The organism is Devosia indica, assembly GCF_003056405.1.
GTDB lineage: Bacteria > Pseudomonadota > Alphaproteobacteria > Rhizobiales > Devosiaceae > Devosia > Devosia indica.
Genome location: NZ_PYVZ01000001.1, coordinates 57,510 through 114,540, shown reverse-complemented (window position 1 = coordinate 114,540; position 57,031 = coordinate 57,510). Strand labels below are relative to the sequence as shown.

Below are 57,031 nucleotides of genomic sequence, written 5' to 3'. Positions count from 1 at the left end.
CGGCATGCAGGGCCTGCACGTCGTGGCGATGCGATCCGAGCCGTTTCTGGGCGCGTTCAATGCGGGCGAGGCTTTGTGTACTGAGCGGCCGGGCCGCTTTGGCCGCCGCCTCGCTGGCGGCCAGATCGCCCTGGCTGTGCAGGGCAATGTCGTAACCGGCATCGAGCGCAGCGCGCACCCGCTCCGGCCAGGTTCCGGAAAGCGCCTCCATGGTGAGGCAGTCGGTGATGATCACGCCATCAAAGCCGAGGTCTCTGCGGATCATCTCGCAGACCACGGGCGACACCGAGGCGGGTCGGTCCTTGTCGATCTGCGTGAAGACGAGATGTGCCACCATCGCCCAAGGCGCGTCCTTGAGCGCGACGAAGGGCCGGAAATCGCTGCCCGCCATGTCCTCCACGCTGGCCCCGACCACCGGGCAGTCGAAATGCGGATCAACGCTCACCCGGCCATAGCCGGGAATGTGCTTGAAGATCGGCATCGAGCCGACTTCGAGCATGGCATCCACCACCACCTGGCCCAGCGTGATGACCAGGTCGGGGTCGTCACCGAATGATCGGTTGCCGATGACATTATGGGTGTCCTGCCGCGCCAGATCGACCACCGGCGTGGTGCCGCTGCCCAGCCCCAATTCGCTCAGCATGGTCCCCATGGCCAGGCTCGACAGGCGTAGCGCATGCTTGCCGGTTTCAAGGTCCTTGCGGGCCAGCGCGCCGAAATCTCCAAGAGAGCGGAACAGCGGCCAGTTGCCATTGTCGAGCCGCTGCACGCGGCCACCTTCCTGGTCGATATAGACCGGCGCGTCTTCGCGGCCCACCGCGTCCCGGAACTGGGCGACCAGCCGTTTGATTTGCTCGGGATTGTCCAGATTACGCTTGAACAGGAACAGGCCAAAGGGATTGGTTTCACGGAAGAACGCAACTTCCGAAGGCGAGAGCTCCAGACCCGGCATGCCGACAAAGAGCGCGAGAGGGGTAGCGGGCATTACGATTGGTCCCCGGCCTTTGGCGTGATGCGCAACAGGCCCTGATAGATGTCTTCCTGGTCTGACGGGATCGGCAGGGCGCCTGCGGCATTGACGTAGAAATCAACCGGTCCTGCCGAGCCGACGATGGCATAGGCATAGCCTTGCGCTTTCATCGCCATCAGGGCCTGGTGAAACAGCGCCAGCCCGATACCCTTGCCGCGCTGGTCCTCGGACACGCCCGTGGGGCCAAAAAAGCCGCGCGCCGTGGCGTCATAACAGGCAAAGCCGACAAGCTGGCCATCCACGGTGGCAATCAGGCAGCCGGGCGGCTGATGCGCCATGGCCGCGCTGACTTCGCTCACCCAATATTCGGAGAAATGGGTGCGCACCCAATCCTTGATGATGTGCTGTTCGGGCGGCAGGGCAACGCGAATGGTCGCCTCCACATTTTCGGTGCGCCTGGCCAGGTCAGCCAGCTTGCGGCTATAAAGATTGACGAGCAGATCCATTGCGCCGCCCTGCTCAGCCCGCTGCACGCGGCTGGTGCTGGGCAGCGGCGCGGCGCAGGAAACCACCGGCCTCTTCAAGGGCGCGCGCGCCCTCCGCCGCACTCATGCCGGTCAGTGCCATCAGGATCGCCAGCTTCACATTGTTCTTGCTGGCGGCAAGGAACGCCTCGGCCTCTTCGGCCGTACAATCGGCTACCTCGATCAGAATGCGGGTGGCGCGGGCGGCCAGCTTTTCATTACTGACCGAAAGATCGACCATCAGATTTTCATAGGACTTGCCGATGCGGATCATGCTGGCGGTGGTCAGCATGTTGAGCACCAGCTTCTGCGCCGTACCCGATTTGAGGCGGGTCGAACCGGTCAGCGCTTCGGGGCCGACCAGCGGCGAAATGGCAATATCGGCCATATTGGCGATGGCGGAATCCGGATTGCAGGACAATGCTGCGGTCACGGCGCCAACGCTCTTGGCATAGTCGAGCCCCCCGATGACATAGGGCGTCCGGCCGCTGACCGCGATGCCGACCACCACGTCCCGGGCTGAAACATTGACCCGCTGGAGGTCGTTGCGGCCTTCTTCGCGGGAGTCTTCGGCGCCCTCGATCGGATGACGCAGGGCGCGGTCGCCCCCGGCAATCAGCCCCACTACCATGTCTTCGGGCACGCCGAAGGTCGGCGGGCATTCCGAGGCGTCGAGCACGCCGAGCCGTCCACTGGTGCCGGCGCCCATATAGATCAGGCGCCCGCCAGCCTTGAAGGCCTCGACAATGCAGTCCACCGCGGCCGCAACCTGCGGCAATACCTGGCGCACGGCCTCGGCGACCTTTGCATCCTCGGCATTCATCGCCGCAACGATCTCGCCCGACGACATCAGGTCGATTTGCAGCGTGTCCGGGTTGCGGGCTTCGGAAACGAGCTGTTCCAGCTCAGCCATCAGGGTCGTTTTTGCCATTGTGCCTATGCTCAAATTCCGCAGTGATGCTAGAAGTGAATATTCCGGGTGTCAACGCGACATGGAATATTGTATTCCAAATTGATGATGCCCTGGGGATATGTCTCTGGCGAGACAAGCGGAGCACCGGGACATAAGCAGGTTGCAATTTGAGGGAGGTCGGCTTTAGTCCTCGAAACACGAGGCGGGTGGGCCGGCGGCACGGGAACGCAAATGTCGATACTCAAGGTCCTCAGCGCCAAGCTGGACACCATGACCCAGGCCGATCGCCAGATCGCCCAGTTCATCATCGACCATCCCGAGCAGATGCTGACCCTGTCATCGGCAGCCCTGGCAGAAGCAACCGGGCGCAGCCAGTCCAGCGTCGTCAAGTTCAGCCAGAAGCTGGGCTATGCCGGCTACCAGCAGCTCAAGCTGGCCGTGAACAAGGCCAAGGCACTCGAATGGCATGCCCCTGGCGGGGTCATCCATGGCTCGATCGATGCGAGCGACAGCTATGTCACCATCCTGCAAAAGCTGATCGGCTCCAAGCTGCTCTCGATGCGCGAAACCCTGGCCGCCAACAATGAGCAGACCATTGATCTGGCGCTGCAATCCCTGGTCAATGCCCGGAAAATCCAGCTCGCCGGCGTTGGGGCCTCGTCGCTGGTGGCCAAGGACTTTTCCTACAAGCTGCTCAAGCTGGGGCGCATGGCGCTGATCGACAGCGACAGCCATATCCAGATCTCCAATGCCTCGGCGCTCAACGCGGCCGATGTGCTCTTTGCCCTGTCCCATTCCGGCCGCAGCGTGGAAACCCTGCGTATTGCCGAGATTGCCCGGCAGCGTGGCGCCACGGTGATTTCGATGACCGGATTGCAGCCCAACCCCCTGCTCGAGCTGGCCGATATTCATCTCTTTACCGTGGCCGATGAAGAGCGGGTGCGTTCCTCGGCGATCACCTCGCGCGATGCGCAATTGATGCTGATGGACATGCTGTTCATCCTGATGATCCGCATGCAGGCGGACGCGCATGACTTTATCCACAATTCCGAAACCGCCGTGACGGTGCTCAAGGCTCGCTAGCCACTGCACAATCGGCGCCTCGGCGCAGCCGGCCGCCGGTCATGTCGATGCGTCCGGGATGTAATTTAATATTCTTGACATGATGAATTGTAGGAATTTACTATTCCAAACATGCAGGCATGAGGGTGGCCTGCCCAGGGGACCTGCCACCGGCGGGATGGACGGAGAGAGCAATTGGCTCAGCTATCGCTTCGCGGCATCAAGAAGCGCTTTCGCGAGACCGAAGTCTTGCATGGCATTGATCTGGAAATCGGCGACCGCGAATTCGTCGTCTTTGTCGGCCCCTCGGGCTGCGGCAAGTCGACCTTGCTGCGCCTGATCGCCGGGCTCGACCCGATCACCGATGGCGAATTCGTGCTCAATGGCAGCCGCATGAACGATGTCGCGCCTTCGCGCCGCGGCATCGCCATGGTGTTCCAGTCCTATGCGCTTTACCCGCATATGGACGTCTATGAAAACATGGCCTTCGGGGCGCGCCTGATGGGGCTCGACAAGGCCGAGGTCGAACAGCGCATTGCCGACGCCGCGCGTATGCTGAGGCTCGGAGAACTGCTCAAGCGCCGGCCGCGCGAACTCTCCGGTGGCCAGCGCCAGCGCGTCGCTATCGGCCGGGCCCTGGTGCGCAAGCCCGATGTATTCCTGCTCGATGAGCCGCTGTCCAATCTCGATGCCGCCCTGCGCTCGGAAGTGCGCCTCGAAATCGCCCGCCTGCATCGTGAGATCGGCGGCACCATGATCTATGTGACTCACGATCAGGTCGAGGCCATGACCCTGGCCGACAAGATCGTGGTGATGAACAATGGCCGCATCGAGCAGGTCGGCTCGCCGCGTGAACTCTATGAGACGCCGGCCAATACCTTCGTTGCCAGCTTCATCGGCTCGCCGCGCATGACGCTGGTCGATGTGACCCGCGACGGGGACCGCCTTGGTGTCGCCAATGGCGGGGCCGTGTCTGTCGGCGCCGTGCCGGATGCAAAGGCGCTCAAGCTGGGCCTGCGGCCCGATGCGGTGCACCTCACCCGGGGCGCGGCCGAGGGCCTCGCCGCCCAGGTCGTCTATACCGAATATCTGGGCGACAACGCTTATGTCTATGCCCGGCTGGCCGACGGCACGCTGCTCTCGGCCCGCACCACCCCCAATGATCTATTTGCGCCGGACGAAACGGTGACCGTGACGGTCGAGCCGGGTGCCGCGCATTTCTTTTCCGCCGAGGATGGCCGGCGGCTGACGCCCTGAACCGGGCGCCGGGACACGACCACCAAAGAGAACTCGCAAGGAGAGGGAACTCCATGAAGACCAATCTGATACGCATCGGCGCGGCCCTGGGAGCCGTGCTCGTCGCTGCCCCCGCATTCGCCCAGGACCTGACCCTGTGGAGCTGGCGCCAGGAAGACCGCGCGGCCTATGAACAGTTCATCGAGACGTTCGAGGCGGCCAATCCGGGCATCACCGTGACCTTCGAGACCTTCGAAGCCACCAATTACAACACCATCCTGTCCACCGCCCTGGCCGGTGGCACCGGGCCGGACCTGGCCATGGTGCGCGCTTATGGCGGCCTCGAAAACGTCGCTTCGGCCGGCTATCTCGAGCCCCTGAGCACCGAAACCGTGCCGGCCCTGGCCGATTTCTCCGCCGCCTCGCTGGCGGCTGAAAGCATGCGCTCGGACGGCCAGGTCTATGCCGTGCCCTTTGCCAGCCAGACCCAGTTCGTCATCTACAACAAGGCCATTTTCGACGCTAACGGCCTCGAAGAGCCGCAGAGCTGGGCGGACCTGGAAGCCCTGGGCCAGTCGCTCAAGGACGCCGGCGTCATCCCCTTCGCCAACGGCACGGCAACCGCCTGGCAGAACGAGACCGTCACCTTCGGCCTCGGCTCCTCGCTGATGGGCAAGGACTTCTACGAAGACCTGATCGCCGGTGAAACCGACTTCACCGACGAGCGCTTCACCTCTGCCCTGGCTGCCGTGGCCGATGTCGCCGCCGATTACTTCCCCGATGGCTTTATCGGTCTCGACTACCCGTCCGCCCAGCAGCTCTTTTCCTCGGGCCTAGCCGGCATGTTCATCGGCGGCTCCTATGAGCTGGCCAATTTCCAGAACCAGAACCCGGATATCGAGCTGGGCATGTTCGCCGCGCCCGGCGAGACTGCCGAGGACGAAAAGCTGGTGGCCGTCTATTTCGACGGTGGCTACGCGGTAAACGCCGCCACCCCGAACAAGGATGCCGCGATCACCTTCGTCAACTACCTGGCCAGCCAGGAATTCGGCCAGGCTTTCGCCAATACGCTCAACAACATCTCGACCGTGCCGGGCGTCACCTTCGACAACCCGCTGCTGGGCGAAGTGGCTGAGTTGAACCAGTCCTCGATCCCCTATCTGATGCTGGCCCATTTCCGCTATGGCGAGCCCTCCGGCTCGGTGCTGATCCAGGGCGAGATGCAGAAGCTGTTCGCCGGCGAAACCACGCCTGAAGCCATTGGCGAAGTGCTCACGACCGGCCTGGCTGCCTGGTACGAGCCCTTCCAGAACTAAGGCGGTCTCCCTTCGCCTTGGGGGTGGCATGTCCCTGCCACCCCCACCCCTACCTAACCTCCCCCTGACAGGGGGAGGGACCGGCCGGTGGGTGTGAGGAGATCAACTAATACTCGATGCGGCTCCTCCCCCTTCTTCAGGGGGGAGGCTGGGTGGGGGTGAACCCTCACAGAAATTCAAAGCGAGCCCCAATGCCCAAACTTCGGATGACAGGCCGTGGCCTCTGGATCACCTTCCTCATCGTGCCGCCACTGGCCTTTGTGGCGCTGTTCATCGTCTATCCGATCATTTCGGCCTTCGCCTATGCCTTCTTCGATTGGCAGGGCCTCAAGCGCCTCGATTTCGTGGGGCTGGAAAACTTCCACACCGTGCTGTTCGTCGAGCCCTATCGGAGCTGGACGCTCAACGCCTTCAAGAACAACATCATTGTCTTTTTCGCGCTGATGGTGCTGCAGAACGGGCTGGGCTTCATCCTGGCCTATGCGCTCTGGCGCGAATTGCCCGGTGCCCGCTTCCACCGCATTGCGGTGTTCCTGCCCGTGGTGCTCTCCACCATCATCGTCGCCTATCTGTTCAAGCTGTTCTATCACCCGCTGTTCGGCGTGGTGAACATCAGCCTGCGCGGTCTCGGGCTCGATGGGCTGGCGCAACCCTGGCTGGGGCAGAGCGGCACTGCGCTGTGGAGCATCATTGCCGCCCAGGCCTGGCATATGGTGGGCTTTCCCACCCTGGTTTTCCTTGCCGGCATGCAGCGCATCCCCGGCGAAATCCTCGACGCCGTGCGCATGGAAACTGAAAGCGAATGGGTCAAGATCACCCAGATCGTCTGGCCGCTCGTCGCGCCCAGCGCCACCATCGTGTTCACCCTGCTCTTCGTGGGTGCCTTCAACTGGTTTGAGCTGCCCTACATCATGGGTGGGCTGGACGGGTCGCCCTTTGGCTCGACCGATGTGCTGGGGCTCTATTTCTACCGCACGGCCTTTGGCAATGTGTCTGCCGGCCAGCAGGATTTCGGCCTCGGTTCGGCCCTGGCCGTGCTGATTTTCCTCTTCATCGCCGCCATCGCCACGGTCATCACCGTGCGCCTGCGCGCCCGGGAGATCCAGATATGAGCACCGCGACCACGACCGCCATGGCCTATCAGGACCGCAGGGGCATTCTGGGCACGCTGGGTCGCGACGGGCTGTTGCAGATCATCCTGATCGCCAACACCATCATTATGCTGGCGCCCATCGTCATCATGGTGTTCTCGGCCTTCAAGACCACGCCGCAGATCTTCCAGTCGCCTTTCGGCATTCCCGATTTCACGCAAGTCAGCAACTTCGTGAAAATCTGGACCCAGACCAATTTCCTGCGCTACCTGCTCAATTCCTTCGTCGTCACCGGCGCCTCCATGGCGCTGATCCTGACCCTGGGCACCATGGCGGCCTATGCCATTGGCCGCTATGCCTTCACCGGCTCGAACTTCATCCTGATGTTCTTCCTGGCCGGGCTGACCCTGCCACTAAAGCTCGCCATCATCCCGCTCTTCATGCTGATGCGCGACCTCTCCATCCTCAACAATCAGCTCTCGCTGATCTTCGTCTATACCGCCATGGGCCTGCCCACGACGGTCTTCATCATGACCGGTTTCATCCGCACCCTGCCCAATGAGCTCGAAGACGCCGCACGCATGGATGGCGCCTCCGAAGCGCGCATCATGTGGTCTATCATGCTGCCTCTGGTGCGGCCCGCCATGGTCATCGCCGGCATCCAGAACGTCGTGCCGATCTGGAACGACTTCTTCTTCCCCCTGGTCTTCATCCAGAACGATGATCTCAAGACCCTGCCGCAGGGCCTGACCACCTTCATGGGTGAATATACCACCGATTGGGGCGTGCTGTTCTCCGGCCTGACCCTGTCTGCCGCGCCGATCATCCTGATCTACATCGTGCTCTCGCGGCAGTTCATCGCCGGCATGACCTCCGGGGCCGTCAAATGAAGCTGCCCAGGGGTCTTGTCGTCTCCTGCCAGGCGCGGGCCGATAACCCACTTCATGGTCCCCGGTTCATGGGCGCCATGGCCCTGGCCGCCCGCGACGGCGGTGCCGTGGGCATCCGCGCCAATGGCCCAGCCGATGTCGCCGCAGTGCAGGCAGCGGGCCTGCCGGTCATCGGCATCCACAAGGTGTTTTCCGAAAACCACCCGGTCTATATCACCCCCAATTTCGAGGCCGCTGCCGCGATCTATGCATCAGGCGCCGGGATTGTTGCGCTCGATTGCACCGAGCGCCCGCGCCATGGCGAACATCCCAGCGTCCTCATCCGACGCATTCAGGAAGAGATCGGCGCCGAAGTCTTTGCCGATATTTCCACGCTGGACGAAGGCCTGAAGGCGGCCGATTGGGGCGCCGATTATGTCGCCACGACCCTTTCGGGCTATACCGAAAAGACCCAGCCCAAGCCGGAAGAGCCGGACCTGGCCCTGCTCGAGGCCCTGGCCTCACGGCTTGATGTTCCGGTGGTAGCCGAAGGGCGCTACAATCGGCCCGAGCTTGTCGCCCAGGCCTTTGCCGCTGGCGCGCATGCCGTTGTTGTGGGCACCATGATCACCAATCCGCGCGAAATCACCACCACGTTTGTCAAACAGGGCGTGCCCCGGTGAGCCAGGTGCATCTCGGGCTTGATGTGGGCGGCACGGCCAGCCGCTGGGTGGCCTGCGATCCGGCGGGCGCCGTACTGGCGCGGGGCCAAGTCGGCGGCGCTACAGCCCATGTGTTCAACCCGGCCGAGCGCAACCGGCTTGGCGCAGTGTTCACCCAACTGGCCGACGAGATGGCTCAGAACGGTCTCGTGGCCAAAACCCTCTCCGGCGGCCTGACCGGCTTTGGCGCCGCCGCCGCCGAGGAGATTGCCGGTCTCGCCCAACAGGCGCTCGGCTTGCCGCGCACTGCGATCCTCCTGATGGATGACATCATCCTGGCCTTTGCCGCCCATTTCCAGCCCGGGGCCGGACACCTGGTCTCCGCCGGCACCGGATCTATCGGCATTCATGTCGGCGCGACCGGCGATGTTGTCCGGGTCGGGGGCAGGGGCATTCTCATCGATGATGCCGGCTCGGGAAGCTGGATTGCCCTCCAGGCGCTCGACCGGCTCTATCGCACGCTCGACCACACCGGCTCCTTTGCTGGCCAGCAGGTCCTCGCCGACCAGATCTTCGCCCTGGTGGGCGGTTCGGGTTGGCACGATGTGCGCCAGTATGTCTATGCCGGCGACCGGGGCCGCATCGGCGCCCTGGCCGTCGGTGTCGCCAAGGCGGCCGGGATGGGCGATGGGACGGCGCTCGAAATCCTGCGTCAGGCTGGGACCGAGCTGGCCTTGCTTGCCCAGGCCATGCAGGCCCGGGCCGGAACGCTACCCGTCGCCGTTATCGGGGGTGTGTTGTCACTGCACCCCTCCATCTTTGAAGCGCTGACCGCGCAATTGCCCGGTGTAGCGGTTTCCCGGCCCACCATCGATAGCGCCCTGGCCGCCGCCCAATTGCAGGCAAGCCAGGGCGGCGCACGCTGGCGGACGCTATTGGCCGAGGGGCCGAGGCTGGGCTGAACCGGTCAGACGACCAGCCTGCTCCGGGTCAATTCTGCCAGCGATTGCTGCGAGCGGTCCTGCGGGCGGTTCACCGTCTGCACCCATTCGATCAACTGCGCCATGCCCGCCTCGAACTCCTGCGTCGGCCGGATGCCGAACAGCTTTTCAAGCTTGCTGGTATCGGCAAAGCAATGGCGGATATCCCCGACCCGGTACTGGTTGAGAATGGTCGGTGCGATATTCTTGCGCAACAGCCGCGCCAGCGTGGTCGCGATCTCGTTGACCGTCCGGGCCTGCCCGCTGCCGACATTGCACGTTTCCCATACCGCCAGATCGCTTTCGAGCACGGTGGCAAAGGCATTGGCGACATCGAGCACATGCACGAAATCGCGCTTCTGCTCGCCATCCTCGAAGATGATCGGCGGCTGGTCGTTGAGCAGGCGTGAAATGAAGATGGCGGCAACCCCGGTATAGGGATTGCTCAGCGCCTGGCGCGAGCCATAGGCATTGAACAGCCTGAGCGCCACGGTGGGAATCTTGAGGGCCCGTCCGACCGAAAGGAACATCTCCTCATGGTCGCGCTTGTTGACCGCATAGATCGAGGCGGGCTGGAGCAGTTTGTTTTCATCGGTGGGCACGGGCAGCAGGGTCGCGCCATCCTGGTTCAGCTCCCAGTGATGGGCCTGCAACTGCTCGTGGCCGCGCATCTCGGGCATGACCGGGCGGCCACTCTCGGCCTCGACATATTGCCCTTCACCATAGATCGACATGGATGAGGCAACCGTCATGCGCTCCACCGTATGCTCGGTGCGCGACAGCACTTCGAGCATGATCGCCGCAGCCATGGTGTTGTTGCGGGTGTAATCGACAATATTGGTCATGCTCTGCCCGACCCCGACCGAGGCGGCGAGGTGGGCCAGATGGGTAATGCCGGACAGGGCGCTCTCGAACACGCCATCATCGAGAATATTGCCCTTGATGCGGCGGGCGGCGGGATTGAGATAGACCGGCCAGCCTTCGGCATCGCGCTCGGCGTCGCCATGCACCTGCTCGAGCAGGCAGTCGAGGACGGTGACGTCAAACCCCCGGGCCAGCAACAGGTCCACCAGATGCGAGCCGATAAAGCCCGCGCCCCCGGTGACCAGAACATGTCCTTTCGCCATTGTGGTACTCCTTACTCAATACGCGTCTTATGAGGATTTTTCCGCTCCCGCCTCCATGGCCGCGGGCAGCTTGGTTTTGGCGGTAGCGGCGGGCCGCGCCACTGTGCTCGATTTCCTGGTGCGCGCAGTGCGCACCAGATCATGGTTTGCATCGGTCTTTTCGGTGCGTTCCCACACCAGGCCCTCATTGCGCAGGAACATGCGGAAGCCGATCCAGAGCGGAATGAGCCAGACCAGCCACCACACCAGGATAAAGACCGGATTGACCCGCCACAGATAGCGCAGCCGGTCCTTGCGCGCGGGCAGCACCAGCGCCGCGCGGCGCCAGGTACGCACATAGAGCGCGCTCATCGACGCGGTGAAGACCACCAGATTGGCCAGGGACAGCACGATGGCCCAATCGGGCAGGATGTTCTGCCCGGTCCAGGCCGACCAACTGGCCCAGATCCCCAGCGGAAGACCGACAGAGTTGAGCGAAAGCGACAGGCATGGCAGGAAATTGAGCCAGGCCTTGAAGCGGGCCGGCCAGGGCATGCCCATGGCCTTGAGCGGATAGGTCAGGCTCTGGAAGAACCCCGCCACCCAGCGCTTGCGCTGGGTAATGCCATGCGCAAAGGTCAGCGGCACTTCCTCGATCAAGGGGTTTTCAATGATCCCCAGCCGCTTGCCATTGACCCAGAAGCGCATGCCCACTTCCGGATCCTCGATCGTCAGCCAGGGATGGAAACCGCCTAGCGTGATCAGGTCCGAGGCGCGGAAGAACAGTCCTTTGCCCAGCACCCAATAGGGGTGTTTGCCATCGGCCGAGAGATGCGGATATTTCGAACCGTCCCAGGCCATATGGTCAAAGGCATGCCAGCTCGCCGCCCAGCTCGCGTTGAGATTGCCCGCGATGTTCTGCGCCTGGAGCACGTCATATTGCCCCATGCCGGCAGCCGCGGCCAGGAAGTGGTCGCTGGGCGGGCAGCTATCCGCGTCGATATAGTTGACCAGGAAATCCTGGCTGGCCATCACCCGCTCGGCGATCTGGTAGAAGGCATAGATCAATTGCCGGGTCTTTTTCGGCGGCAGGTCGCGGTTCTGCGCGAACTTGCCCTCATGCCACCAGTAGGCCTTCTTGCAGCGGTCCCAGGCCTTCCATACCACCAGCCAGGATTTATGCGAGGTGGGCGGCACTTCGATGATCTGGAGGAAGGGGAATTCCTTCTGCAGCCGACGTAGCGAACGCACGGTGAAGGCGTCGTCGGCATTGGGAATGGCCACGACGCTGAACTTGTCCTTGGGATATTCGAGCTGCGCCAGGCTCAGGAATGTGGTGCGCATGGTTGATTCAAGTTCGCGCAGCACCGGATAGAACAGCACGATATAGGGGTACTCTTCCGGAGGCTTGGTACGGGCCGCATTCGGATCCACCCAGTTGACCGGCCGGGTGAAGAAATACAGATCAAGCCATTGCGAGAGGGCATAGGCAATCTGTACGGCGCAAAAGGCGCCGACAAGCAACAGGCTCACTGTCTCGCTGGTTTCCATAGCCTGCCCTCTCGCGTCGCGGCTTCTAGCCGCTCATGCCATCTTGCAGGGCAGGGCTCGGACGCTGCGCCGCCCCGTTCATGTAGGCCCTCCTGGACGGGGTGCGGGCACTGTGCTGGTGTACCGCCACCACATTGTGCCGCCGGGGCTGCTGCGGCGGCCGCCCAATGGCGTGGACCGCAAAACCGGCATTGAGGAAGGCTTGTGGATCAAGGAAATTGCGCAGGTCCACCAAGACTTTATTGCGCACCAGCCGCCCCAGTCGCTCGGCGTCGAGCGTGGCAAATTCGGGCCAATGGGTCGCCAGCACGGTGCAATCTGCCCCTTCGGCGCAAAGATAGGCATTGTCGGCAAAAAGCACATCGGGCAGATGCACCCGGGCCCGATTCATGCCTTGCGGATCAAACACTTGCACCTTCGCGCCGGCTCGCTGCAGGGCATCGATCAGGGCCAGGGACGGTGAATCGCGCATGTCGTCGGTATTGGGCTTGAAGGTCAGGCCCAGCACCGCCACGACCCGACCGGACAGGTCGCCATGCAGCGCCCTCGAGACGCGGCGGCCCATGGCCCGCTTACGGGCCTCGTTGGAGGCAATGACGGTTTCGACCAGCCGCAGATTGATGCCATGTTCCTGGGCAATTGCCTGCAGCGCGGTCGTATCCTTGGGGAAGCATGATCCGCCATAGCCCGGACCGGCCTGCAGAAAGGCTGCGCCAATCCGTTCGTCCAGCCCGATGCCATGGGCGACCTGGTCGACATCGGCGCCGACCGCTTCGCAAAGATCGGCCATTTCGTTGATGAAGGCGATCTTGGTGGCCAGGAACGCATTGGCGGCGCATTTGACCAGCTCGGCCTCCCGACGGCCCATGCAGACCACCTGTGTGCCGGTTTGTTCCAGCGGCGCATAAAGCGCCCGCAGCGTATTGCGTGCCGTCTCGTCTCCGGCCCCCACCACGATCCGGTCCGGCGCCATGAAGTCATCAATGGCGGAGCCTTCGCGCAGGAATTCGGGATTGGAGATGACCGAGAAATGCATCTCAGGTCGTGCCTTGTGCATCAGCGCCTGCACACTGTCGCCGGTGCCGACCGGCACGGTGGACTTGATGATTACCATTTGCGGATGGACCGCCTTGGCAGCAACCTCCTGGGCGACCGCAAAGATGGCACTGAGATCGGCACTGCCATTGGCCTGGGGGGGCGTGCCCACCGCGATCATGACGGCGTGAACTTCCTTGCCCAGCGCCGGCAGCCGGCTCGTAAACCCCAGGCGCCCCTGCGCCACGTTTCGGGTGATCATCTCGGAGAGCTGTGGCTCGTAGATGGGAATCTGGCCGGCCTGAAGCTGCCCAACCTTGCTCGCATCATTGTCCACGCACATCACGTGGTGCCCCAGTTCCGCCAGGCATGCGCCCGAAACCAAACCGACATATCCCGAACCGATAATTATGAGGCGCATGGTTCTTACTCACTCTGTTACTAAAACTAGACTTGCACGATGGGCTCGCTCTGGGTGGCCGGTGCGTAGACCGGCCCATAACCCCGTGCCGGCGTCAGCGGTTGTTTGAGGCTGGCAAAGTAGCGGATGGTTTTCTCCAGCCCTTCGGCCAGGGGCACGCGCGGCCCCCAGCCAAGCAGGGTGCTGGCGCGGGTGATGTCGGGACGCCGGCGGCGCGGATCATCAACCGGCAGTGGGCGGTGGACGAGCTTCGATGGCGAGCCCGTCATCTCGATGATGATGCGTGCCAGTTCGCCGACCGTAATCTCGGCTGGATTGCCGATATTGACCGGGCCATCGACCTCGGGCCCCGACGCCATGAGGCGCACAAAACCCTCGATCAGGTCATCGACGTAACAGAACGAGCGGGTCTGGCGGCCCTCGCCATAGATCGTGATGTCCTCGCCGCGCAGGGCCTGAAGAATGAAGTTGGAGACCACCCGGCCATCGTCGGGCTGCATGCGCGGGCCATAGGTATTGAAGATGCGCACGATCTTGACCACCACGCCGCTCTGGCGGGCGAAATCGGTGAACAGCGTCTCGGCGAAGCGCTTGCCCTCATCATAGCAGGAGCGCGGCCCCACCGTGTTGACATTGCCGCAATAGTCCTCGCGCTGCGGATGGACCTCGGGATCGCCATACACCTCCGAAGTCGAGGCATGCATGACCCGGGCGCCGTCCCGCTGGGCGCGGTAGAGCACATTGGCCGCCCCTTCAGCGCAGATCAGTGCCGTGCGGACCGGATCGCTCTGATAGTGCACCGGCGAAGCGGGGCAGGCCAGGTTGTAGATTTCATCAAAGGCCGGCAGGTGCTCGGGCAGGGTGTCCATGACGTCATGTTCGACCAGCTCGAAGCGGTTGCTGCGCGCCAGGGCCGCCACATTGGCCGGACGGCCCGTGTGAAAATTGTCGATGCAGGTCACCCGGTGCCCTTCGCCGATCAGGCGGGCACACAGATGCGAGCCAAGGAACCCCGCCCCACCTGTCACGCAGATGGATTTGGGCATGCTTGCCCCCCGGCCGGTGCGGGTCTGCCGCGCCAGCCTGGTCGCTTTATGCAGCGGGCTCATTGTTGCACCAGGCCGACGCTGAGCGTCAGATCCTTTGGTCGCGGCAGGGGCATGGGAATATCGAGCATGCCGACCTTGGCTACGCCACCGTTCAGCCAGCCACCCTGGGGTGGCCGCGCCACCGCGCGGAAGCCTGCCTCATAGATCGGCAGCAGCCCGGCCTGGTAATTATATTCCACGACATCGCCATCATGGATCAGCACCATGTCGGCCGAGGTCACCTCGATATCATTGACCCGTACGAAGTCGATAAACAGGTTGCGGTCCAGCACCCCGTCCTCACCGGCGCCATCCATGCGGGTGAACTTGTCATTGGTCAGCACCAGGCTGATTTCCGCATCCGGTGTCAGCAGGTCATCCGGGACCGTGAAGGAAAATTGCTCGAGGAACGAGCTGGGGCGCGGTTTCGTAAACAGGCGCCCGTCAGCCTCGGTTTCGATCGCCATGCGCAGCGTGCCGCTGCCCACCACCTTGTCATCAATCAAAAGATCAAAGCTTGGCGGGCCATCATAGGCCTCTCCGGCGATGGAAATAATGACCAGCGAATCGGCCATGGCGGGCAATGCCGCTATCAATGTCAGGGCGGTAGAGATGCCCAAAACTTTCGCATTTACTACTTGTGATATCTTGCACATCTTGACTCACCACTAACAAAGTTGCCGTACCACAAAGCTGTATGCAGAACTTCTCCCGCACCGAATGACTCTGTTAACAGATAGTCTAACTTTTGATTTGAAATGGTGCCATTAATACAACGATCTAGATAGTTCTGTCTAATTGCCGCGCTCGGGTCCTTGCTTCATTTTTCCTTTGGCAGGGTTGGTCGGTTGTCGATTCGGGGAGGCAGCAGTGAAGCGTCGGGATCTGATTATTGGGGCAGCCGCTGCGCTGTCTGTGGGGCAGCTTATTGGCTGCGCCCGTGTCGACACGACCCAGACCGGATCGGTGACCGCGACGCCAGACCAGCCGCAGGCCCGCCAGCCCCGCCCGGCGACGCCGCCGGTGCGCGCACTGCGTTCGGCCGCTTCCTCGCGCGGTCTTTATTTCGGCGCTGCCATTCAGAGCGCGACCCTGAGCGACAGCCGGTTCCGGTCCAGTGTGGTGCGCGATTGCTCCATCATCACGCCGGAATGGGCCATGAAATGGGATTCCATCGCGCCCAGCCGGAATTACAATTATGGCGAGATGGACCAGCTTGCCAGCTTTGCCTCCCGCAATGGCCTGGCCATGCGCGGGCATACCTTGCTCTGGCACAAGAGCCTGCCCCGCTGGGCCGCTTCGGCCCTTGCGTCCAACCGCGACTGGGCGCTGATCGATGATCATTTTTCCAAGATCATTGGCCGCTATGGCAACCAGGTGCGCGAATGGGACGTGGTCAATGAACCGATCGAGCCCAATCATGGTGGCAACGGATTGCGGCAGAACCAGTTCTACAAAGCTTTTGGCGAGGCTTATATCGAGCGCGCCCTGGAATCGGCCAAGGCACGTGCGCCACGCGCGCGCATGGTCATCAATGAATACGGGCTTGAATATAATAGTGGCTATGAAGGCCAGCGCCGCCTCTCGCTGCTCCGCCTGCTCGAGCGCCTGCGCTCACGCGGCGCGCCGGTCGACACGGTCGGCCTGCAGGCCCATCTGGATCTGCGCAAGGGCAATGTCTATGCCGATGGCATTTATGGCATGATGCGCGATATTCGCGGCATGGGGCTCAAGGTGGCGATCACCGAGCTCGATGTCGCCGAGGCCAATACGGGCCTCTCCATCGAACGGCGCGATGCGCTGGTGGCCGATGAAACCCGGCGCTATCTCGATATCGTCTTGCAGTTCAACAATGTTCTGGGAGTCAGTACCTGGGGGTTGAGCGATAGCCATTCCTGGTTGCGCACCCAGCGCAGCGCCGCCAATCGCGGCCTGCCCTATGATCGCGAATGGCAGGCCAAGCCCATGCACAGCGCCATCCTGACCGCCTTTGCATAAGGCAATAGGGCGCGCTCAGCGCACCGTTTCCATCAAACTGGTGTAAAGGGCCCGCGTCTCCGGGCTCGGTTCAACGCCCAGCTCATTGGACAACACGCTGCGCATGGAGGTGTAGAGCTCGTTGACACGGGCATAATGCCGGCGCTCGGCCGCCTCTTCCATCAACACGCAAACCGCATCTTCCCGATAGGGATCGAGTTCGAGCAACCGGCGAGCGCAAATGCTGCGTTCGGCCGGTGTGAAGCGCGTGCCCGGGCGCATTCCCTCGGCTATCCCATCGACAGCATGGAGCAGCAGTTCATTGCGTTTTGAAGACAGCCAGTCCTCAAATTCCTCGCCACTCCCGTCCTGGTTGGCCAGCAACTCGCCACCGTAAATGCGCGAAAGCTCAAGCGGATTGAGCACAACCTCACCTGCGATATGGCGGGACATCTCGATCAGGTCGCAATAGACATCGGCGCTGGGCGCCAGATGCAGGGTCGAGACATTGGCTTCGATCAGGGTAAACCCCTGGTCCTCCTGAACATGCCTGATGCGGGCCACGGCCTGGCGCAGATTGGCGGCCGCCTTGCCGTCATCGGCATTGGGCCAGAACAGGGCGGCCAGCCGGCTGCGCGCCTGCACCTGTTCCGGGGTGGAGAGGATCAGATAGGCGGCAATCCGGAAAAAACTCGCAGGGACACCCTGGACCAGATTATTGCCCACCAGCAGGCAACACGGACCAAGCAGTCTGATTGTCGTGTGGTGCGGCGCTTGAGTACCCATCTGCGCCCTCCATCCCTCTCTTACGCAGCAAGGTTCTGTACGAGAACTGCTGATCTTACCCTAACAACGCCGTACATTGTACAACTTACGCTTCGGCCGTCCGCCGCTCAATTTTATTTGTTCAGTTCAAGTAAGCCCTTGATCAATTCATGGCTTGATGCCGCTAGCCGCAAAGAACGCCCACAAATCCCGGTTGACCGAAGTGATAGCCTGAATGGCGGCCTGAACCCGCTCAAACTCGGTATCGTCCAGTGCTTCGGCCTTCCCGTATTTCAACGCATCGTCAAACTCGACAATGCGCATTAATTGCGTGCCGCTCAATTCACCATTGGAGTCGAATGAGTAGATGCAATGGTTATATTTGTTCCTGACTTTGGCCTCCTTCTTGAGGCGCTCGGTCAGATCCAGCACCGCCGCCCTGGTCTCTGGCGGCGTTGCCGGCAATTTGGCCAGCCTGTCGAGCAGGTCCAGCCGCGCCCGGGTGGTGTTCAGCGTCAGGAATATGATGACCGCAGCGTCCTTGGACGTTCCGGCCAGATGGGCGATCAGATAGATGAACAGGCTTTCCGTGTTGGTCCACACATAGTTCAACTGACCGACCTGCTGGAGCACCTTATCCAGGCTGGGCATGGCGTTCACCCCAGGGCGGTGGCCCGGCGGTGGTCACCATGTCCAGTGTTGAGGGTGTTCTTGTCGAGCCTGTGTTCGTGCAGATAGGCGGCCGCCTGGGTCCGGTTGGTCACCCGAAGCTTGGCGATCAGATTGTGCACATGGGCTTTGACAGTATGCTCCGACAAGGCCATCCGATCGGCAATCAGCTTGTTCTGGTACCCCTCCGAAACCAGGGTGAGGATCTCCCGCTCCCGCGCCGTCAACGTGTCCAGCCCGTTTTCCGCCTCACCGCTGGCCCGCTCGTTCTGCTGTACCGGAATCTCGACTGCCTGTCTTTGCCGGTTGGACGGGGCCGGGCTGGCCGAAGCAAGCGGCAACGCGCCCGGGGCGCTCCGATGCACCGGCGCGGTATGATTGGATCTCGCACCCTCGCCCTGCGGCAGATATTCACCGCCCGCCATGACCAGCCGCATCAGCGCAAACCACACATCGAGCGGCAGGGTTGTGGGCAGGATGCCCTGGATGAGTCGCCGTTCCGTCAATATCGGATCGACGACCGGCAGCCCATTGTCGATGGCGATCGCAATGGCTGCATTGGGGAAGCGCCGACGGCATTGCTCGACGATATCCACACCGATCAAGCGCGCGCCGGCGCCGAGCAGCACCAGCCCGACATTATGATCTGGCTCGCCTTGATCATCGATCCGGTCGACCAGAAAAACATCCGTATCGCGAAAATGATCCTGTAAAGCACTGCTAAGGCATTGGTATATGGCTTGTTGTGGGGCAACAAACACGAGCCGAAGTGTGCCGGACTTTATTGACCGATCTTCGGTCTGACGCGGACTGCGCAGACCGTCATAGAGGTTTTCACGCACTTTACCACTCCCTCACCTTGCGATTACTGTGAACCTGCGTCCCCAGTTGTGCCTGGCACCATCGCTCCCAAGGTTGACAAAACGTTAACACCAGGGGCGTGACTCTGGCGTGATTCGTTCCCCGGCAAGATTAATTCAAAAGGTTGATCTCTAGCCTCTTCCGACCGGCACAAATCAACCTTTCGATGGAGTACGCGGCGCGTTTTCTCCCCCGTACAGGGGATTGAAAACGATCTAGCTCGCTAGCGCACCGGACACATGTTCTAAATCGATAAGATTAGTATTGGGTCCTTCAGCCTAGCCTGAAGTGGTCGCTATACTTCATGTCTCACCGAGCAATACTTGGAGCCGCGATGCGGCAGATGCCGTGTCGTGCTTGGTAATTGAGTTCTGGACTTGACGGTGTTGATCAGTTTTTGCGTGCAGCACCAGTAGCCCGAGTATCTCGCGTATGCCTTGCAGGTCATGAGCCGCCAAATATGCCTCCATTTGAGATGACAGGAGGTCTTGGTTGCTCAGCCATCTTTTTCATTGAGGAGAGTGACTATGGCTGACGACTTCAACAACAACGGTGGAGCCACCGACAATTCCGTCAACTTTGACGACTTCGAACCCGAAGATTCCTTGAACGACAATTCGACCGACAATTCGACAACTGTCGACGATATTGAAGTGGATATCGAAGATTCGGGGAATGCCGACTCGTTCAACGACAATTCGACTGACAATTCCACGACTGTCGATGACATTGAGGTAGAGGTTGAAGATTCGGGCAATACCGATTCTTACAACGACAACTCCACCGACAATGATCTCGATGTGGATGTGGAGATCGAAGATTCGCTGAACGACAGTTCGAACACGAACTCGAACAACGACAATTCCGACAACCGGGATCAGTCGACGGCATTTGCCATGAATGACTCGTTCAACGACAAGTCGAACACGGACTCCAACAACGACAACTCGACCGACAATTCAACCACGATCGATGATATCGAAGTAGAAGTTGAGGATTCGGGCAATACGGACTCCTACAATGACAACTCGACCGATGTCGACCTTGACGCCCACATCGAGGACGTTGCCAACGACAAGTCTGTCAACGGGTCGATGAACGACAACTCGAACAACTCGGTCAACGGGTCAATGAACGACAACTCCACCGACAACTCTGTCGATGCAGATGTCGACCTGGACGTGGATGTCGAGATCGAGGATTCGTTCAACAGCTCCGATGACGACGCCACGGGTTCGTTCAACTCCGATGACGACTTCGCCGACCTCGATATCGGCACCGCCACGATGGACAATCTGTTCATCAACAGCGGTTCGCTCGAATTCGATCCGGGTGACGACGTCAACTTCGAGAACGTCTTCAACGGTGCCTTCTCGGGCGGTGGTGGCGACACCGGCTTTGCCATCAGCCAGGTGGCAGACATTGTCGACAACGACACGTTGAGCAACGTCCAGAACAACGCAAACGGCACTTACAACGCCTATGCAACTGCGGACGATGCCGACGCCAATGGCAACGACTTCAACGGTGATGCCGGCAACAACTCGACCGCCAGCAACGTCGCTGATGCCAGTGCAGCGGTGTCCGGCTCGGCCTTCAACATGGAAGTCGTGCTCGGTGCCAACCTGCAGCAGAACGCAGTTGATGCGACGGTGGTTGGTGGCAACAACCACATGAACAACGACGCCAGCAGCGACGACGCATAAGCGAGCGCCCCCAACGCTTGCAAAGATCTGCGCGGTAGCGCCCCCACCGCGCAGATCATCTTACTTCCGCCAGTCCGCTGGGAATCGGATTGGCGAGTAGGAGGTGTCCCGTGTTTTTTCCAAGCGATCCCCTTTCAGAAATTGTTGCCCACTTTCTCGGCTACTTCCAGATTGCCGTCGAAGACATGAAGGTCCGGCTCGAAATGGCCCTGGCCGAGCATGAGGCCGAAGCCGGGCTCGAAGCTCCGGAAATGCAACAGGTTTCCGTTGATGTGCTGCAGACCTATGCCCTGGGCAATTATGCCCCTGGCGTGTTCTACGCCCCTCCCGAGTTCCTGATCCGCGGCGAGGTCATGTTTGGCCCGACCAATATCGGGCTTGCCAATACCCCCGATTTCACCGCGTCCGAACTGGACTCGCCGCTCTCACAATGGCCCACGGGCCCGGGCGATATCGTGATCCCGCTGATCGGCACCGAGCCTGGCTCGGTCATCGCGGTCTTTTCCCAGACCATCAGCCTGTCCGATGACGATGTCTTCGTCATGGGGACGCTGGACGAACCCTTGGTCTATCAGTCCGGTTCCGACGCCGGACTGCTCGGGCTCCAGGCAGCCAGCAATGCCATACTTGGTCCAATCGGTTCGGGGCCTGGCATGACAAGCCATGGCGATGTGCCTCTGGTCATGGATGCGGTGCACGCCACCGCCAAGGCCCACCAGTCCAATCCCGACACCCAGTTCGAACAAGTCGAGTCCCTGACCGGCACCTATGTCAACGGAAAGCTCGAAACCGAAGCGCCTGAACTGACCGATGCACTGCCATCGCATCTGCAGGCAGAGGCCGAGGACGCACCCCCGCCCGACACCATCAAGGTTACCAGCGAGCACGAAGCCCATATCCAGATTGAGAACGACGCAACCCAGGGCTCTGTCACCTACAACAGCGGCGGTAATTTCCTGGTCAATGAAGCTGTCGTGCTCAATGGCGGCCTGGTCGGGACCCATTTCGTCGTTGGTGGAAACTTCCACCAGCTCGATGCCATCATCCAGACCAACGCCTTTAGTGATACCGATTATGTTAACGATGACTTCCCCCTGGATGCACAGGCAGGCGGGGGGACCAAGGCGGTCAATGTCGCCAGTTTCGTGCAGGAAACATTCGATGCTGCCGGTGACAATGCCGAGGCCAATCCGGGCGTCATGCCGCAGAACTGGCAGGTCACATGTGTCTCGGGCGATGTGATTTTTCTTGAATGGATGAAGCAGCTCACCTTCATGTCCGACGAGGATGTCGGGGTGCTCACGGCAACCGGCAGTGATGCCATGGTGACCAGTGGCGAGAACATTGGCCTGAACAGTGTGAACTTCGCCAATATTGGCTCGCTCTTCGATCTCATCCTGGTCGGCGGCAATGTGTTTGATGCCAACGTCATCGTGCAGAACAATATCCTGTACGACAATGACACCATCACCATGCTCGGTGCCGGCGATGATGGGGACTACTCCGCCTCGGGCAGCCTCAACACCTCCAATAACCTGCTCTGGAATCAGGCCTCGATCCACAATGTCGGGGCCACCGAGGTTAAATCCGGTGTTTCCGATCACTACAAGGACGCCATGGATGGCCTGGCCAATGGCAACAAGTCCATGCCGGCCAGCTTCTATGCGGCCGAGGATTTCGAGGGCATCGCCATTCCCCGCGTGCTCTTTGTGTCCGGCAGCATTTACGATCTGCGCTATATCGAACAAACCAATATTCTGGGAGACGCCGATTTCGTCGCCCTGCAGAAAAAGGCCTTCCTCGACGGGGAGCCTGCTACCGAGTGGAACATCGACACCGGCTCCAATGCGCTGGTCAACATGGCGGCCATCAAGGACTACGACACCTTTGGTGACAGCATCGAAGTGGGCGGCGACCACTACTCGGACTCCATCCTGATCCAGGCCAATATTCTTGAGGCCCAGGGGGATGGCGATGACGACGACGCTCTGGTGAGCGAGGTCGTCGCCTTTCTCGATCACACCGAAACGCTCGCCGACACCCCAGACTATAGCGCCCTTGGCGACACGACCCATGACGCGGCCCCGGTCGACCTCATGCAATCCGTCCTCGCGTAATTCAGTATCCGGATAGAGCACATGACTTTTGAGCACCTGAGCCGCACCGACCAACAGGCGTTGGGCCGTCAACTGCGCCACGCCAACCAGGTCCGGTCCGATCGGATGGATCAAATCATGGACGACATCCATCTGGCGGCCGCCGAACTCGACGAGCTGGCCCGCGGCTATGCACCGCCGTCCCAGACCGGTGAAGACAATACCGCGCAGCGCGCGGTGGAATCACCGTCCGCCACAAGGTTCAATGGCGCTCCCCCGCCACCTCGCTCGGTCCTGCGTCCACGGCCGACCGAGGCCCAGCCCGCGGCTTCCGGGAACCCCGAGCGGCCAGCCGAGAACGCCAATGTGTCGCCGGTATCGGCACAGGCGGCAGCAAAATCGGAACCCACGGCCAGTTCCGCCCCGCAAGCACCAGCACAAGCTGAGGCAAAGGCGGAGCCGGCCAGCGAACCCACCCCACAGGCGCGCCAGACCGCTTCAAATCCGGAGCCCGCGCGCAAGGCGCAACCAGTCGCGCCCAGCCCAGAGTCCGCGCCGCCGCCAAAACAGGATAACCCCCAACCCGCGCAGGCAGACCAGGCCCGCGCGGAATGGCCACAACGCGACTTCCGAACCCCGGAACCGGACAAGCCCAAAACCCGCATTCCACCCATCGTGGAGGGTGACCGCGGGCCGCTCAAGTCGACCAGCAAGACCTCCTCTGGCGATGGCGGCGGCAAGGGCTCGAACGGCTCGGGCAATGGAGGGGGCAGGGGCGGCGGCGGCGCGGGCTTCCATAAACGCGCCGCCCAGCCCAATTTCACCCAGAGCCTGGCCAATGGCATGGCGGCGGTGCGGACCAACCTGGCCATCGTCATGGGTTTCACCGTCTTCATCAATATTCTGGTACTGGCGATCCCGATCTACCTGTTCCAGATCTCGGACCGCGTGCTGACCAGCCGCTCGATGGACACGCTGGTCATGCTGACCGCAGCCGTGGTTGGTGCCGTGGTCCTGCAGGCCATTCTTGATGCGGTCCGCCGCTTCATTCTCATGCGCACGGCCGTCGAGATTGCCGTGCAACTTGGCTCGCCCATTCTCAGCGCTGCGGCACGCGCTTCATTGCACAGCAACGGGCGCGACTATCAGGTCCTGGGCGATCTGCAGCAATTGCGCAGTTTCATCGTTTCGGGAACCCTGCTGTCCTTCCTCGATGCACCCATGGCACCACTCTTCGTGCTGGCGGTGTTTCTGATCCATCCCCAGCTTGGCCTGATCGTGGTGGGGGCTTCGATCTGCCTGCTGATCATCGCCATGATCAACCAGCGCATGACCGCACGTCCCTTTACCGATGCCAATAATCTGCTGAGCCGGGCCGCCCTCCACCTCGATTCCATGTCGCGCAATTCCCAGATCATCAACGCCCTGGCCATGATCCCCGAGGTCGTACGCATCTGGGGCCGGGATACTGCCGGGTCGCTGCAGGCCCAGGTGCGTGCCCAGGATCGCAACATCATCATGTCGAGCATTTCCAAGGGCGTGCGTCTGCTCACCCAGGTGGCCATGCTCGGCTGGGGCGCCTATCTGGCCATCCAGGGCGAAATTACCGGCGGCATGGTCATTGCCGGTTCGATCATCGCTGCGCGCGCCCTCACCCCGATTGAAGGCACGATTGAAGGCTGGAACGGCTTTTCTCAATTCCGTGCTTCGTTCGGGCGCATCAAGGGACTGCTCAACTCAAGCCCGTTCAATTTCGAGCGCCTGCTGCTGCCAGAACCCAAGGGTCGGCTGGATGTGGAACGCATTCTTTTCGTTCCACCGCCCAACAAGAAGGTCTTGCTCAATGGCATTACGTTCTCCCTGATGCCTGGGGAATCCCTGGCCGTGATCGGCAATTCGGGATCCGGCAAGACGACACTGGGCAAGATGCTGGTGGGGTCGATCCTGCCGACCTCAGGTTCGGTGCGGCTTGACCTGATGGATCTGCGCAACTGGGACCAGCGCCAGTTCGGCGAGAATATCGGCTATCTGCCGCAGGACGTGCAGCTCTTTCCCGGCACCATCAAGGCCAATATCGCCCGCATGCGTGAGGACGTCGCCGATAGGGACATTTTCGATGCAGCCGTCCTGGCCGATGTCCATGAGTTGATCGCCGGTCTCTCGCAAGGCTACGAGACCTTTGTCGCTGCCGATGGTGCGCCCCTGTCCGGGGGACAGAAGCAGCGCATCGCCCTGGCGCGTGCCTTCTTCGGCAATCCCAAGCTGGTGGTTCTGGACGAACCGAACTCCAACCTGGACTCGCAGGGCGAGGCGGCACTGGCCAAGGCGCTTGAGCACGCCCGCAAGCAGAAGATTACCGTGGTGACCATCACCCAGCGGCCGGCCTTGCTCAGCGTGGTGGACAAGATCTTGGTGCTCAACAATGGCTCAGTCTCGATGTTCGGCACGCGGTCCGAGGTCATGGCGGCCCTGACCGGCAAGTCGGGAAACAATCCCACGGCCATCAACGCGACCAAACCCTCGGGGGAGAATTAGACCATGTCTGCCGTTGGTGAACTTCAGAACCTGGAATGGTATAGTGGTGTGCCGCGCTCCATCCGGGCACCGGTCTGGATCGGTGCCGTGCTGGTGGCGCTGGCTTTTGGCGGCTTCGGGACCTGGTCGGCGACCGCGCCGCTTTCGGCCGCCGTCATTGCCCAGGGCAGCTTTGTGGCGACCGGCGAAAACAAGATCGTCCAGCACCTTGAAGGGGGCATCATCAAGGACCTGCTAGTGCGCGAAGGCGACAAGGTGATCGCCGGGCAAAGCCTGCTGTTGCTCGATGAGACGTCGGCCAATGCGACAACCAAGCAATTGCAGCTACGCGTCATCCGGCTTGAGGCCATACGCGCCCGGCTCAATGCCGAGGCCCTCGAACTGGATGAATATGTGCCCCCAGAATCAGTGCAGGACCATATGGGCAATCCCGATATTGCCGCGGTGGTCGAAGGCCAGCGCACCAATTTCAAGGCGGGGCGTGAAAAGCTCAACAACGAACTGCAACTGATCGAACAGAACTTGTCGGCCCTGCGCTTCCGCATCAGTGGTCGACAGGCCCAGATCGCGTCCATGCAGAGCCAGCTCGCGCTTCTGCGCGAGGACCATCTGGCGATGCTCGAGCTGTTCGAGAAGGGCGTGGTGGCACAGTCCTCCGTGCGGTCCGTCGAACGGGCGGTATTCGATGCCGAGGGGGATATTTCCCGTCTCGAATCCGAGGTGCAGGAGACCTATACCCAGATCGAGAAATACACTGGTGAAATGATCCAGGCGCGCGACGCAGTCCGTCAGGCCGCACTTGACGAGATGCAGACGGTGGAGGCCGAACTCGAGGCACTGCGCGAACAAACCCTGCAGGCCCAGAACATCCTCAACCGCACCACAATCTCGTCTCCGGTCGCGGGCACCATTGTGCGCATGTACTATCACACCACTGGGGGCGTAGTGGAAAGCGGCCTGCCGATTTTCGAAATCCTGCCCGCCGACGTACCGCTGATTGTCGAGGTCCAGATCCCGCGCATGCAGATTGACGAGGTCAAGGAGGGGCAGGCGGCCAATATCCGCCTCACAGCGCTCAATCAGCGCACGACGCCGGTGCTCGAAGGCGAGGTGGAATATATTTCCGCGGACACGATTGCCGGCGCTCAAGGTACCCAGCGAGATGTCTATCTGGCACGCATTACCATTGCACCGGATCAGATCGGGCGCATTCCCGGCTTCTCGCCCACTCCGGGCATGCCAGCGGAGGTGCTGGTGCGGACCCGGGAGCGGACTTTCCTGGATTATCTGATCAAGCCGGTCACCGACTCCATGGCGCGTGCCTTCCACGAGCAGTAGCCGGACGCGGCAAGCCTATGGCCAGGCCGCGTAGGAGCCACCGTCGCGTACTTGGCCCAGGGCTGCCTCCTGCCGGAACTGGCGTGGGGACTTGCCACCCAGCCGCTTGAAGAAGCGTGAGAAATAGGCGGGATCGTCAAAGCCGAGATGGGCAGAGATTTCCGCGATCTGCAGCCCCGAATTCTCGATCATCTGCCGCGCCTCGGCATACAGGCGCGCATGGATCAGGGCCAGCGGCGTCTGTCCGGTTGCCCGCTGCACGGCGCTGGTCAGCCGGTCGACGCTGACCCCGAGATAGCGGGCATAATGGGCCACCGTCCAATGCGAGCGCATCTGCTGGTCCACCATGGTGAGGAAATTGCTCACAATGGTGCGCGGCGCCGGCCGGGCCGTCGATGGCGCCAGATCCGAGGTGCGCCAGAGCAGGATCGCCACAATCGCAAGCTGATGCCTTACCATGTCCTGCGACCCCGAGGCATTGAACCGCAATTCCTCGCTCATCAGCGCGAACAGTGTTGCCAGTCGCGCCGCCACATTGCGCTCGATCCGTGTGCCCAATTGCGGCCGGGCCGCGAAGCGCCGCAGGTCCTCGGCAATATTGCCGGGCAGGGCAATCTGGCCCAGCGCGATGTCGGAAATCGACAGCCAGGCCCCGCGCGCTCCGGCCTGCAACATCAACTCGGCGCGTTGACTGGCCGGGATCCAGATGAGGTTTGGAGCCTGCAGCGGCGCCGTCTCGCCCTGGGTTGCGACGGTACCCGCGCCCGCCGAAAGGACAAACACGCAATTCTGCCCGCCCGGCAAGGTCCACCTGGCCGTATCCAGCGTCGTCTCGATCACCTGGCCGTCCAGTTCGCGGGCCAGGTCGACAGGAGTACGAAGCTTCAGCGGTGTTTCGATCTGGTGCATTTCCCCTCGATTTCCCGGCAAAAGTACAAGTTTCTCCGAAAAAAGTCTATTCTTGTTGGTGCGGCTTCCCGTGTAGCGTTCGACCAGTAGCCGGAGAAAAGTACAAAACATCCCGGCTCGACCGGCCCGGCAAACGGGCCCACAGGAGGAACCCATGACTCTGTATTCACGCAGAACAACCCTGCGCGCCATCGGTCTTGCCGCGGCCTTGCTCGCCGGCGCTGGCTCCATGGCCGTCATCGCCCAGGACACCGGTGATCGCACTTCGGTCAAGATCGGCTATGCCATTTCCAAGACCGGCGCCAATGCCGGCGGCGCCGGTATCACCACGCTGCCCAATTACCAGCTCTGGGTGCATGAAGTGAACGGGGCCGGCGGTCTCGAGATGCCCGATGGCAGCCGCCTGCCCATCGAAGTGATCGAATATGATGACCGTTCGGCATCCGAGGAAGTCGTGCGTGCCATTGAGCGTCTGGCGACCCAGGACAATGTCGATTTCATCCTGCCACCCTGGGGCACCGGCTTTAATCTTGCCGCAGCGCCGCTGTTCGACCGCTTCGGCTATCCCCAGCTTGCGGTGTCGGCTGTGACCGACAAGGCCCCCGAATTTGCCGCGCGCTGGAGCAAGAGCTTCTGGATGCTCGGTGGCGGCCATGACTATACCGAGGCCCTGGCCGACATCCTGACCGACCAGCACGAAGCCGGTACCATCAACAATGATGTCGCGGTCATCTCGGTTGCCGATGGCTTCGGCATCGATCTGATCACCGCCGCACGCCAGTCTTTTGCCGATGCCGGCATCAATCTCGTCTATGACGTGACCTATCCCGTGGGCACCACCGACTTCACGCCGATGCTCAACGAGGCCGCCGCTTCCGGCGCCGATACCTTCGTAGCCTTTTCTTATCCGCCCGACACCTTCGCGCTGACCCAGCAGGCACAGGTCGCGGCCTATAATCCCAAGGTTCTCTATATGGGCGTGGGCGTCGGCTTCCCGGTCTATGCTGCCAATAATGGCGACAAGATCGAGGGTATCATGAGCCTTGGTGGCATCGACATCACCAATGAAGCGGTCATGGAATACCGCGCCCGCCATACCGAATTCATCGGTCAGGCGCCCGATTGGTGGGGTTCGGTCATCACCTACAACAGCCTGCAAATGCTTGAAGAGGCGATCAAGCGCCGCGGCCTCGATCGCGAAGCGGTTGCCGAGGAGCTTTCGAACGGCACCTTCGAGACCGTGCTGGGCGAGGTCAAGCTTGAGGATAATCAGCTCCGCACGCTCTGGTTCGGCGGGCAGTGGCAGGACGGCAATTTCGTCGCCGTCGCGCCGTCTGATCGGGAGGGCGCGGTTGCACCCAGGCTGCCCAAGGCCCCATGGCCGGCGCAATAGGACCAACCAAATTTCGGCGGCCGTGCGATAGCCTCGTGCGGCTGCCCACCTCGCGCTCCGCGCTGGGACAGGTGAAACATTAGATGATCACGACACTTATTACCGGGCTGGTGCTGGGCGGCACCTATGCGCTGGTCGCCATGGGGCTGACGCTGCAATATGGCATCTCGCGCATCATGAACCTTGCCTATGGCGAGATCCTGATCTTTGCCGCCTTTGCGGCCTTCCTGCTGTTCTCCACTCTCGGGATCAATCCGATCCTTGGCCTCGCCATCGTGCTGCCCCTGGCCTTCGCCTTCGGTTACCTCATCTATGGCGTGATGATGCAGCCACTGGTGGCGCGCTCGAAAAAGAGCGGCACGCTGGAAGTGGATTCCATCCTGGCCACCTTCGGCCTGCTGTTCGTGATCCAGGGCGTCATGCTGGTGGTCTTTGGCTCGAACTATACGAGCTATAATTTTCTCAACACCGGCATCAATGTGCTGGGCACCAATATTGCCGCCAATCGCCTGTTGGCCTTTGCGCTGGCTGTCATCATCGGCGCGACCTTGTTCTATGTGCTGACCCGCACCCGCTGGGGCACCACCATTCGCGCCATCGCCGTCAATCCCGATGCAGCACCCTTGGTCGGTATCGACGTCAACCGCACGGCACGCTTCGCCTTTGCGCTCGGGACCATGCTCGCCGCCTCCGGCGGGGTGATGATCTCCATGTACCAGACCTTCAACGCCTCCATGGGCGTGGTCTTCACCATGAAGGCCCTGGTCATTGTCATCATGGGGGGGCTGGGCAATCTCATGGGTGCGCTGGTCGCCGGGCTTCTGCTCGGCATCGTCGAGACGCTGGTGGCCACCCATGTCGATCCGGGCCTCACCCTGGCGGCTACCTATCTCCTCTTCCTCGGGGTCCTCTTGTGGAAACCCTCGGGCCTGTTCGGAAAGGCTGCCGGACGATGACCCGCACCATTCTTGGTTTCATTCTTGTTGCCCTCGGCCTGGCCGCGCTGGCCTTCCTGCCGACCCAGCTTGGCGCCTATGGCGTGGGTCTTTTGCTGGGCATGACCGGCTATGTGGTTCTGGCCAGTGCCTGGGCACTGTTTTCCGGCCCCACCCGCTATGTATCGCTCGCCACGGTCGCTTTTTTCGGCATCGGTGCCTATACCGTCGCGGTACTGAGCGAAGCGCTGCCCTATTGGGCGGTGCTGCTGGTTGCCGCCGGCATTGGGCTCTGCGTGGCGTTGGTGGTCGGGCTTGCAACCCTGCGCCTGGCCGGCGTCTATTTCGTCATCTTCACCTTTGGCCTGGCCGAACTGATCCGCCAGCTCGTCACCTGGTATGAGGTCAATGTCACCGGCACGTTGGGACGCTACATCTTCCTGCCCATCACGGCCGAGCAGATCTACTGGCAATTGCTCGGGCTGGCCGCCATCACCATTGCCATCGGTTGGTTCATCTCGCGCTCCCGGCTGGGCCTGGCGCTCAAGGTCATCGGTGACGATGAAACCGTGGCGGCCCATACCGGCATCAACATAGCCGGGGTCAAGCTTGCCCTGTTCGCGGTCAGTGCCACCATCATCACCCTGGTCGGGGCCATCCAGGCGCCACGCTGGACCTATGTCGAACCTTCCATCGTCTTTAATCCGACCATTTCCTTCCTCACCCTCATCATGGCCTTGCTCGGTGGGGCCAACCGGCTCTGGGGTCCGGCGCTGGGGGCGATCCCCCTATTCCTGCTGTTCGAATGGCTCAGCGCCAATTTCCCCAACCACTATTCGATCATCCTGGGGCTCTTGTTCATTGCCATCGTCTTCGTCGTGCCGCGCGGCGTCCTGGCGGGAGCCGAGGATTTCTGGAAGCGCCTGCGTAGCAATGGGGAGGCTGCATGATGACGACGCTTCTCGACATCACGAACCTCAGGAAGCAGTTCGGTGGTTTGACCGCCGTCAACGATGTGAGCTTCACCGTGGCCGAAGGCGAGACGGTCGCCCTGCTCGGGCCCAATGGCTCGGGCAAGACCACCGTGCTCAACATGATCTCGGGCGCATTCGCCCCCACTTCGGGTGCCATTGCGCTGGCGGGCGAAGACATTGCCGGCCTCGCGCCCAACCGCATCGCCCACAAGGGCGTGGCGCGCACGTTCCAGCTGGTGCGTATCCTGCCTTCGCTGACCGTGGCCGAAAATGTCATCGCGGCTTTGGCCTTCCGCCCCAACCATCTCTGGGGACAGGCGGCACGCGACCGGGCCGAGCAATTGCTGGCCGAAGTGGGGCTGGGCGGACGTGGCGACGAGCACGCCAATGACCTCACCTATATCGACCAGAAGCGCATGGAGCTGGCCCGGGCGCTGGCCGCCGAGCCGCGCCTGCTGCTGCTCGATGAATGGCTGTCCGGCCTCAACCCGACCGAATTGCGGACCGGCATCGACCTCATCACCTCGCTTGGCCAACGCGGCATGACTGTGCTGCTGGTCGAACACATCATGGAAGCGGTTCGGGCGCTCTGCAGCCGCGCCGTGGTGATGAATGTGGGCACCAAGATCGCCGACGGGCCGACCGCCGATGTGCTTGCCGACCCGGCCGTGATCGCCGCTTATCTCGGAGACGGTCATGCTTGAAGTCACCAATCTCTCGCTGCGCTATGGCCGGCACCTGGCGCTCAACCAGGTCTCCCTGCGCATTGCCGAAGGCGAAACCGTGGTCATCCTGGGCGCCAATGGCGCCGGCAAGTCCTCGCTGCTCAAGGCCATTGCTGGCCTGGCCAAAGCCGAGGCAGGGTCGGGCGTGACGCTCGACGGCAAATCGATCCTGGGAACGAAACCCCATCTCATTCCCGAGGCCGGCATCGCTCTGGTGCCGGAGGGAAGGGGCGTCTTCGGCGACCTGACGGTCGAGGAAAACCTGCTCCTGGGAGCCAATCCCAAACGGGCGCGGGCCAGCGAGACCGAACGCCATGCGCTGATCTTTGACCTGTTCCCGCGCCTTGCCGAACGCAAGGGGCAGCTGGTGCGCACCATGTCGGGCGGCGAACAGCAGATGGTGGCCATCGGCCGCGCGCTGATGAGCCATCCGCGGTTCCTGATGCTCGACGAACCGAGCCTGGGGCTCGCGCCCATCGTCGTCACCGAACTCTTCGGGGCGCTGAAACGGGTCAAGGAGACCGGTGTCGGGCTCCTCTTGGTCGAGCAGAATGTCTCGATCTCGCTGTCGATTTCCGATCGCGGCTACCTCATGGAGGCGGGCCGCATCACCGGTGAAAATTCTGCCGAGGCGCTCAAGACCGACCCGGCAGTGCAACAGGCATTCCTTGGCGGCGCGGCCGCCTGACACGATTACAGAAGGAGAAGGGCAATGGACCAGCTGGGCTTGCTCATTGGCAATGAAGATCAACAGGCTTCGGGAGGCCGCGTTTTCGAACGCAAGAACCCGATCACCGGCGCGGTGGCGACCCGCGCCGCTGCGGCAAGCGTGGATGACGCGCAACGCGCTGCGGATGCTGCCGCCGCGGCCTTTCCCGAGTGGTCGCGCAGCGTCCCCAGGGAGCGCCGCAAGATCCTGCTCAAGGCCGCAGAAATTCTCGAAGAAAAGGGCCCGCTCTTTGTCGAGGCAATGGGGGCTGAAATCGGCGCAACCGCCGGCTGGGCCATGTTCAATGTCATGCTGGCCGCGGACATGCTGCGCGAGGCTGCGAGCCTGGTGACCCAGATCAAGGGCGAGATCGTGCCCTCCAACCGCCCCGGCTCGACCGCCATGGCAGTGCGCCAGCCTGCCGGCGTGGTGCTGGCCATGGCGCCCTGGAATGCCCCGGTCATTCTCGGCGTTCGCTCCCTGGCAACACCTCTGGCCTGCGGCAATACCGTGGTGATGAAGACATCCGAGCTGTGCCCGCGCACACATCGCCTGATCGTCGAAAGCCTGCTCGAAGCCGGGCTCCCCAAGGGCGCCCTGAACGCCGTGTCCAATGCGCCCCAGGATGCCAGCGAGATCGTCGAGACGCTGATCGCGCACCCGGCAATCCGCCGTGTCAATTTCACCGGCTCAACGCGTGTGGGCCGCATCATTGGCGAAAAGGCCGGGCGGTATTTGAAGCCCGCTTTGCTCGAACTGGGCGGCAAGGCGCCTTTCGTCGTGCTCGATGATGCGGACCTCGACGAGGCTGTCGCCGCAGCGGCTTTCGGCGCCTATATGAACCAGGGCCAGATCTGCATGTCGACCGAGCGCATTGTTGTCATGGACAGCGTGGCTGACGCCTTTGTCGAAAAGCTCGCGGAAAAGGCCAGGACCCTGGTCGCCGGCGACCCGACCACGGGCCAGACCCCGCTCGGTTCGGTGGTCGATGCCACCGCCGCAACGCGGCTCGAACAACTGGTCAAGGACGCGACAGCAAAAGGCGCAGTGCTCGCCGCCGGTGGCAGGATCGAGGGCACATTGATCGATGCAACCCTGCTCGACAAGGTCACGCCCTCCATGCGCATCTATGCCGAGGAATCCTTCGGGCCGGTGGTGACCGTGGTGCGGGTCAGCTCCATCGACGAGGCCGTGCGGGTGGCCAATGACACCGAATATGGCCTCTCCTCCGCCGTCTTCGGCAAGGACGTCAATCGGGCGCTGGCCGTGGCCCGTCGCATCGAAAGCGGCATCTGCCACGTCAACGGTCCGACCGTGCACGACGAGGCGCAAATGCCGTTTGGCGGCGTCAAGGCCTCCGGTTATGGCCGCTTCGGCGGCAATTGGGGCATTGCCGAGTTCACCGAACTGCGCTGGATCACCGTGCAGGACGGGCCGATCCATTATCCGATCTGATCGAGAGGGCGCCCAAGCTCCACTACCCTCCCCTCAGGGGGGGGAGGGTAGGAAGGGGCCACTCCTACCGGAACAGCGAGTTCACATAGTCTGCCCCTATCCCGACTTTGTCGTAATGCTCGCGGCACATGGCGATGTAGTTGTGGACGTCGAAAAAGCCGTTGGGTTCGCCATCCTCGTCCAGCCAGATCAACGGGCCGGTGACAGTGAAGAACACGCGCATCGGCTCTTCGTGCTCATACGCGACCAGCGTATGGCCCTCGCCGGGGGTCTCATAAACGAAATCGCCCTTGGTGGCGGTCCAGTCATGTTCCAGATACCCCCACTTGCCCGACAGGGTCAGCGCAAACACCTCATGGGGGTGATAGTGCCGGTTTACCAGCCCGGCCGTCTTGGCCATCAGGATGTCGCACCACTTGTTCTGTGTGGGTGAAATCCACAGGGGCCGCGACGAGACGGTCTCGGTAAAGGGCACGTAATATCGCTCGTCCTCGGTGGGCGCATTGGCCAGATACACCTCGGGCAGCGCATCGGGCTGGAACACCTTGGTGATGGGTTTTAGATCCTTCCAGAATTCATTATCGGCTTTTTCGGGCATTGGGGGCCTCCTCTTCTTTGCTGCGCTTCAGTTGCGCATGGTGACGTCGAGCAGCGCGAGACCGCGCTTGTCGGCGATGTGGGCGAGCGCCTGTTGTAGAGCCTCGTCGAGTTCGTTCGCATTGCTGACTCTGGCCGCAAAGGCACGGCTGGCTCTGGCGATCTGCACGAAATCCGGGCTGGGATTGAGCGCGGTCAGCGGCATCTGGTTGGCCTTGGCGGCATAACCATCGGGATAGATATCGGTCACCGAATGGCGCACGGCGGCCCATTCGGCATTGTTCATGATGATGACCAGCAGCGGCAGCTCCAGCGCTTCGGCAATCTGGTGGCAGGCCACCGGATTGGCGAACATGTAGGACCCGTCGCCCATCGTCGCGACGACGAGGCGCTCCCGGTCGGCCAGTTGCATGCCCAGCGCTGCCGGAAAGGACCAGCCAAGCCCACCGGCATGCGGCTCCTGATACCAGGCCTGGTGGTGGGAAAGGGTCATCGTTTCCATCGGGCAGCCACGCTCGGAAAGCAGGATCGCATTGCGCCCGGCAATGGTGTCCGACACGACCCGGGCGACGTAGTTGGCGCTCATGACGCCGTCGCGGCCCGCCTCAGCCCTGGCGAGGGCCGCCTGCCGTGTCGCGGCATTGCGTGCCACGATCTCGCTGCGCCGCGCCGCCACGACATCACCAGGAGTGTGGCCATCCAGCGCGGCCGCCAGCGCTAGAATGGCATCGGGCAATTCGCTGGCAATGGAAATATCCGACCGGAAATTGCGGATCGGCGTCCGGGCTTTCAGCGGATCAGGCCCGATATGCACCACCATGGCGTCGTCCCGGACCATATGCACCTGCTGCGACCAGGGCGCGAGACTGTCGAGAACGATGACGAGATCGGCCTGTTCCAGAAGCGGTGCAGGGTCGCAGCCGGCATGCATGTCATGGTCGGTCGGCAGCGCCAGTTGTACGGCCCAATACTGGCACACCGGGATCGCCCAGCGGTTCACCAGTGCCGAGAGCGCAGCAAAAGCCTCGGCATTGCCCGCGCCATGCTGAGCGAAGACCACTGGAAACTTCGCCTTGGCGATGCGCGCGGCGAGATCGGTGATTAGGCGCTGGTCGGCCGCGATGTGCGCCGGTTGCATGCTCAGCGGCCTGGCTACATCCGGGCCCGCATAGCCTTCGCACAGCACTTCGCGGGGAAGGGCCACATAGACCGGCCCCTTCGGCGTCGAATTGGCTATCGCATAAGCGCGGTCGGCCAGCTCCCCGACCTGCTCGGGAAAGCGCAGCTCATAATCCCATTTGCTGGCCTCACGCACCAAGGCGGTCTGGTCGCGCATTTCCTGGCCCCAGCCAATGGGCACGGTGCGCGCACCGAAGCGGCCCTGCTCGGTGGTCGGTGTGCGGCCGGAGAACAGCAGCACAGGGATATTCTCGACGGCCGCGTTGATGGCCCCGATGGCGCAATTGGCCAGCCCCACATTGGTGTGCGCCATCACCACCTGCGACCTGCCGGTGGCCAGGTAGTAGCCATGCGCCATGCCCATGGCGGCGCCCTCATGTGGCATGACCAGAGCCTGTGGCAGCGGCACGCTCTTGGCGGCAGCCTCCGCCAGCCCCTCGATGATGGGCGGGAAATCAGTGCCGGAATTGGCGAAGATATAGTCGACACCGATGGCCCTGAGCCGCGCCAGCAACGCGCCGCCCGCCGTCAGGGATGGAACGTCTCGTTTCATTTATCTATTATAGTTCTCGTTGTTTTGATAAAAGCGTGCGAACTATGGTCTTGCCTGTCAAGCAGGATGCCGTCGGGGCAAAAAACGACCGCGAATCCGGGGCAAAATGGCCGATGGCGGCGCCGGTTCGGTCGGTATCGATCAACTGACTGGGCCAGTCGCGTGATTCAGGACCGCGCGGTCTTATCTATTTTTGAGAAATGTGGTGGCATGGCGCAGCAGCTCAATAATTCGGTGGCCAGGGCCTTTGCCATTCTGCGCCTTCTTGGACGTGGGCGGCCGCGCATCACTGTGGCCGAGGTGTCGGCAGAACTGGAGATCAATGCCATCACCGCCCATCGCTTCCTCAAGACGCTGGAGGCAGAAGGGGCGCTGGTGCAGGTGTCCAAGGGCAGCTACCGGCTGGGCTACGCGCTGGTTGACCTGGGCGACCGGGCCCATGACGAAAACCGGCTGGGCCAGTTGCTGCAGCCCGCGCTCGACACCGTCACCGCAGAGATGCGCGAGGCGAGCATGGCCACCATCTATCAGGCGGGCATGGTCGTGTGCATCGCTCGTGCCACGCCGCCCCGCTCCCTCTCGGTCGATATCCGTGTCGGGGACCGGCTTGAGGCCTATTGCACCGCCCATGGCAAGCTCTGGCTGGCCCATCTTGGTCCACGCGAGCGGGCCCGCTATTTGGAAACGGTCCGGCTTGACGCCCTGACAGACCACACCATCACCCGCCGCCGCGATCTCGAATCTGAACTCGATGTCGTCCGCCAGCGCGGATATGCCTATAATCTGGGAGAACGCGAGGACGGAATCACCGCCCTGGCCGTGCCGGTCCGGACCCGCGGCGGCAGGATGGTCGCCGGCCTCTCCATGTTCGGGCCGACCTCCCGTATCGATCGCGCTGAACTTGACCAGGGGCTCGATCGCCTGCGCAGGGCCGCCGACGCGGCGGCGCTGCTATTGCATGGCCGGGCAGTGGGGTGAAGGCGGCTTGCTACCCCTTGCGACAATATTAGTTATGTGTCATAACAATATCCGTGAGGAGGATACTCATGGACCTTAGGACAACCCCGATCCGCCCCGTGCGGCTGGGCAATATGGCTGCGCGGGCCGAGCGTCGCGCCGATGGCACAAGCATTATCGGCTCGGTCGAAGAGCTGGGCCCCTATCCGCGCGCTATTGTGGATGCGCTCGAAGACTGGGGCGCCCGCACGCCAGACGCCATTCTGATTGCTGATCGGGAGGGTGAGGGTTGGCGCAAGCTGAGCTTTGCCCAGGTGCTGGAGCGCATTCCACCACTGGCCCAGGCGCTGCTCGATGCGGGTCTGTCGCCCCAACGTCCATTGATGATCCTCTCGGGCAATGAAATAGAGCATTTCCTGCTCGGCATGGCGGCCATCTGGGTGGGTATTCCTTACGCGCCCATCTCGCCGGCCTATTCCCTGATCTCAACCGATTTCGGCAAGCTGCGTCACATCGCCGGGCTCCTCACCCCCGGCATGATCTACGCCAGCGACGGCGCAAAATTTGCGCCTGCCATTGAGGCGGTCTTTGGCGCCGATGTGCCACTCATCGTGCGCGCCAACCCGATCGACGGGCGTGCCGTCAGCGTCTTCGATGACCTGCTGGCAACGCCGGTGACACCGGCCGTCGCGGCGGCGCATGCCGCCATCACGCCCGATACGGTGGCCAAGGTGCTGTTCACCTCCGGCTCTACCGGCCTGCCCAAGGGCGTCATCACCACCAATCGCATGATGGCCTGCAACCAGCAGATGATCCGGCAGGCGTTGGCTTTCGTCCAGGACGAGCCGCCGGTGCTGCTTGACTGGATGCCCTGGAACCACGTCGCCGGCGGCAGCCACAATACTGGCATCGCCATCTATAATGGCGGCACCTTCTATATCGATGATGGTCAGCCCACCCCGGCTCGCTTCGGTCGCACGCTGGAAAACCTCAAGACGGTCCAGCCAACATTCTTCACCAATGTGCCCAAGGCCTACGAGTTCCTGGTCGCGGCCTTTGACGAGCATCCCGAAGCGCGACGCAATCTCTTTGCCCGCTTGAAACTCTTGCAATATGCCGGCGCCGGCCTCAGCCAGCATGTCTTTGACGGGCTGGATCGCGCCGCCCGCGCTGAAACCGGCGAGCGGGTGATGATCATCACCGGCTATGGCTCGACCGAAACGGCGCCCTTTGCCTTCACCACCACCTGGGCAGTGGAAGAGGCCGGGCATATCGGCCTGCCTGCCGCCGGCATGACCATCAAGCTGGTGCCCAATGGCGACAAGACCGAACTGCGTTTGAAGGGCCCCAATGTTACGCCCGGCTATTGGCGGGACGATGAAAAGACCCAGGAAGCCTTTGACGAAGAGGGTTTCTACAAGATCGGCGACGCCGTGCGTTTCGCCGATGCCGAAGACCTCGCCAAGGGCTTTGTGTTCGACGGTCGGGTCACCGAGGATTTCAAGCTTTCGACCGGCACCTGGGTCAATTTCGCGGCCGTGCGCGGTGCGGTCATTGCCGCCTGTGCGCCGCTGATCCGCGATGTGGTGGTCACCGGGCTCGACCGCAATTTCATCGGCGCCATGATCTTCCCCGATCTGGCCGCCTGCGCGCGCCATGCCGGCCTGCCCGCCGAAACCGAAGCGCGGGCCATTCTTGCCCATCCTGCGGTGCGGGAGAAATTCGCCGAAAGCCTGGCCATCCTGGCGCAGCAATCCACCGGCAGCTCCAACCATGTCGCGCGGGCCCTGCTGATAGCCAACGCCCCCGACATCGACAAAGGCGAGGTGACCGACAAGGGCTCGATCAATCAGCGCGCCGTGCGCACCCATCGTGCCGCGCTGGTCGAGAGCCTTTATGCCGATACACCCGGCCCCGACATCTTCGTTCTTGCCCGGAAAGGCGCCTGAGATATGAGCAAAGGCCTTCGCCTCACCTTCGACGACGCCTACCTGCTCGGTGGCGCCCGCACCCCCTTTGTCGATTATCGCGGCGCGCTGAGCGACGTGTCGCCCATTGATCTCGGCATCAAGGCGGCGCGCGCTGCCATCGAGAAGACCGGCGTCAAACCGGCCGATATCGGCCACACCATTGCCGGCTCTATGGCCCAGGCCTCGTTCGATGCCTATGTCACCCCGCGTCATATCGGGCTTTATGCCGGCGCGCCCATCGAAGCCCCAGCCCATCTCGTGCAGCGCATCTGCGGCACCGGTATCGAGGTGATTGCCCAGGCGGCGGATTCGGTCTCGCTGGGGCGCGTCGACCTGGCGCTGGCGGCGGGTTGTGAATCCATGAGCCGCAATCCCATCGCCGCCTATACCCATCGCAATGGGTTCACCATGGGCAAGGTGGAGTTCAAGGACTTCCTCTGGGAAGCGCTCTACGACCCGGCCGGTTGCGTCAATATGGGCGACACCGCCGAGAACCTGGCCAAACAATACAATATCCCGCGCGAGCGGGTCGACCGCTTCGCCGAGCGTAGCTTCAACCGCGCCATCGCTGCCCGCGACGGCGGCATTCTGGCCGAGGAAATCGTGCCGGTGGTGAGCGAGGCTTTCGAGATCGAGACACTCGACACGCGCGGCATCAAGCTGCCGCGGGGGGTCGAAAGTGTCGATACCGATAGCCACATCCGTCCCTCGCCCTATGAGGTGCTGGCCAAGCTGCGGCCCGCCTTTGGCGGCGTGCAGACCGGCGGCAATTCCTCCGCCATTGTCGATGGGGCAGGGGCCGTGCTGGTCGCCTCGGGCGCCTATGCCAAGGCCAGTGGGCACAAGCCGCTGGCCCGCATCCTTGCCAGCGCCGCTGTCGGCGTGCCGCCGCAGATCATGGGCATCGGCCCGGCCCCGGCCATTCGCGCCGTGCTCGAAGTTGCCGGCATGACGCTCGACCAGATCGGCCGCATAGAAATCAACGAAGCCTTCGGCGCCCAGATCCTGGCCTGTGTCGATGAACTCGGGCTTGATGAGGACAAGCTCAACGTCAATGGCGGCGCCATTGCCATCGGCCATCCGCTTGGCGTCACCGGCATCCGCCTCGGCCTGACCCTGGCGCTGGAGCTCAAGCGCTCCGGCACCCGCTATGGCATCGCTTCGGCCTGTATCGGCGGTGGGCAGGGCATTGCCCTCCTCATCGAAAACCCGGAGGCCGTGTGATGGATATTGCGGGCAAGGTCGCCTTCGTCACCGGCGGCGCATCGGGACTCGGTGCCGCCACCGCAAGGGCGCTGGCTGCGGCTGGCGCCACCGTTGGCATTTTCGATCGTGATGCGGACAAGGGTCAGGCCATTGCTGATGAATTGGGCGGGCAGTTCTTTGCGGTGGACGTATCGGAGGCTGCCAGCGCCGAGACCGCTGTGGCGGCTGCGATCGCCGCGCTCGGTACGCCCTCTGTTCTGGTGAATTGCGCCGGTATCGGCACCGCAGCACGCATTGTCGGGCGCGACGGGCCCATGCCGCTGGATGCCTTCTCCCGCGTCATCAATGTCAATCTGGTCGGCAGCTTCAACATGATGCGGCTTTGCGCCCATGCCATGTCGCTGGCCGAGCCGGACGAGAATGGTCAGCGCGGCGTGGTCATCTCCACCGCCTCGGTCGCCGCCTATGAGGGGCAGATCGGCCAGGCCGCCTATGCCGCCTCCAAGGGCGGCATTGTCTCGCTCACCCTGCCGGCGGCGCGCGAGTTTGCCCGCTTCGGCATTCGCGTGCTGGCCATCGCGCCGGGCCTGTTCCTGACGCCGCTGCTCGAAGGCCTGCCGCAAGAAACGCAGGACGGGCTGGCCGCCGCCATCCCCAATCCTCCGCGCCTGGGCAAACCCGGCGAGTTTGCCGATCTGGTGATGGCCATGGTGGGCAATGAATATCTCAATGGCGAAGTGGTGCGGCTCGACGGCGCCCTGCGCATGCAGGCCAAATAGGAGCCGCCATGTTTTCCAACACCACCAGGGTCGAAATCCAGTTCGGCGATTGTGATCCGGCCGGCATTGTCTATTACCCCAATTACTTCCGCTTTTTTGACAATGCCACCGCGGCCATGCTCTCGGCGGCCTTTGCCATGCACAAGCGCAACTGGCTCGATCATTTTGGCATTGCCGGCATCCCCATGGTCGATACCGGCGCGCGCTTCATCCGCCCTTCGAGTTTTGGCGATGTGGTGGAAATCAGAAGCGAAATCACCGATGTGGGCCGATCCAGCTTTGGGGTGAAGCACAGCCTGTTCAAGGATGGCGAATTGGCCATCGAAGCCCATGAAAAGCGCGTCTGGGTGGTGCGCGGCGAGCATGGTGCCATCCGTTCCGCGCCGCTGCCCGATGAGGTGCGCAATCTGCTGGGCCAGACCAAACGAGTACCGTGAAGGACATGTCGATGACCAAGGACCAGGTGCTGATCCAAGAGCAGCGGGGCAATATCAGCCACCTCATGCTTAACCGGCCCGAGAAGCGAAACGCGCTCAACGACGATCTCGTCGCTGCGCTTGATGCCTTCTTTGCCAATGTGCCCGAACAGACCCGGGCCATCGTCATTTCCGGCACCGGCGGACATTTCTCGTCCGGGCTCGACCTTTCCCAGCATGTCGCCAGACAGCCGCTCGATGTCATGGCCCATTCGCGCAACTGGCATCGCGTCATGGCCCGCATCGCCCATTCTCAGGTGCCGGTCGTTGCGGCCATGAGTGGCGCTGTCATGGGGGGCGGTCTCGAATTTGCGGCCGCCTGCCATGTGCGTGTGGCCGAGGAGACCGTGCGGTTCCAGATGCCCGAAGGCCTGCGCGGCATCTTCGTGGGCGGTGGCGGTTCGGTGCGCATCTCCCGGCTGATCGGACCCGATCGCCTGACCGAAATGATGCTCACCGGCCGCAACTATTCCGGTGTCGACGGCGAGCGGCTGGGCCTGGCTCATCATCTGGTGCCCGAAGGCCAGGCGCTGGAAAAAGCCTTTGAACTGGCCGGGCGGATTGCCAGGAATTCCCCGACCATCAATGGTTTCATCATCCAGGCCATCGCCCAGATCGGCTCGATGCCGCCCGAAGCGGGTCTATATGCCGAAAGCCTGACTGCGGCCCTCAGCCAGACCGGACCGGATGCCGAGGAAGGTCTGAAGGCGTTTCTGGAAAAACGTCCACCCAATTTCGGCTGAGCGCGATGGGCGCCTTCGTGTGCAACAGGAGCCGGGAAGGTGTCAGATCAGCCGATCCAGCAGCGCCAGCAATTGCGCCCGCGCCGCCTGCCCGCCGAGCTGGGCCACGGTCTCCTCTTCGAGCTGGGCGTGCCGGGCCTGCGCCTGGGTCAGGAAAGCCTTTCCTTCTGCTGTCAGATGCAGCGCATTGGCGCGCTTGTCCTCCAGCGATGGAATGCGCTCGACCAGGCCGCGCTCTTCAAGCCCATGCACAAGCGTAACGAAATTGGCGCGCTTGATGCCCAGAACCTCGGCGATTTCCGTTTGCTTGCGGCCCGGATTATCATCGATCAGCACCAGCACCGAATATTCCGCTGGCCGCAATTTCAGTTCCTCGAAGACGGCAAGAAATTTCTGGAACACACTGAGCTGGGCACGGCGCAGCCGGTAACCGACAATTGAGGTTGTCGCATCCGTTCGCAACGCGGTGTCGCCCTCGGTGGGCGCAGGTGGATTGGTCTTGTTTCGACGCATGGTTGTGCGACCGTAGCGAGGCGGATCAGGAAGGCAAGCAGACATGCGAGCATAGCGCGTGAATGCATGGGAAAACTCCGCTGCACGAAACGGGTCGCGCGGTCAGTTCCATGCCATTCGGTTATCGAACACACGGATTGTTTCGGTGTTTGATCGCTATAATCGCAAAAATGTATAATCTGGATGTTATGAGATGGCGGGCATTTGTCATTTTACTTGACCGCGCCCGACACCCTAAAACCAGTATGATGCAAGGGGGGAAACCTGCGTGTTTAGAGACGAGTCCCTGTTGGGACGAACCATTGTGGGAATGGCAAGGTTGATGGCGATCGCCGGCGGCCTGGTCTTGCTGGCCATGGTCGGCATGATTGTCGTCAGTATCATCGGCCGCGCCCTTCTGTTTGTCGGTCTCAAGCCAATCACCGGCGACTATGAGCTGGTCTCCATCGGGATGGGTTTTGCCATCTTTGCATTTATGCCCTGGGCCCATCTCACGCGCAGCCACGCATTGGTCGCCCTGGTCACCGACAGTTTCGGCCTGCGCGTCAATAGCTGGATCCTGGTGATCACCGACATCATGATGCTGGTCGCATCCTGGTTTATTGCCTGGCGCCTCTACTATGGCATGATGGACAAGTTCGCCTATCGCGAGACCACGCTATTGCTGCGTTTCCCGCTGAGCTGGGCCTATGCGCTGGCCTTTGTCGGCGCCGTGGTCATGGCGGTGGTGGCTGTCTATGTGCTGGGCCGCTCGCTCAGCTATGCCATTAAGGGTGAAGCCGAGCCCAAGCAGGTGGGAGCCGAACTATGACCCCCTTGATGCTCGGCTTTCTCGGCCTGCCGCTCGTTCTGGTCCTGATCTTTCTGCGCGTGCCCATTGGCCTGGCCATGCTCGGCGTTGGAGTTTTCGGAAGCTGGTTGATCACCGGCAGCTTCAACCCTGTCTCGGCCCAGTTCAAGAACCTGACCTATTCCACCTACGCCTCCTATTCGCTCTCCGTCGTGCCGCTCTTCCTGCTCATGGGGCAGTTCGCGACGCTGGGTGGCCTGTCCTCCGGCCTGTTCAATGCGGCTGCGGCCTGGCTTGGCCACAAGAAGGGCGGCGTGGCCATGGCGGCCATTGGGGCCAGCGCCGGATTTGGCGCCATTTGTGGTTCCTCCCTGGCAACGGCTGCGACCATGGGCCAGGTGGCCCTCCCCGAACTCAAGAAATACGGCTATTCGGGCGCACTTTCGACCGGCACGGTCGCTGCAGGCGGCACGCTGGGCATTCTCATCCCGCCCTCAATCATCCTGGTGCTGTTTGCGGTCCTGACCGAACAGAACATCGCCAAGCTGTTCATGGGCGCCTTCGTGCCCGGCATCCTGGCGGCGATCGGCTACATCATCGTCATCATGCTCTATGTCCGCATGGTGCCCGGATCCGGCGGTGTGCGCGAGCGCATGCCCTATAGCCAACGGTTTCGCGAACTGGCCAAGACCTGGCCAGTGCTGGTGGTGTTCCTGCTGGTGATCGGTGGTATCTATGCCGGCATATTCACACCGACCGAGGCCGCTGCCGTTGGCGCGGCCGGCACCTTCCTGATCGCCCTGGCGGCCCGCAGCCTGGATCGCAAATCGATCATGCAGGCGTGCCTGGCAACGGCCAGCGCCACCGCCATGATTTTTCTCATCGTGCTCGGTGCTGCTGCCCTCAACAGTTTCCTGGCGCTGTCCCAGGTGCCCCAGGTCCTGGCAGCCTGGGTGGGTGAGCAGGGCTTCAATCCCTGGATCGTGATGATCCTGGTGCTGATCTTTTACCTGGTCATGGGGTGCGTGATGGACTCACTCTCCATGATCCTGCTGACCGTGCCGATCATCTTCCCGATGATGTCCGTGCTCGATTTCGGCCTGACGCCCGATGAGTTCGGCATCTGGTTCGGCATCATCGTGCTGATCGTGGTGGAAGTCGGCCTGATTACCCCGCCGGTGGGCATGAACTTGTTCATCATCAATTCCATGGCGCCCGAAACGCGCCTGTCCGATACCTATCGCGGCGTGTTGCCCTTTGTGGCCAGCGACATGGTCCGCACCGCAATCCTGGTAGCTTTCCCGCCCATTACGTTGTGGCTGGTCTGGATGCTCTACTAGGTAAGAACCTGTTTCGGCCTGGTTCCGCAGGAACCGGGCTGGGACACTGAACCGGCCAAACATGGCCATGACGAGGGAGGGATACCCAATGAAGACCAAGAGCCTGGTAATGGGGGCGCTGGCTGCGCTCGCCATGTCCACCACCGCCTTTGCCCAGGAAGTCACCCTGCGCATTCACCAGATGCTGCCTGCCCAGGCAACCATTCCGGCCCAGGCCATCGAGCCCTGGGCCGCCAAGGTTTCCGATGAATCGGACGGCCGCATCAAGTTCGAGCTCTACCCGGCCATGCAGCTTGGTGGCGCTCCTCCGGAGCTGTTTGACCAGGCCAAGGACGGCGTTGTCGACATCATCTGGACCGTGCTCGGCTATACGCCGGGCCGCTTCCCGAAATCGGAAGTGTTCGAGCTGCCTTTCATGATCCCCAATGGTGAGATCGGCTCGGCGGCCTTCTACAATTACGTGCAGGAAAATTCGGCTGACGAGTTCGCCGGCGTGCATGTCATCGCCCTGCACACCCACGGTCCGGGTCTGTTCCACTCCAAGGAGCCGGTCACGAGCCTGGAAGATCTAAATGGCATGAAGGTGCGTGGCGGTTCGCGCATCATTTCCGACATGCTGGCTGAACTCGGCGCCGAGCCGATCGGCATGCCGGTGCCGCAGGTGACCGAGGCCCTGTCTAAAGGCGTAATCGATGCCACCACCATCCCCTGGGAAGTGACGCCGTCCCTGCGCGTGGCCGAGCTGGTGCAGAACCACACTGGCTTCACCAGCCAGAATGGTCTTTACACCCAGACCTTCGGCTTCGTGATGAATATGGACAGCTACAACAACCTGCCCGACGACCTGAAGGCCGTGATCGACGCCAATTCGGGCCTCGAGACCTCGCGCATGTTCGGCCGCGTCATGGACAATGGCGACGCCACGGGCCTCTCGATTGCCGTAAATGCCGGCAACAACGTCGTGCAGCTCGATGAAGCCGAAACCGCCCGCTGGATTGAAGCGGCCGAACCGGTTGTTGATCGCTGGCTTGCCGACATGGACGGCCAGGGCATTGATGGACAGGCTCTGCTCGATGCGGCCCGCGCCGCCGTCGCCGCCGAGATGTAATCGGCCGGTTCAGGCAAGAAAAATGGCCCGGTCGGGGAATCGACCGGGCCATTTCTTTGTCCACTTTGTCTCGTTCAGCAGACCGGCACGAGCCCGCTAGGCCGGCAATCCGACATAATTCTCCGCCAGCACCTGCTGGGCCGCATGCGAACCGCTGAGATAGTCGAACTCGGCCCGCTGGATGCGGCGTCCGAACCGGCCGGTTTCGGGGAAAGTATGCAACAGGCTCGTCATCCACCAGCTAAAGCGTTCAGCCTTCCAGATGCGCGCCAACGCCCGCTGCGAATAATTGTCGATCCCGGCCGCGGACTTCTCGGCATAAAGCTCGATCATTGCATCGGCCAGCATGGCCACATCGCTCATTGCCAGATTGAGCCCCTTGGCCCCGGTCGGCGGCACGATATGGGCCGCATCTCCCGCCAGGAACAGCTTGCCAAACCGCAGCGGCTCGGCCACGAAACTCCGCAGCGGGGCAATGGATTTCTCGATTGACGGTCCTGTCTGCAAGGCCTCGGCCGTTTCAGGATTAAGGCGACGGCGCAACTCGTCCCAGAACCGGTCATCACTCCAGTTCTCGACCTTTTCGTCAGTCGGCACTTGCACATAATAGCGGCTGCGGACATTCGATCGTTGTGAGCAGAGTGCAAATCCGCGTTCGTGATGCGCATAGATCAGCTCATGCGCAACAGGCGGCTTGTCGACCAGAATGCCCAGCCAGCCAAAGGGATAGGTGCGCTCGAAAGTGGTCAGCGCCTCTTGCGGCACGCTGGCCCGACAGACACCGTGATAGCCATCGCATCCGGCAATGTAGTCGCAATCGAGCCGATGGGTGACCCCGTCCTGCTCCCAACTGACCGATGGACTGCCGTCGAAATCTTGGATCGCGACATTGCCCGCCTCATAGATGGTGTTGCCTTGCCTGGCCTCCATCAGGTCGCGGGTGACCTCGGTCTGCCCATAGACAGTGACTTGCTTGCCGACCAGTCCCGTGAAGTCGATCCGCAGCCGGTCGCCGTCAAACGACAGGTCGGTGCCGTGATGGATCAGGCCCTCCGCCTTGAGCCGTTCGGCCACCTGGGCCCGCTCCATCAGATCGACCGAGCCCTGCTCCAATACGCCGGCGCGGATGCGCCCGAGTACATAGTCGGCGCTCTTGCGTTCGATGATGACATTGTCGATGCCGGCAAGGTCCAGCAGGCGGCCCAGCATGAGGCCGGCTGGGCCCGCGCCGATAATGGCGACTTGAGTGCGCATTCGCTCCTCCACTTCTTGCCGCCATGATGCGCGTGCGGCAGGGCGTCGTGAATGGACAGAGGATGCAAACTCTTGCACTATCCGAACATGATCTCGATCCCGACCTATGCGCTTTATGGTGAAACCGAGGGGGAGGCCCGCCAGGATTGGTTGCACTGGGAAACCATCCAGGCCCGTAGCCGCCTGCACGATTATCGCATCGCGCCACACCGGCACGACCAGTTCTTCCAGGTGCTCCATCTTACCGCCGGGCGAGCCGAAATGACGCTGGATGGCGACGATCATCTGTTACTGCCCGAGAGCATTGCGGTGGTGACCGCCGGAACCGTCCACGGCTATGCCTTCAGCGCAGATGTGCGTGGGATGGTGGTTACACTGATGGAGCGCGACATGATCGGGCTCGGCCTGCCGCGGCCGCAGGCCATGGTGATCCATCGCAATTGCCAGGAAATCGCCATGGCGCTGGGCCGGTTGACCGCCGAAGCGGACCGGCCCGGGGCCGGCCATGACGTGGCGATGCGTGCTCACCTCATGCTCTTGCTGGTCGCCTTGCGGCGCGCCGATGTCGGCGCCAAGCCGTCCCAGGATACTGGCCGGGCCGCGCATCTGGTGGCGCGGTTTCGCGATCTCGTCGAACAGCAATACCGCATGTCGCGCCGCGTGGCCGATTATGCGGATGCGGTGGGCATCAGCCACACCCATCTCAATCGCCTCTGCCGGCAGCGGCTGGGCAGCTCCGCCCTTGATGTCATCGAACAGCGCATCGCGCTCGAAGCGCGGCGGCAATTGCTGTTTTCAACCCTGACCATCAAGCAGATCGGGGCCGAACTGGGTTATGACGATCCGGCCTATTTTTCCCGCTTCATCACCCGCATGTTCGGCATGCCACCCGCGGCCCTGCGCGAACAGATGCGGCGGCGCTAGGCGCGCGCAGGCAGCCTATTAGTGCCCGTCTTTCCGCAAGCGCTCGGCAACGTCCCGCACGGACTGCATCAGGCTGGTCGTGGACAATGCGGTCGGGGTGTCGGTGCGGGTGGTAAAGCCCACCGGCCCCAGCGTCTCGCTGGTATCCACCGGCAGCAGCGCCAGTCTGCCTTCGGCAACATCGTCGGCCACCACCCCTTCGGAAATGATCCAGATCGCTTCGGTCTGGCGCACATACGAGCGGCCAAAGGCGTTGGACACGGTCTCGATCTCATCGCGCAATTGCGTCACCCCGTGGGCCAGCAGGATGCGCTCCACCACCGGGCGGATCACCGAGTCCGGGGTCGGCATCAGGGTCTGGTAATTCTCGATCAGCCTGAGATTGAACTCGGGTTCGTCCAGCACAGGGTGGCCGGGCCGCACGGCCAGCACCACGCGTTCGGAATAAAGATGTTCGAACGACAGCCCGACCATGGCATTGGGTTCGGCCATGCGGCCGATCACCAGGTCGACATCGCCGGTGCGCAATAGCGAGAGCAGATAGCCATTTGGCCCGGTGATGATGCGCGTGGTCACCCCCCCATTGTCCTCGGTAAAGGCGCGCACGGCATCGGGCAGCATGCGCGCCGATACTGTGGGCAGGGCGCCCACCCGCACCATGGCCGTGTCATGCGTCCCCCGCGCCGCATCGATCCCCTGGCGCAGCGCGGCGATGCTGGTCGAGGCATAGCGAAAGAACACTTCGCCAAAGGCTGTCAGGGATAGTCGCCGCCGGCTGCGATCGAACAATTGCCCGCCCAGCAGGGCTTCGAGTTCCTGGATCGTCTTGGTGGCGGCAGGCTGGCTGATATTGAGCGCCTCGGCCGCCCCGGCCATGGAGCGTAACCGCGCCACCTCAAGGAAGCAGGCGATGTGCCGAAGGCGAATACGAGGATCGATAATGCGCGGTGACATTGCGTTTCCGGTTATGCCATATATCAATTTGATAGCAAAAATTGCGCAACAAGCGCAAATTCAATAATCCCTGAGTTATCGTATAGGTCGGACATATCATTTTACACTGGCGCTGGCTGTCCCTTAAATCAAGGTCAAGAGGAAGCCATGCCATTTGTCCGTATCAGCGGCACTTTGCTGCATTACCGCCTGACGGGACCCGAGGGTGCCCCGCCGCTGGTCTTTGTCAATTCGCTGGGCACCGATGCGCGCATCTGGGATGCGGTGATCGCCGCGTTATCCGATCGCTATCGCTGTCTGTCCTACGACAAGCGCGGCCATGGCCTGAGCGATGCGCCAGACGGTGACTATGCCCTGGACGATCACCTCGATGATCTGGAAGGCCTGCTCGACCAGCTACGCCTCAACAAAGGCACGGTGATCGGCGTGTCCGTTGGCGGCCTGATCGCGCAGGGGCTGGCGCTGCGCGCGCCGCACCGCGTCGCGGCGCTCGTCCTGTGCTGCACAGCCCCGCGCATGGGCGATGCGGCCATGTGGGCAGCCCGTATCGAGACGGCCCGTACCAAGGGCCTCGAAACTATGGCCGATCCGGTCATGGAGCGCTGGTTCAGCCCCGATTTCCGCCAGCATCGCCCCGATGAGCTGGCCGGCTGGCGCAATCTCTTCCTGCGCACCAATCCCCTTGGCTATGCCAATACCTGCGCCACTCTGCGCGACACCGATCTGTCCGCGGACATTGCGCAAATCGAGGCGCCAACGCTGATCGTGGCGGGAGGTGCCGATCTGGCGGCCCCGGTCGACCTGGTACGCAACTGCACGGCCATACACGGTTCGCGTTTCGAAGTGCTCGACGGCGTCGGCCATATTCCATCCATCGAGCAGCCGGCCCGCCTGGCTGGTCTGATCCAGGACTTTCTCAAGGAGGCCGACCATGGCTGATACGTCATTGTTCGATCGCGGCATGGCGACCCGCCGCGCAGTTCTGGGCGACGGCCATGTCGACAAGGCCGCCGCGCGCACGACCGAACTCGATGACGCCTTCCAGACCTTCATCACCGAAGGGGCCTGGGGCTCGGTCTGGTCGCGCCCTGGTCTGTCCAAGCGCGAGCGCTCCATCGTGACCCTGGCCCTTCTGGCCGGGCTGGGCCATGAAGAGGAGTTCGCCATGCATGTGCGTGCCACGGTCAATACCGGTGCCACTGAGGATGATATCAAGGAATTGCTGTTGCACGTCGCCGTCTATGCGGGCGTGCCGGCCGCCAATAGCGCCTACAAGATCGCCAAGCACGAACTGGCAAAACGTGAGGAGACGGCCCTATGAGCGGCATCATTCTACCCGGAGCCGACGGCCAGTTGTTCCAGCGCGATCGCGATTGGCATCCCAAGGCCGATACGCCGGGATACAAGTCGACCACCTTCCGTGCCCCCAAACACAGCCTGCTCTCGCTTGGCCCCACCCAATCGGAAATGACCGGCCCCACCTTTGGTCACGAAAAGCTCGGCGAGCTCGACAATGACCTGATCCGCAATTTCAGCCAGGATGGCACCGACGCCATCGGCCAGCGCATGATCGTCTATGGCCAGGTGCTCGACGAGAATGCGCGGCCCGTGCCCAATACGCTGGTCGAATATTGGCAGGCCAATGCCGGTGGCCGCTACCGCCACAAGAAGGAAGGCTATGTTGCCGCGCTCGACCCCAATTTCGGCGGCTTTGGCCGCTCGATCACCGACGAGAACGGCTTTTATCACTTCCGCACCATCAAGCCCGGCGCCTATCCCTGGCCCAATACCGGCAATGACTGGCGTCCTGCCCACATTCACTTCTCGGTCTTCGGCCATGCCTTTGCGCAGCGCCTGATTACCCAGATGTATTTCGAGGGCGACCCGATGATCTGGCAGTGCCCCATCGTCGCCACCATCAACGACAAGGCGGCGATCGATCAATTGACGGCGCGGCTTGACCGCCTCAATACCACGCCCATGGACGCCTTGTGCTATCGCTTCGACATTGTGCTGCGTGGCCGCCGCTCGACCATGTTTGAAAACAAGAGAGAGGGGAACTGACATGCTGCACCCCACCCCGATCCTGAAAGAAACCCCGTCCCAGACCGCCGGTCCCTATGTCCATATCGGCATGACGCCGAATTTCTGCGACATCACCGGTGTCATTCCCCAGGATCTCGGCAAGACCATGATCAATGGCGATGTCGAAGGCGAACGCATCAATGTGGCCGTCCGCGTCTTCGATGGCGTCGGTGTGCCGCTTTTCGATGGCGTGGTCGAGATCTGGCAGGCCGATGCCAGCGGCAATTTCGTTGGGCCAACCGCCCCCAATTCCAATTCTGTCCCCGCCTTCACCGGCTGGGGCCGCCAGCCGCTGAGTGAAGCGGGTGCTGCCACGTTCGAAACCATCAAGCCTGGCCGCGTGCCTGGTCCCGATGGCAAGCTGATGGCGCCCCATATCGCGCTCTGGATCGTGGCCCGCGGCATCAATATCGGTCTCCAGACCCGGCTCTATTTCGAGGACGAGGCAGAGGCCAATGCGACCGATTTTGTACTCAACAAGATTATGGATAAGCGCCGCCGCGAAACCCTGATCGCCAAACGCGACGGCGCCACCTACACTCTCGACATCCACTTGCAGGGCGACAGGGAAACAGTGTTCTTCGATATGTGAGCGATGTTGGCGCTCCATGACAACGGAAATACGATGACCCTCCTTTCCGCTCTCACCGGCGACCCTGAAGTCGAAGCTCTGCTCTCCGACGCTGCCCAGCTCGACGCCAAGCTGGCCTTCGAGCGCGCTCTTGCCGAGGCAAGCGCTGAGACCGGCTGGATCAGCGAAGCAGCCGCGACCGCGATTGGCCAGGCGATTGACGGGTTCGAGCCGGATTGGTCCGCGCTTGCAGCGGGCATGGCGCAGGACGGTGTCGTCGTTCCCGCGCTGGTGAAGCAATTAAGAGCGCAATTGCCCGAGCCCCATCGCGCCGCGCTGCACAAGGGCGCCACCAGCCAGGACGTCACTGACACGGCCCTGATGCTGCAACTGGCTCGGGTCTTCGACGTGTTTGAATCGCGCCTGACCGCATTGCTCGACCATTTCGATGCGCTGGCCAAAGAGCATGGGCAGCGCGAATTGATGGCCCATACCCGCATGCAGGTGGCCTTGCCCACCACCTGGGACGCCAAGCTGGCCAGTTGGTCCGAGCCGCTCAGGCGCCAATTGCAGGCCATCACCAGCCTGCGGCGCAGCCTGCTGGTCATTCAGCTCGGCGGCCCGGTGGGCGATCGGGCCAGCTTCGGCGAGCATGGCAACGCCATCGCCGCCAAAGTGGCGCAACGCCTCGACCTGGGCCTTGCCACACCCTGGCAGGCAACGCGCGACCCGATCATCGCATTGGGCAGCCTGCTCACGCAGATCACCGGCGCGCTTGGCAAGCTGGGCGTCGATGTGACGTTGCTGGCACAGAACGAAATTGCTGCGGTGCGTATTGAGGGCGGCGGTGGCTCCTCGGCCATGGCGCACAAGTCCAACCCGGTCAATGCGGAGGTGCTGGTCGCTTTGGCGCGCTTCAATGCCGGTCTGTCCGGCACGCTGGCGCAGGCCCAGCTGCATGAGAACGAACGCTCCGGTGCCGCCTGGACGCTGGAATGGCTGACCCTGCCGTCCATGTTGGTCAACACCGGCGCCAGCCTGAGGCTCGCCGGAAAATTGCAACAGCAGCTACACCTCGCCTGATCGTTCAGGTTATTGAAACGACCTGTTTTGGACGAGTTCGGATCACAATGGTGGTCGACCAATAACTCAAGAGATATGGAATGCATCGCGCATTTCATTTCTGTTGCGCCGTCATTGCTGTCAAAACAGGTCGCGCCCGAGACCGGAAAGGAAGATTGCTCATGGACAAGACAGTGCCCGATCTCGCCACGGCCGTGGCGGGCATTGAAGACGGCATGGTGGTTATGGTGGGCGGCTTCGGCGGTTCCGGCGCGCCGATCGAGCTTATCCATGCGCTGATCGACCGCTTCAAGGCCACCGGCAGCCCCAAGAACCTCACCGTGGTCAACAACAATGCCGGCAATGGCCGCATTGGTATTGCCGCCATGATCGACGCAGGCATGGTGGGCAAGATGATCTGCTCCTTCCCGCGTTCCGCCGATCCGCGCGCGTTCACCGAGAAATACCTGGCCGGCGAAATCGGACTCGAACTGGTGCCGCAGGGCACCTTGGCCGAGCGCATCCGCGCTGCCGGGGCCGGCATCCCGGCCTTTTACACGCCGGCCAGCTATGGGACCGATGTGGCCAAGGGCAAGCCGGTGGCCGAGTTCGACGGCAAGCATTATGTGCAGGAGCGCTGGCTCAAGGCCGACGTCGCCATTCTCAAGGCCGAACTGGCTGATACGCTGGGCAACCTGACGTACCGCAAGGCGGCCCGCAATTTCTCGCCGCTGATGGCCGCCGCTGCCGCCAAGACCATCGTGCAGGCCACCAAGATCGTCCAGCCGGGTGAGATCGATCCCGAGCACGTCGTGACCCCCGGCATTTTCGTCGACGCCATAGTTGAGGTCAGCGACCCCAAACAGGAAGAAGCGCTGATGCGCGCGGGAGTGGCCTACGCATGAGCACGAAACTCTCCAACGCCCAGATCGCCTGGCGCGCCGCGCAGGACATCGAGGACGGCGCCTATGTCAATCTTGGCATCGGCTTTCCCGAAATGGTCGCCAAATTCCAGCCGCCCGGCAAGCAGGCCATTTTCCACACCGAGAACGGGGTCCTCAATTTCGGCGAGGCCCCGGTCGAGGGCGAAGAGGACTGGGACCTCATCAATGCCGGCAAGAAGGCCATCACCCTGCGCCCCGGCGCGGCCTTCTTCCATCACGCCGACAGCTTCGGCATGGTGCGCGGCGGGCATTTGGATGTTGCTATCCTGGGCACCTATGAAGTGGCCGAAAACGGCGACCTCGCCAATTGGTCGACCGGCCCCAGGGGTGTTCCGGCGGTGGGTGGGGCCATGGACCTGGTGCATGGCGCCAAGCGCGTCGCCGTCATCACCGACCATGTCACCAAGGATGGACGGCCCAAGCTGGTCAAGCGCTGTGCTCTGCCGCTGACCGGGGTGGGGTGCGTCACCCGCGTCTATACCAGTCTGGCGGTCCTGGACATCGAAGATGAACGCTTTGTGCTGCGCGAAAAGCTGCCCACAATGAGCGTTGCAGAATTGCAGGCCGTGACCGGCGCCGAACTGGTGCTGCCCGACCAGATCGGCGACCTCGTCGCCCCGGAGCTGTGAGATGACCGACGCCTTTGTCTGCGCCTATAAGCGCACCGCCATCGGCCGCTTTGGCGGTTCGCTCTCGGCTGTTCGTCCCGACGATCTTGGCGCTATCCCCCTCAAGGCGCTGATGGCCGAGCACGCTTCGGTGGATTGGGAAGCCGTTGACGACGTCATCTTCGGCAATGCCAACGGCGCTGGCGAAGAAAACCGCAATGTCGCCCGCATGAGCGCCCTGCTGGCCGGCCTGCCGGTCGGCGTCACCGGCACCACCATGAACCGCCTCTGCGGCTCCGGCATGGATGCCGTCATCACCGCGGCGCGGGCGATCAAGTCGGGTGAAGCGGATCTCATCATCGCCGGCGGCACCGAAAGCATGAGCCGGGCCCCCTTCGTCATGCCCAAGGCCACCTCTGCCTTTTCGCGCAATGCCGAAATCTACGACACCACCATTGGCTGGCGCTTCGTCAATCCGCTGATGAAGGCACAATATGGCGTCGATTCCATGCCCGAGACCGGCGAGAACGTCGCGCAGGAATTTGGCGTCAGCCGCGAGGCCCAGGACGGATTCGCGGTCCGCAGCCAGGACAAGGCGGTAGCCGCACAGCAGAACGGACGGCTGGCAAAAGAAATCGTCCCGGTCACTATCCCGCAGCGCAAGGGCGACCCGGTCGTGGTCGATACCGACGAGCACCCACGCGCCGGCACAACAATCGAAACGCTTGCCAAGCTCAAGGCGCTGTTCCCCAATGGCACCGTCACCGCAGGCAATGCTTCGGGCGTCAATGACGGCGCGGCTGCGCTGATCATTGCTTCGGAAGCGGCCGCGAAGAAACATGGCCTCACCCCCATTGCGCGCATTCTGGGCGGCGCCACCGCCGGTGTGCCGCCGCGCATCATGGGCATGGGCCCGGCACCCGCCAGCAAAAAACTCTTCGCGCGCCTTGCTCTCACCCAGGCCGATTTCGATGTCATCGAACTCAACGAGGCCTTTGCCAGCCAGGGCATCGCCGTCTTGCGCGATCTCGGCATTGCCGAAGACGATGCGCGCGTGAATCGTAATGGCGGGGCTATTGCCCTCGGGCATCCGCTTGGCATGAGCGGTGCCCGCATCACCGGCACGGCAGCGCTGGAACTCAGCCTTTCCGGCAAGCGGCGGGCGCTGGCCACCATGTGCATCGGCGTTGGTCAGGGCATCGCCATCGGTCTCGAACGGGTCTAGCAGGTGCACGCCGGGCGGGCCCCGGCTATTCTTGAACGCCCGCGCTTGATCGTGCGGGCGCAACCGGACTAAATGCCGGGCAAAAAGGCCCCGGCATATGATGACCTGTTTTGATATTGGCGGCACCACCATCAAGGCGGCCACCGCAACCGGCCCCGACGCCCTGGTGGCGCTGGGTCGCGTGCCGACCCCGCGCGATGACTTCGATGCCTTTGCCGCCGCGATTGCCGGCCTCGTCGAACAGGGCGGTGCCCCCACTGGCAGCCCGATTTCCATTTCTGTCACCGGCGTTGTCGATCCCGAAACGGGGCTGACCACGGTGGCCAATATCCCCTGCATCGATGGTCGCAATCTGGCCGGCGATCTGGGGGCGCGGCTCGGCTGCCAGGTGCTGGTCGCCAATGATGCCGATTGCTTTGCCCTGGCCGAGGCTTTTGCCGGCGCCGGGCGCGGTCACCGCGTCGTCTTCGGCGCCATTCTGGGCACCGGGGTGGGCGGCGGCATTGTTGCCGATGGCCGCCTGTTCCGGGGCGGCGGCGGCCTGTCCGGCGAGTGGGGACATGGCACGGCGGTGGCCACACGCGTCAGTGTCGCGCCCTTCGACATGCCGCATCTGCCCTGCGGTTGCGGCCTTCAGGGCTGCGTCGATACGGTCGGTGGTGCCCGCGGCATAGAGAAGCTGCACAAGCACCTGCACGGGGCCGATCTGCCAAGCACGGACATTGTGACACAATGGGAAAGTGGTGATGTGCAGGCCGGCCAAACACTCGATCTCTATGTCGCGCTGGTCTCCCTTCCCCTGGCGTTGACCGTCAATATCGTTGGGCCCGACATCATCCCGGTCGGCGGCGGGCTGGGCAATGCACATGGCCTGGTTGCCCGGTTGGATGCAGCCGTGCGCGGGCGTATCCTGCGCAGCATCGATCGCCCGCTGGTCGTCCCCGCGCAATTGACCGTCGATGCCGGATTGATCGGCGCGGCGAGCCTGGCATTTTCGGAGGGAGTGGCATGACCCTGCTCGAAGTCTGCGTGGACACTGCCGAAGGCCTTGCCGCCGCCATTGTCGGCGGCGCCGACCGGGTAGAACTCTGTTCGGTACTCGAACTCGGGGGGCTGACACCCTATGCGGGGCTGATGGCGCTGGCGGGCAGGGCACCCGTGCCGGTGCGTGCCATGATCCGCCCCCGCGCCGGCGATTTCGTTTTCACGGCCGGCGACCTCGAAGCCATGCTGGGTGATGTCGAGGCGGCGCGTCAGGCGGGGTTGGCCGGGGTGGTGCTGGGCGCCAGCCTGCCCGACGGGCGGCTCGATATCGAGAAACT

General features: G+C 62.4%; 55 protein-coding genes (2 of these 55 only partly in view). 38 read left to right on the top strand and 17 right to left on the bottom strand.

Annotated elements, in window-relative coordinates:
* The 3 genes in view from DDE76_RS00520 to murQ are tightly spaced (at most 13 nt apart) and all read right to left on the bottom strand, a layout consistent with a single transcriptional unit that may run on beyond the window.
* Positions 1-985: the 5' portion of a glycoside hydrolase family 3 N-terminal domain-containing protein gene (locus DDE76_RS00520; RefSeq protein ID WP_104892298.1), read on the bottom strand. 38 nt of this gene lie to the left of the window's left edge; only the first 985 of its 1,023 coding nucleotides appear in the window; the start codon lies at positions 983-985; the stop codon falls past the left edge of the window.
* Complete coding sequence (locus DDE76_RS00515) at positions 985-1,476, bottom strand: GNAT family N-acetyltransferase (protein WP_104894783.1); 492 nt, start codon at positions 1,474-1,476, stop codon at positions 985-987. Before DDE76_RS00515 ends, DDE76_RS00520 begins: the two co-directional genes overlap by 1 nt.
* A gap of 13 nt (positions 1,477-1,489) precedes the next feature.
* Positions 1,490-2,425 carry an N-acetylmuramic acid 6-phosphate etherase gene (murQ, locus tag DDE76_RS00510; RefSeq protein ID WP_104892297.1) on the bottom strand — a complete coding sequence of 312 codons (936 nt, stop codon included), beginning with the start codon at positions 2,423-2,425 and terminating at the stop codon, positions 1,490-1,492.
* Positions 2,426-2,638: 213 nt separating this feature from the next.
* Between murQ and DDE76_RS00505 the strand changes: the two genes are divergently transcribed.
* The 7 genes from DDE76_RS00505 (at position 2,639) to DDE76_RS00475 (ending at position 9,605) form a co-directional block, all read left to right on the top strand.
* Complete coding sequence (locus DDE76_RS00505) at positions 2,639-3,490, top strand: MurR/RpiR family transcriptional regulator (RefSeq protein WP_104892296.1); 852 nt, start codon at positions 2,639-2,641, stop codon at positions 3,488-3,490.
* A 174-nt stretch (positions 3,491-3,664) separates the two neighbouring features.
* Entirely contained in the window at positions 3,665-4,726 is a 1,062-nt protein-coding gene (locus tag DDE76_RS00500; RefSeq protein WP_104892295.1) for an ABC transporter ATP-binding protein, read from the top strand.
* A 53-nt stretch (positions 4,727-4,779) separates the two neighbouring features.
* Positions 4,780-6,021 (top strand): extracellular solute-binding protein, encoded by a 1,242-nt coding sequence (locus DDE76_RS00495; RefSeq protein ID WP_104892294.1) that lies wholly within the window; start codon positions 4,780-4,782, stop codon positions 6,019-6,021.
* A 191-nt stretch (positions 6,022-6,212) separates the two neighbouring features.
* Positions 6,213-7,133 carry a carbohydrate ABC transporter permease gene (locus DDE76_RS00490; protein WP_104892293.1) on the top strand — a complete coding sequence of 307 codons (921 nt, stop codon included), beginning with the start codon at positions 6,213-6,215 and terminating at the stop codon, positions 7,131-7,133.
* Complete coding sequence (locus tag DDE76_RS00485; RefSeq protein WP_245891746.1) at positions 7,130-8,002, top strand: carbohydrate ABC transporter permease; 873 nt, start codon at positions 7,130-7,132, stop codon at positions 8,000-8,002. The genes DDE76_RS00490 and DDE76_RS00485 overlap by 4 nt, the downstream gene beginning before the upstream one ends.
* Positions 7,999-8,664 carry an N-acetylmannosamine-6-phosphate 2-epimerase gene (locus DDE76_RS00480; RefSeq protein ID WP_104892292.1) on the top strand — a complete coding sequence of 222 codons (666 nt, stop codon included), beginning with the start codon at positions 7,999-8,001 and terminating at the stop codon, positions 8,662-8,664. The genes DDE76_RS00485 and DDE76_RS00480 overlap by 4 nt, the downstream gene beginning before the upstream one ends.
* Entirely contained in the window at positions 8,661-9,605 is a 945-nt protein-coding gene (locus DDE76_RS00475; protein ID WP_104892291.1) for an N-acetylglucosamine kinase, read from the top strand. Before DDE76_RS00480 ends, DDE76_RS00475 begins: the two co-directional genes overlap by 4 nt.
* Before the next feature lie 5 nt (positions 9,606-9,610).
* Here the strand turns inward: DDE76_RS00475 and DDE76_RS00470 are convergent, their stop codons facing one another.
* From DDE76_RS00470 to DDE76_RS00450, 5 genes are read right to left on the bottom strand one after another with little or no spacing between them, the layout of a single operon-like run.
* Positions 9,611-10,750: an NAD-dependent epimerase/dehydratase family protein gene (locus DDE76_RS00470; protein ID WP_104892290.1), complete on the bottom strand. Its 1,140-nt coding sequence runs from the start codon at positions 10,748-10,750 to the stop codon at positions 9,611-9,613.
* A gap of 27 nt (positions 10,751-10,777) precedes the next feature.
* On the bottom strand, positions 10,778-12,280 hold the full coding sequence (locus DDE76_RS00465; protein WP_104892289.1) for a glycosyltransferase family 2 protein: 1,503 nt from the start codon (positions 12,278-12,280) through the stop codon (positions 10,778-10,780).
* A gap of 25 nt (positions 12,281-12,305) precedes the next feature.
* Positions 12,306-13,736 (bottom strand): UDP-glucose dehydrogenase family protein, encoded by a 1,431-nt coding sequence (locus DDE76_RS00460; protein ID WP_104892288.1) that lies wholly within the window; start codon positions 13,734-13,736, stop codon positions 12,306-12,308.
* Positions 13,737-13,762: 26 nt separating this feature from the next.
* Positions 13,763-14,782 (bottom strand): UDP-glucuronic acid decarboxylase family protein, encoded by a 1,020-nt coding sequence (locus DDE76_RS00455; protein ID WP_198650785.1) that lies wholly within the window; start codon positions 14,780-14,782, stop codon positions 13,763-13,765.
* Between the two features lie 59 nt (positions 14,783-14,841).
* The gene (locus DDE76_RS00450; protein WP_104892286.1) at positions 14,842-15,399 is read right to left on the bottom strand and encodes a carbohydrate-binding domain-containing protein; all 558 of its coding nucleotides are present in this window, start codon (positions 15,397-15,399) and stop codon (positions 14,842-14,844) included.
* 295 nt (positions 15,400-15,694) lie between these two features.
* Between DDE76_RS00450 and DDE76_RS00445 the strand changes: the two genes are divergently transcribed.
* Positions 15,695-16,822 (top strand): endo-1,4-beta-xylanase, encoded by a 1,128-nt coding sequence (locus tag DDE76_RS00445; RefSeq protein ID WP_157955595.1) that lies wholly within the window; start codon positions 15,695-15,697, stop codon positions 16,820-16,822.
* 15 nt (positions 16,823-16,837) lie between these two features.
* On the opposite strand, the gene DDE76_RS00440 is transcribed toward DDE76_RS00445, so the two are convergent.
* The 3 genes from DDE76_RS00440 to DDE76_RS00430 form a co-directional block, all read right to left on the bottom strand.
* Complete coding sequence (locus DDE76_RS00440; protein WP_104892284.1) at positions 16,838-17,587, bottom strand: AfsR/SARP family transcriptional regulator; 750 nt, start codon at positions 17,585-17,587, stop codon at positions 16,838-16,840.
* A gap of 147 nt (positions 17,588-17,734) precedes the next feature.
* Positions 17,735-18,217, bottom strand: coding sequence for a hypothetical protein (locus tag DDE76_RS00435; RefSeq protein ID WP_104894781.1), 483 nt, complete (start codon positions 18,215-18,217; stop codon positions 17,735-17,737).
* A gap of 5 nt (positions 18,218-18,222) precedes the next feature.
* A complete protein-coding gene (locus tag DDE76_RS00430; protein WP_157955594.1) occupies positions 18,223-19,077 on the bottom strand; it encodes a helix-turn-helix transcriptional regulator in 855 nt (284 codons plus the stop codon).
* Positions 19,078-19,623: 546 nt separating this feature from the next.
* Here DDE76_RS00430 and DDE76_RS00425 point away from each other — a divergent pair.
* From DDE76_RS00425 to DDE76_RS00410, 4 genes are all read left to right on the top strand, one after another.
* Positions 19,624-20,802 carry a hypothetical protein gene (locus DDE76_RS00425; RefSeq protein WP_104892282.1) on the top strand — a complete coding sequence of 393 codons (1,179 nt, stop codon included), beginning with the start codon at positions 19,624-19,626 and terminating at the stop codon, positions 20,800-20,802.
* A gap of 110 nt (positions 20,803-20,912) precedes the next feature.
* Complete coding sequence (locus DDE76_RS00420) at positions 20,913-22,919, top strand: hypothetical protein (protein WP_104892281.1); 2,007 nt, start codon at positions 20,913-20,915, stop codon at positions 22,917-22,919.
* A 21-nt stretch (positions 22,920-22,940) separates the two neighbouring features.
* Positions 22,941-25,433, top strand: a complete 2,493-nt coding sequence (locus tag DDE76_RS00415; RefSeq protein ID WP_245891745.1) for a type I secretion system permease/ATPase — start codon at positions 22,941-22,943, stop codon at positions 25,431-25,433.
* Positions 25,434-25,436: 3 nt separating this feature from the next.
* Positions 25,437-26,771 carry an HlyD family type I secretion periplasmic adaptor subunit gene (locus DDE76_RS00410; RefSeq protein ID WP_104892280.1) on the top strand — a complete coding sequence of 445 codons (1,335 nt, stop codon included), beginning with the start codon at positions 25,437-25,439 and terminating at the stop codon, positions 26,769-26,771.
* A 15-nt stretch (positions 26,772-26,786) separates the two neighbouring features.
* Here the strand turns inward: DDE76_RS00410 and DDE76_RS00405 are convergent, their stop codons facing one another.
* On the bottom strand, positions 26,787-27,680 hold the full coding sequence (locus tag DDE76_RS00405) for a helix-turn-helix domain-containing protein (RefSeq protein ID WP_104892279.1): 894 nt from the start codon (positions 27,678-27,680) through the stop codon (positions 26,787-26,789).
* Positions 27,681-27,834: 154 nt separating this feature from the next.
* Here DDE76_RS00405 and DDE76_RS00400 point away from each other — a divergent pair, with 154 nt between their 5' ends.
* The 6 genes from DDE76_RS00400 to DDE76_RS00375 all read left to right on the top strand — a co-directional run bounded on the left by DDE76_RS00400 (position 27,835) and on the right by DDE76_RS00375 (position 33,871).
* The gene (locus DDE76_RS00400; protein WP_104892278.1) at positions 27,835-29,073 is read left to right on the top strand and encodes an amino acid ABC transporter substrate-binding protein; all 1,239 of its coding nucleotides are present in this window, start codon (positions 27,835-27,837) and stop codon (positions 29,071-29,073) included.
* A gap of 83 nt (positions 29,074-29,156) precedes the next feature.
* Positions 29,157-30,029 (top strand): branched-chain amino acid ABC transporter permease, encoded by an 873-nt coding sequence (locus DDE76_RS00395; RefSeq protein ID WP_104892277.1) that lies wholly within the window; start codon positions 29,157-29,159, stop codon positions 30,027-30,029.
* Positions 30,026-30,958: a branched-chain amino acid ABC transporter permease gene (locus tag DDE76_RS00390; RefSeq protein ID WP_104892276.1), complete on the top strand. Its 933-nt coding sequence runs from the start codon at positions 30,026-30,028 to the stop codon at positions 30,956-30,958. Before DDE76_RS00395 ends, DDE76_RS00390 begins: the two co-directional genes overlap by 4 nt.
* Positions 30,958-31,686: an ABC transporter ATP-binding protein gene (locus tag DDE76_RS00385; protein WP_104894779.1), complete on the top strand. Its 729-nt coding sequence runs from the start codon at positions 30,958-30,960 to the stop codon at positions 31,684-31,686. Before DDE76_RS00390 ends, DDE76_RS00385 begins: the two co-directional genes overlap by 1 nt.
* Complete coding sequence (locus tag DDE76_RS00380) at positions 31,679-32,395, top strand: ABC transporter ATP-binding protein (protein WP_104892275.1); 717 nt, start codon at positions 31,679-31,681, stop codon at positions 32,393-32,395. The genes DDE76_RS00385 and DDE76_RS00380 overlap by 8 nt, the downstream gene beginning before the upstream one ends.
* A gap of 24 nt (positions 32,396-32,419) precedes the next feature.
* A complete protein-coding gene (locus DDE76_RS00375; RefSeq protein WP_104892274.1) occupies positions 32,420-33,871 on the top strand; it encodes an aldehyde dehydrogenase in 1,452 nt (483 codons plus the stop codon).
* A 64-nt stretch (positions 33,872-33,935) separates the two neighbouring features.
* Here the strand turns inward: DDE76_RS00375 and DDE76_RS00370 are convergent, their stop codons facing one another.
* Together DDE76_RS00370 and DDE76_RS00365 are read right to left on the bottom strand one after the other, a co-directional pair.
* Positions 33,936-34,469 (bottom strand): 2,4'-dihydroxyacetophenone dioxygenase family protein, encoded by a 534-nt coding sequence (locus tag DDE76_RS00370; protein ID WP_104892273.1) that lies wholly within the window; start codon positions 34,467-34,469, stop codon positions 33,936-33,938.
* Between the two features lie 27 nt (positions 34,470-34,496).
* Entirely contained in the window at positions 34,497-36,200 is a 1,704-nt protein-coding gene (locus DDE76_RS00365; RefSeq protein ID WP_104892272.1) for a thiamine pyrophosphate-requiring protein, read from the bottom strand.
* Positions 36,201-36,410: 210 nt separating this feature from the next.
* Here DDE76_RS00365 and DDE76_RS00360 point away from each other — a divergent pair, with 210 nt between their 5' ends.
* From DDE76_RS00360 to DDE76_RS00335, 6 genes are all read left to right on the top strand, one after another.
* Positions 36,411-37,178, top strand: a complete 768-nt coding sequence (locus tag DDE76_RS00360) for an IclR family transcriptional regulator (RefSeq protein WP_104892271.1) — start codon at positions 36,411-36,413, stop codon at positions 37,176-37,178.
* Between the two features lie 68 nt (positions 37,179-37,246).
* Complete coding sequence (locus tag DDE76_RS00355) at positions 37,247-39,106, top strand: feruloyl-CoA synthase (RefSeq protein WP_104892270.1); 1,860 nt, start codon at positions 37,247-37,249, stop codon at positions 39,104-39,106.
* 3 nt (positions 39,107-39,109) lie between these two features.
* The gene (locus DDE76_RS00350) at positions 39,110-40,351 is read left to right on the top strand and encodes a thiolase family protein (protein WP_104892269.1); all 1,242 of its coding nucleotides are present in this window, start codon (positions 39,110-39,112) and stop codon (positions 40,349-40,351) included.
* Positions 40,351-41,112 (top strand): SDR family NAD(P)-dependent oxidoreductase, encoded by a 762-nt coding sequence (locus DDE76_RS00345; RefSeq protein ID WP_104892268.1) that lies wholly within the window; start codon positions 40,351-40,353, stop codon positions 41,110-41,112. Before DDE76_RS00350 ends, DDE76_RS00345 begins: the two co-directional genes overlap by 1 nt.
* Positions 41,113-41,120: 8 nt before the next feature.
* Positions 41,121-41,549, top strand: a complete 429-nt coding sequence (locus tag DDE76_RS00340) for an acyl-CoA thioesterase (RefSeq protein ID WP_104892267.1) — start codon at positions 41,121-41,123, stop codon at positions 41,547-41,549.
* A gap of 11 nt (positions 41,550-41,560) precedes the next feature.
* Complete coding sequence (locus DDE76_RS00335) at positions 41,561-42,331, top strand: crotonase/enoyl-CoA hydratase family protein (protein ID WP_104894778.1); 771 nt, start codon at positions 41,561-41,563, stop codon at positions 42,329-42,331.
* 42 nt (positions 42,332-42,373) lie between these two features.
* On the opposite strand, the gene DDE76_RS00330 is transcribed toward DDE76_RS00335, so the two are convergent.
* Positions 42,374-42,844 carry a MarR family winged helix-turn-helix transcriptional regulator gene (locus DDE76_RS00330; protein WP_104892266.1) on the bottom strand — a complete coding sequence of 157 codons (471 nt, stop codon included), beginning with the start codon at positions 42,842-42,844 and terminating at the stop codon, positions 42,374-42,376.
* A 322-nt stretch (positions 42,845-43,166) separates the two neighbouring features.
* Here DDE76_RS00330 and DDE76_RS00325 point away from each other — a divergent pair, with 322 nt between their 5' ends.
* The 3 genes from DDE76_RS00325 (at position 43,167) to DDE76_RS00315 (ending at position 46,082) form a co-directional block, all read left to right on the top strand.
* Positions 43,167-43,655: a TRAP transporter small permease gene (locus DDE76_RS00325; protein WP_245891744.1), complete on the top strand. Its 489-nt coding sequence runs from the start codon at positions 43,167-43,169 to the stop codon at positions 43,653-43,655.
* Positions 43,652-44,974, top strand: a complete 1,323-nt coding sequence (locus DDE76_RS00320) for a TRAP transporter large permease (protein ID WP_104892264.1) — start codon at positions 43,652-43,654, stop codon at positions 44,972-44,974. Before DDE76_RS00325 ends, DDE76_RS00320 begins: the two co-directional genes overlap by 4 nt.
* Before the next feature lie 88 nt (positions 44,975-45,062).
* On the top strand, positions 45,063-46,082 hold the full coding sequence (locus DDE76_RS00315) for a TRAP transporter substrate-binding protein (RefSeq protein WP_104892263.1): 1,020 nt from the start codon (positions 45,063-45,065) through the stop codon (positions 46,080-46,082).
* Positions 46,083-46,178: 96 nt separating this feature from the next.
* On the opposite strand, the gene pobA is transcribed toward DDE76_RS00315, so the two are convergent.
* Entirely contained in the window at positions 46,179-47,336 is a 1,158-nt protein-coding gene (gene pobA, locus DDE76_RS00310) for a 4-hydroxybenzoate 3-monooxygenase (RefSeq protein ID WP_104892262.1), read from the bottom strand.
* Between the two features lie 72 nt (positions 47,337-47,408).
* Here pobA and DDE76_RS00305 point away from each other — a divergent pair, with 72 nt between their 5' ends.
* A complete protein-coding gene (locus DDE76_RS00305; RefSeq protein WP_245891743.1) occupies positions 47,409-48,260 on the top strand; it encodes a helix-turn-helix domain-containing protein in 852 nt (283 codons plus the stop codon).
* 18 nt (positions 48,261-48,278) lie between these two features.
* Here DDE76_RS00305 and pcaQ read toward each other — a convergent pair whose 3' ends face one another.
* The gene (pcaQ, locus tag DDE76_RS00300; protein ID WP_198650800.1) at positions 48,279-49,202 is read right to left on the bottom strand and encodes a pca operon transcription factor PcaQ; all 924 of its coding nucleotides are present in this window, start codon (positions 49,200-49,202) and stop codon (positions 48,279-48,281) included.
* A 159-nt stretch (positions 49,203-49,361) separates the two neighbouring features.
* Between pcaQ and pcaD the strand changes: the two genes are divergently transcribed.
* From pcaD to DDE76_RS00250, 10 genes are all read left to right on the top strand, one after another.
* Complete coding sequence (gene pcaD / locus DDE76_RS00295) at positions 49,362-50,153, top strand: 3-oxoadipate enol-lactonase (RefSeq protein ID WP_104892259.1); 792 nt, start codon at positions 49,362-49,364, stop codon at positions 50,151-50,153.
* A complete protein-coding gene (pcaC, locus tag DDE76_RS00290; protein WP_104892258.1) occupies positions 50,146-50,535 on the top strand; it encodes a 4-carboxymuconolactone decarboxylase in 390 nt (129 codons plus the stop codon). The genes pcaD and pcaC overlap by 8 nt, the downstream gene beginning before the upstream one ends.
* Positions 50,532-51,278, top strand: coding sequence for a protocatechuate 3,4-dioxygenase subunit beta (gene pcaH, locus DDE76_RS00285; RefSeq protein ID WP_104892257.1), 747 nt, complete (start codon positions 50,532-50,534; stop codon positions 51,276-51,278). Before pcaC ends, pcaH begins: the two co-directional genes overlap by 4 nt.
* A 1-nt stretch (position 51,279) precedes the next feature.
* Positions 51,280-51,891, top strand: coding sequence for a protocatechuate 3,4-dioxygenase subunit alpha (gene pcaG / locus DDE76_RS00280; RefSeq protein WP_104892256.1), 612 nt, complete (start codon positions 51,280-51,282; stop codon positions 51,889-51,891).
* Positions 51,892-51,924: 33 nt separating this feature from the next.
* Positions 51,925-52,953, top strand: a complete 1,029-nt coding sequence (locus DDE76_RS00275) for a 3-carboxy-cis,cis-muconate cycloisomerase (RefSeq protein WP_104894777.1) — start codon at positions 51,925-51,927, stop codon at positions 52,951-52,953.
* 161 nt (positions 52,954-53,114) lie between these two features.
* On the top strand, positions 53,115-53,837 hold the full coding sequence (locus tag DDE76_RS00270) for a 3-oxoacid CoA-transferase subunit A (protein WP_104892255.1): 723 nt from the start codon (positions 53,115-53,117) through the stop codon (positions 53,835-53,837).
* Complete coding sequence (locus tag DDE76_RS00265) at positions 53,834-54,505, top strand: 3-oxoacid CoA-transferase subunit B (RefSeq protein ID WP_104892254.1); 672 nt, start codon at positions 53,834-53,836, stop codon at positions 54,503-54,505. Before DDE76_RS00270 ends, DDE76_RS00265 begins: the two co-directional genes overlap by 4 nt.
* A 1-nt stretch (position 54,506) precedes the next feature.
* Positions 54,507-55,709 (top strand): 3-oxoadipyl-CoA thiolase, encoded by a 1,203-nt coding sequence (gene pcaF, locus DDE76_RS00260; protein ID WP_104892253.1) that lies wholly within the window; start codon positions 54,507-54,509, stop codon positions 55,707-55,709.
* Between the two features lie 97 nt (positions 55,710-55,806).
* Positions 55,807-56,721 (top strand): ROK family protein, encoded by a 915-nt coding sequence (locus DDE76_RS00255; RefSeq protein WP_104892252.1) that lies wholly within the window; start codon positions 55,807-55,809, stop codon positions 56,719-56,721.
* Positions 56,718-57,031, top strand: partial view of a copper homeostasis protein CutC gene (locus DDE76_RS00250; protein WP_104892251.1) — the start only. It continues 406 nt past the right edge of the window; only the first 314 of its 720 coding nucleotides appear in the window; it begins with the start codon at positions 56,718-56,720; its stop codon lies beyond the right edge, outside the window. Before DDE76_RS00255 ends, DDE76_RS00250 begins: the two co-directional genes overlap by 4 nt.

Coding starts and splice junctions, on each gene's coding strand:
- DDE76_RS00495 (WP_104892294.1), top strand. CDS start 4,780: ATGAAGACCAATCTGATACGCATCGGCGCGGCCCTGGGAGCCGTGCTC.
- DDE76_RS00400 (WP_104892278.1), top strand. CDS start 27,835: ATGACTCTGTATTCACGCAGAACAACCCTGCGCGCCATCGGTCTTGCC.
- DDE76_RS00460 (WP_104892288.1), bottom strand. CDS start 13,736: ATGCGCCTCATAATTATCGGTTCGGGATATGTCGGTTTGGTTTCGGGC.
- DDE76_RS00325 (WP_245891744.1), top strand. CDS start 43,167: ATGGCGATCGCCGGCGGCCTGGTCTTGCTGGCCATGGTCGGCATGATT.
- DDE76_RS00315 (WP_104892263.1), top strand. CDS start 45,063: ATGAAGACCAAGAGCCTGGTAATGGGGGCGCTGGCTGCGCTCGCCATG.
- murQ (WP_104892297.1), bottom strand. CDS start 2,425: ATGGCAAAAACGACCCTGATGGCTGAGCTGGAACAGCTCGTTTCCGAA.
- DDE76_RS00275 (WP_104894777.1), top strand. CDS start 51,925: ATGACCCTCCTTTCCGCTCTCACCGGCGACCCTGAAGTCGAAGCTCTG.
- DDE76_RS00375 (WP_104892274.1), top strand. CDS start 32,420: ATGGACCAGCTGGGCTTGCTCATTGGCAATGAAGATCAACAGGCTTCG.
- pcaH (WP_104892257.1), top strand. CDS start 50,532: ATGAGCGGCATCATTCTACCCGGAGCCGACGGCCAGTTGTTCCAGCGC.
- DDE76_RS00340 (WP_104892267.1), top strand. CDS start 41,121: ATGTTTTCCAACACCACCAGGGTCGAAATCCAGTTCGGCGATTGTGAT.
- DDE76_RS00480 (WP_104892292.1), top strand. CDS start 7,999: ATGAAGCTGCCCAGGGGTCTTGTCGTCTCCTGCCAGGCGCGGGCCGAT.
- DDE76_RS00415 (WP_245891745.1), top strand. CDS start 22,941: ATGACTTTTGAGCACCTGAGCCGCACCGACCAACAGGCGTTGGGCCGT.
- DDE76_RS00270 (WP_104892255.1), top strand. CDS start 53,115: ATGGACAAGACAGTGCCCGATCTCGCCACGGCCGTGGCGGGCATTGAA.
- DDE76_RS00450 (WP_104892286.1), bottom strand. CDS start 15,399: ATGGCCGATTCGCTGGTCATTATTTCCATCGCCGGAGAGGCCTATGAT.
- DDE76_RS00330 (WP_104892266.1), bottom strand. CDS start 42,844: ATGCGTCGAAACAAGACCAATCCACCTGCGCCCACCGAGGGCGACACC.
- DDE76_RS00360 (WP_104892271.1), top strand. CDS start 36,411: ATGGCGCAGCAGCTCAATAATTCGGTGGCCAGGGCCTTTGCCATTCTG.
- DDE76_RS00385 (WP_104894779.1), top strand. CDS start 30,958: ATGACGACGCTTCTCGACATCACGAACCTCAGGAAGCAGTTCGGTGGT.
- DDE76_RS00365 (WP_104892272.1), bottom strand. CDS start 36,200: ATGAAACGAGACGTTCCATCCCTGACGGCGGGCGGCGCGTTGCTGGCG.
- DDE76_RS00505 (WP_104892296.1), top strand. CDS start 2,639: ATGTCGATACTCAAGGTCCTCAGCGCCAAGCTGGACACCATGACCCAG.
- pcaC (WP_104892258.1), top strand. CDS start 50,146: ATGGCTGATACGTCATTGTTCGATCGCGGCATGGCGACCCGCCGCGCA.
- DDE76_RS00410 (WP_104892280.1), top strand. CDS start 25,437: ATGTCTGCCGTTGGTGAACTTCAGAACCTGGAATGGTATAGTGGTGTG.
- DDE76_RS00355 (WP_104892270.1), top strand. CDS start 37,247: ATGGACCTTAGGACAACCCCGATCCGCCCCGTGCGGCTGGGCAATATG.
- DDE76_RS00485 (WP_245891746.1), top strand. CDS start 7,130: ATGAGCACCGCGACCACGACCGCCATGGCCTATCAGGACCGCAGGGGC.
- DDE76_RS00370 (WP_104892273.1), bottom strand. CDS start 34,469: ATGCCCGAAAAAGCCGATAATGAATTCTGGAAGGATCTAAAACCCATC.
- DDE76_RS00515 (WP_104894783.1), bottom strand. CDS start 1,476: ATGGATCTGCTCGTCAATCTTTATAGCCGCAAGCTGGCTGACCTGGCC.
- DDE76_RS00345 (WP_104892268.1), top strand. CDS start 40,351: ATGGATATTGCGGGCAAGGTCGCCTTCGTCACCGGCGGCGCATCGGGA.
- DDE76_RS00455 (WP_198650785.1), bottom strand. CDS start 14,782: ATGCCCAAATCCATCTGCGTGACAGGTGGGGCGGGGTTCCTTGGCTCG.
- DDE76_RS00425 (WP_104892282.1), top strand. CDS start 19,624: ATGGCTGACGACTTCAACAACAACGGTGGAGCCACCGACAATTCCGTC.
- DDE76_RS00255 (WP_104892252.1), top strand. CDS start 55,807: ATGATGACCTGTTTTGATATTGGCGGCACCACCATCAAGGCGGCCACC.
- DDE76_RS00440 (WP_104892284.1), bottom strand. CDS start 17,587: ATGGGTACTCAAGCGCCGCACCACACGACAATCAGACTGCTTGGTCCG.
- DDE76_RS00335 (WP_104894778.1), top strand. CDS start 41,561: ATGACCAAGGACCAGGTGCTGATCCAAGAGCAGCGGGGCAATATCAGC.
- pcaF (WP_104892253.1), top strand. CDS start 54,507: ATGACCGACGCCTTTGTCTGCGCCTATAAGCGCACCGCCATCGGCCGC.
- DDE76_RS00395 (WP_104892277.1), top strand. CDS start 29,157: ATGATCACGACACTTATTACCGGGCTGGTGCTGGGCGGCACCTATGCG.
- DDE76_RS00265 (WP_104892254.1), top strand. CDS start 53,834: ATGAGCACGAAACTCTCCAACGCCCAGATCGCCTGGCGCGCCGCGCAG.
- DDE76_RS00490 (WP_104892293.1), top strand. CDS start 6,213: ATGCCCAAACTTCGGATGACAGGCCGTGGCCTCTGGATCACCTTCCTC.
- pcaG (WP_104892256.1), top strand. CDS start 51,280: ATGCTGCACCCCACCCCGATCCTGAAAGAAACCCCGTCCCAGACCGCC.
- DDE76_RS00320 (WP_104892264.1), top strand. CDS start 43,652: ATGACCCCCTTGATGCTCGGCTTTCTCGGCCTGCCGCTCGTTCTGGTC.
- DDE76_RS00380 (WP_104892275.1), top strand. CDS start 31,679: ATGCTTGAAGTCACCAATCTCTCGCTGCGCTATGGCCGGCACCTGGCG.
- DDE76_RS00465 (WP_104892289.1), bottom strand. CDS start 12,280: ATGGAAACCAGCGAGACAGTGAGCCTGTTGCTTGTCGGCGCCTTTTGC.
- pcaD (WP_104892259.1), top strand. CDS start 49,362: ATGCCATTTGTCCGTATCAGCGGCACTTTGCTGCATTACCGCCTGACG.
- DDE76_RS00350 (WP_104892269.1), top strand. CDS start 39,110: ATGAGCAAAGGCCTTCGCCTCACCTTCGACGACGCCTACCTGCTCGGT.
- pobA (WP_104892262.1), bottom strand. CDS start 47,336: ATGCGCACTCAAGTCGCCATTATCGGCGCGGGCCCAGCCGGCCTCATG.
- DDE76_RS00390 (WP_104892276.1), top strand. CDS start 30,026: ATGACCCGCACCATTCTTGGTTTCATTCTTGTTGCCCTCGGCCTGGCC.
- DDE76_RS00435 (WP_104894781.1), bottom strand. CDS start 18,217: ATGCCCAGCCTGGATAAGGTGCTCCAGCAGGTCGGTCAGTTGAACTAT.
- DDE76_RS00405 (WP_104892279.1), bottom strand. CDS start 27,680: ATGCACCAGATCGAAACACCGCTGAAGCTTCGTACTCCTGTCGACCTG.
- DDE76_RS00470 (WP_104892290.1), bottom strand. CDS start 10,750: ATGGCGAAAGGACATGTTCTGGTCACCGGGGGCGCGGGCTTTATCGGC.